This is a genomic window from Wandonia haliotis, assembly GCF_039523435.1.
Classification (GTDB): Bacteria; Bacteroidota; Bacteroidia; order Flavobacteriales_D; family Crocinitomicaceae; genus Wandonia; species Wandonia haliotis.
On sequence record NZ_BAAAFH010000022.1, the window covers coordinates 503,494 to 561,164 of the forward strand.

At 39.3% G+C, this 57,671-nt stretch carries 56 protein-coding genes, 1 tRNA gene and 1 pseudogene (1 of these 58 running past the window's edge); 33 read left to right on the forward strand and 25 right to left on the reverse strand.

The features are described from left to right. The 3 genes from ABDZ97_RS14905 to ABDZ97_RS14915 form a co-directional block, all read left to right on the forward strand. On the forward strand, positions 1-664 hold a 664-nt coding region (locus ABDZ97_RS14905), incomplete at its 5' end, for a PorP/SprF family type IX secretion system membrane protein (protein ID WP_343789465.1). Positions 665-744: 80 nt separating this feature from the next. Then, a complete protein-coding gene (locus ABDZ97_RS14910) occupies positions 745-2,766 on the forward strand; it encodes an SUMF1/EgtB/PvdO family nonheme iron enzyme (protein ID WP_343789468.1) in 2,022 nt (673 codons plus the stop codon). A 54-nt stretch (positions 2,767-2,820) separates the two neighbouring features. Continuing rightward, positions 2,821-4,107, forward strand: a complete 1,287-nt coding sequence (locus tag ABDZ97_RS14915; RefSeq protein ID WP_343789471.1) for a UDP-N-acetylmuramoyl-tripeptide--D-alanyl-D-alanine ligase — start codon at positions 2,821-2,823, stop codon at positions 4,105-4,107. Positions 4,108-4,156: 49 nt separating this feature from the next. On the opposite strand, the gene ABDZ97_RS14920 is transcribed toward ABDZ97_RS14915, so the two are convergent. After that, the gene (locus ABDZ97_RS14920; protein WP_343789475.1) at positions 4,157-5,302 is read right to left on the reverse strand and encodes an acyl-CoA dehydrogenase; all 1,146 of its coding nucleotides are present in this window, start codon (positions 5,300-5,302) and stop codon (positions 4,157-4,159) included. 76 nt (positions 5,303-5,378) lie between these two features. Between ABDZ97_RS14920 and ABDZ97_RS14925 the strand changes: the two genes are divergently transcribed. The 10 genes from ABDZ97_RS14925 to ABDZ97_RS14970 all read left to right on the forward strand — a co-directional run bounded on the left by ABDZ97_RS14925 (position 5,379) and on the right by ABDZ97_RS14970 (position 14,597). Further along, positions 5,379-6,461, forward strand: a complete 1,083-nt coding sequence (locus ABDZ97_RS14925) for an anhydro-N-acetylmuramic acid kinase (protein WP_343789478.1) — start codon at positions 5,379-5,381, stop codon at positions 6,459-6,461. Between the two features lie 83 nt (positions 6,462-6,544). Beyond that, the gene (locus tag ABDZ97_RS14930) at positions 6,545-7,774 is read left to right on the forward strand and encodes a Glu/Leu/Phe/Val dehydrogenase dimerization domain-containing protein (RefSeq protein ID WP_343789481.1); all 1,230 of its coding nucleotides are present in this window, start codon (positions 6,545-6,547) and stop codon (positions 7,772-7,774) included. Between the two features lie 4 nt (positions 7,775-7,778). After that, positions 7,779-9,254, forward strand: coding sequence for a sodium:proton antiporter NhaD (gene nhaD / locus ABDZ97_RS14935; RefSeq protein ID WP_343789484.1), 1,476 nt, complete (start codon positions 7,779-7,781; stop codon positions 9,252-9,254). Between the two features lie 32 nt (positions 9,255-9,286). Next, positions 9,287-9,973, forward strand: coding sequence for a MotA/TolQ/ExbB proton channel family protein (locus tag ABDZ97_RS14940; RefSeq protein ID WP_343789487.1), 687 nt, complete (start codon positions 9,287-9,289; stop codon positions 9,971-9,973). A 7-nt stretch (positions 9,974-9,980) separates the two neighbouring features. Beyond that, on the forward strand, positions 9,981-10,400 hold the full coding sequence (locus ABDZ97_RS14945; protein ID WP_343789490.1) for an ExbD/TolR family protein: 420 nt from the start codon (positions 9,981-9,983) through the stop codon (positions 10,398-10,400). 11 nt (positions 10,401-10,411) lie between these two features. Continuing rightward, positions 10,412-11,137: a hypothetical protein gene (locus ABDZ97_RS14950; protein WP_343789493.1), complete on the forward strand. Its 726-nt coding sequence runs from the start codon at positions 10,412-10,414 to the stop codon at positions 11,135-11,137. Further along, positions 11,137-12,357 (forward strand): bifunctional folylpolyglutamate synthase/dihydrofolate synthase, encoded by a 1,221-nt coding sequence (locus ABDZ97_RS14955; RefSeq protein WP_343789496.1) that lies wholly within the window; start codon positions 11,137-11,139, stop codon positions 12,355-12,357. The genes ABDZ97_RS14950 and ABDZ97_RS14955 overlap by 1 nt, the downstream gene beginning before the upstream one ends. 94 nt (positions 12,358-12,451) lie before the next feature. Next, positions 12,452-12,526: transfer RNA gene (locus ABDZ97_RS14960), tRNA-Val, on the forward strand. Positions 12,527-12,764: 238 nt separating this feature from the next. Then, positions 12,765-13,937: a thioredoxin family protein gene (locus tag ABDZ97_RS14965; RefSeq protein ID WP_343789500.1), complete on the forward strand. Its 1,173-nt coding sequence runs from the start codon at positions 12,765-12,767 to the stop codon at positions 13,935-13,937. Between the two features lie 60 nt (positions 13,938-13,997). Then, positions 13,998-14,597 carry a Crp/Fnr family transcriptional regulator gene (locus tag ABDZ97_RS14970; protein ID WP_343789503.1) on the forward strand — a complete coding sequence of 200 codons (600 nt, stop codon included), beginning with the start codon at positions 13,998-14,000 and terminating at the stop codon, positions 14,595-14,597. Here the strand turns inward: ABDZ97_RS14970 and ABDZ97_RS14975 are convergent. Continuing rightward, positions 14,553-15,248: a DUF4386 domain-containing protein gene (locus ABDZ97_RS14975; protein ID WP_343789506.1), complete on the reverse strand. Its 696-nt coding sequence runs from the start codon at positions 15,246-15,248 to the stop codon at positions 14,553-14,555. The two genes, ABDZ97_RS14970 and ABDZ97_RS14975, sit on opposite strands and share 45 nt — an antisense overlap. 130 nt (positions 15,249-15,378) lie before the next feature. Between ABDZ97_RS14975 and ABDZ97_RS14980 the strand changes: the two genes are divergently transcribed. From ABDZ97_RS14980 to ABDZ97_RS15015, 9 genes and pseudogenes are all read left to right on the forward strand, one after another. Continuing rightward, entirely contained in the window at positions 15,379-15,927 is a 549-nt protein-coding gene (locus tag ABDZ97_RS14980) for a Crp/Fnr family transcriptional regulator (protein ID WP_343789509.1), read from the forward strand. A 42-nt stretch (positions 15,928-15,969) separates the two neighbouring features. Continuing rightward, positions 15,970-16,551: a DinB family protein gene (locus tag ABDZ97_RS14985; RefSeq protein ID WP_343789512.1), complete on the forward strand. Its 582-nt coding sequence runs from the start codon at positions 15,970-15,972 to the stop codon at positions 16,549-16,551. Between the two features lie 67 nt (positions 16,552-16,618). Continuing rightward, positions 16,619-17,020, forward strand: coding sequence for an acyl-CoA thioesterase (locus ABDZ97_RS14990; protein WP_343789515.1), 402 nt, complete (start codon positions 16,619-16,621; stop codon positions 17,018-17,020). A 223-nt stretch (positions 17,021-17,243) separates the two neighbouring features. Beyond that, positions 17,244-18,248 carry a C45 family autoproteolytic acyltransferase/hydrolase gene (locus ABDZ97_RS14995; protein WP_343789518.1) on the forward strand — a complete coding sequence of 335 codons (1,005 nt, stop codon included), beginning with the start codon at positions 17,244-17,246 and terminating at the stop codon, positions 18,246-18,248. 10 nt (positions 18,249-18,258) lie between these two features. Further along, positions 18,259-18,786, forward strand: coding sequence for a GNAT family N-acetyltransferase (locus ABDZ97_RS15000; protein ID WP_343789521.1), 528 nt, complete (start codon positions 18,259-18,261; stop codon positions 18,784-18,786). A gap of 46 nt (positions 18,787-18,832) precedes the next feature. Further along, positions 18,833-19,117, forward strand: a complete 285-nt coding sequence (locus ABDZ97_RS17690) for a PH domain-containing protein (RefSeq protein WP_425542668.1) — start codon at positions 18,833-18,835, stop codon at positions 19,115-19,117. 18 nt (positions 19,118-19,135) lie between these two features. Further along, positions 19,136-19,261 (forward strand): annotated as a pseudogene (locus tag ABDZ97_RS17695) (PH domain-containing protein); the annotation flags it as partial. Positions 19,262-19,288: 27 nt separating this feature from the next. After that, positions 19,289-21,592 carry a CAP domain-containing protein gene (locus ABDZ97_RS15010; RefSeq protein ID WP_343789524.1) on the forward strand — a complete coding sequence of 768 codons (2,304 nt, stop codon included), beginning with the start codon at positions 19,289-19,291 and terminating at the stop codon, positions 21,590-21,592. A gap of 15 nt (positions 21,593-21,607) precedes the next feature. Beyond that, positions 21,608-22,333 carry a hypothetical protein gene (locus ABDZ97_RS15015; RefSeq protein WP_343789527.1) on the forward strand — a complete coding sequence of 242 codons (726 nt, stop codon included), beginning with the start codon at positions 21,608-21,610 and terminating at the stop codon, positions 22,331-22,333. Positions 22,334-22,339: 6 nt separating this feature from the next. Here the strand turns inward: ABDZ97_RS15015 and ABDZ97_RS15020 are convergent, their stop codons facing one another. Then, on the reverse strand, positions 22,340-23,353 hold the full coding sequence (locus ABDZ97_RS15020; protein ID WP_343789530.1) for a serine hydrolase domain-containing protein: 1,014 nt from the start codon (positions 23,351-23,353) through the stop codon (positions 22,340-22,342). A gap of 141 nt (positions 23,354-23,494) precedes the next feature. Between ABDZ97_RS15020 and ABDZ97_RS15025 the strand changes: the two genes are divergently transcribed. The 5 genes from ABDZ97_RS15025 (at position 23,495) to ABDZ97_RS15045 (ending at position 28,234) form a co-directional block, all read left to right on the forward strand. Next, a complete protein-coding gene (locus ABDZ97_RS15025; RefSeq protein WP_343789533.1) occupies positions 23,495-24,301 on the forward strand; it encodes a hypothetical protein in 807 nt (268 codons plus the stop codon). A 37-nt stretch (positions 24,302-24,338) separates the two neighbouring features. Beyond that, a complete protein-coding gene (locus ABDZ97_RS15030) occupies positions 24,339-24,920 on the forward strand; it encodes a Crp/Fnr family transcriptional regulator (RefSeq protein WP_343789536.1) in 582 nt (193 codons plus the stop codon). 52 nt (positions 24,921-24,972) lie between these two features. After that, the gene (locus ABDZ97_RS15035) at positions 24,973-25,833 is read left to right on the forward strand and encodes an SDR family oxidoreductase (RefSeq protein WP_343789539.1); all 861 of its coding nucleotides are present in this window, start codon (positions 24,973-24,975) and stop codon (positions 25,831-25,833) included. Positions 25,834-25,936: 103 nt separating this feature from the next. Continuing rightward, positions 25,937-27,400 carry a hypothetical protein gene (locus ABDZ97_RS15040; RefSeq protein ID WP_343789542.1) on the forward strand — a complete coding sequence of 488 codons (1,464 nt, stop codon included), beginning with the start codon at positions 25,937-25,939 and terminating at the stop codon, positions 27,398-27,400. Positions 27,401-27,574: 174 nt separating this feature from the next. Continuing rightward, positions 27,575-28,234 (forward strand): DUF2306 domain-containing protein, encoded by a 660-nt coding sequence (locus ABDZ97_RS15045; protein WP_343789545.1) that lies wholly within the window; start codon positions 27,575-27,577, stop codon positions 28,232-28,234. Here ABDZ97_RS15045 and ABDZ97_RS15050 read toward each other — a convergent pair whose 3' ends face one another. The 10 genes from ABDZ97_RS15050 to ABDZ97_RS15095 all read right to left on the reverse strand — a co-directional run bounded on the left by ABDZ97_RS15050 (position 28,235) and on the right by ABDZ97_RS15095 (position 37,636). Beyond that, positions 28,235-29,227: an NAD(P)H-dependent glycerol-3-phosphate dehydrogenase gene (locus tag ABDZ97_RS15050; protein ID WP_343789548.1), complete on the reverse strand. Its 993-nt coding sequence runs from the start codon at positions 29,225-29,227 to the stop codon at positions 28,235-28,237. It abuts the gene before it with no gap. Between the two features lie 69 nt (positions 29,228-29,296). Then, entirely contained in the window at positions 29,297-29,497 is a 201-nt protein-coding gene (locus tag ABDZ97_RS15055) for a hypothetical protein (protein WP_343789551.1), read from the reverse strand. Next, positions 29,494-30,228 carry a tyrosine-protein phosphatase gene (locus ABDZ97_RS15060; RefSeq protein WP_343789555.1) on the reverse strand — a complete coding sequence of 245 codons (735 nt, stop codon included), beginning with the start codon at positions 30,226-30,228 and terminating at the stop codon, positions 29,494-29,496. The genes ABDZ97_RS15055 and ABDZ97_RS15060 overlap by 4 nt, the downstream gene beginning before the upstream one ends. A gap of 1 nt (position 30,229) precedes the next feature. Beyond that, a complete protein-coding gene (gene rfbB, locus ABDZ97_RS15065; RefSeq protein WP_343789558.1) occupies positions 30,230-31,285 on the reverse strand; it encodes a dTDP-glucose 4,6-dehydratase in 1,056 nt (351 codons plus the stop codon). 14 nt (positions 31,286-31,299) lie between these two features. Further along, positions 31,300-32,595, reverse strand: a complete 1,296-nt coding sequence (locus tag ABDZ97_RS15070; protein WP_343789561.1) for a nucleotide sugar dehydrogenase — start codon at positions 32,593-32,595, stop codon at positions 31,300-31,302. Beyond that, the gene (locus ABDZ97_RS15075; protein WP_343789564.1) at positions 32,585-33,619 is read right to left on the reverse strand and encodes a Gfo/Idh/MocA family protein; all 1,035 of its coding nucleotides are present in this window, start codon (positions 33,617-33,619) and stop codon (positions 32,585-32,587) included. The genes ABDZ97_RS15070 and ABDZ97_RS15075 overlap by 11 nt, the downstream gene beginning before the upstream one ends. 3 nt (positions 33,620-33,622) lie before the next feature. Then, positions 33,623-34,195 (reverse strand): acyltransferase, encoded by a 573-nt coding sequence (locus ABDZ97_RS15080; RefSeq protein ID WP_343789567.1) that lies wholly within the window; start codon positions 34,193-34,195, stop codon positions 33,623-33,625. Beyond that, entirely contained in the window at positions 34,195-35,190 is a 996-nt protein-coding gene (locus tag ABDZ97_RS15085; RefSeq protein WP_343789570.1) for a UDP-glucuronic acid decarboxylase family protein, read from the reverse strand. The genes ABDZ97_RS15080 and ABDZ97_RS15085 overlap by 1 nt, the downstream gene beginning before the upstream one ends. A 2-nt stretch (positions 35,191-35,192) precedes the next feature. Further along, complete coding sequence (locus ABDZ97_RS15090) at positions 35,193-36,509, reverse strand: UDP-glucose dehydrogenase family protein (protein ID WP_343789573.1); 1,317 nt, start codon at positions 36,507-36,509, stop codon at positions 35,193-35,195. After that, positions 36,506-37,636, reverse strand: coding sequence for a DegT/DnrJ/EryC1/StrS family aminotransferase (locus tag ABDZ97_RS15095; protein ID WP_343789576.1), 1,131 nt, complete (start codon positions 37,634-37,636; stop codon positions 36,506-36,508). The genes ABDZ97_RS15090 and ABDZ97_RS15095 overlap by 4 nt, the downstream gene beginning before the upstream one ends. 335 nt (positions 37,637-37,971) lie before the next feature. Between ABDZ97_RS15095 and thrS the strand changes: the two genes are divergently transcribed. The 4 genes from thrS (at position 37,972) to rplT (ending at position 41,159) form a co-directional block, all read left to right on the forward strand. Next, complete coding sequence (gene thrS, locus ABDZ97_RS15100; RefSeq protein ID WP_343789580.1) at positions 37,972-39,912, forward strand: threonine--tRNA ligase; 1,941 nt, start codon at positions 37,972-37,974, stop codon at positions 39,910-39,912. Positions 39,913-39,933: 21 nt separating this feature from the next. After that, positions 39,934-40,482, forward strand: a complete 549-nt coding sequence (gene infC / locus ABDZ97_RS15105) for a translation initiation factor IF-3 (RefSeq protein WP_343789583.1) — start codon at positions 39,934-39,936, stop codon at positions 40,480-40,482. 39 nt (positions 40,483-40,521) lie between these two features. Beyond that, positions 40,522-40,716, forward strand: coding sequence for a 50S ribosomal protein L35 (rpmI, locus tag ABDZ97_RS15110; protein ID WP_343789586.1), 195 nt, complete (start codon positions 40,522-40,524; stop codon positions 40,714-40,716). 95 nt (positions 40,717-40,811) lie between these two features. Beyond that, on the forward strand, positions 40,812-41,159 hold the full coding sequence (gene rplT / locus ABDZ97_RS15115; RefSeq protein WP_343789589.1) for a 50S ribosomal protein L20: 348 nt from the start codon (positions 40,812-40,814) through the stop codon (positions 41,157-41,159). 146 nt (positions 41,160-41,305) lie between these two features. On the opposite strand, the gene ABDZ97_RS15120 is transcribed toward rplT, so the two are convergent. The 3 genes from ABDZ97_RS15120 to ABDZ97_RS15130 all read right to left on the reverse strand — a co-directional run bounded on the left by ABDZ97_RS15120 (position 41,306) and on the right by ABDZ97_RS15130 (position 45,579). Then, complete coding sequence (locus ABDZ97_RS15120; protein ID WP_343789592.1) at positions 41,306-41,749, reverse strand: response regulator; 444 nt, start codon at positions 41,747-41,749, stop codon at positions 41,306-41,308. 132 nt (positions 41,750-41,881) lie between these two features. Further along, positions 41,882-43,228 (reverse strand): sigma-54-dependent transcriptional regulator, encoded by a 1,347-nt coding sequence (locus ABDZ97_RS15125; protein WP_343789595.1) that lies wholly within the window; start codon positions 43,226-43,228, stop codon positions 41,882-41,884. Next, positions 43,225-45,579 (reverse strand): hybrid sensor histidine kinase/response regulator, encoded by a 2,355-nt coding sequence (locus tag ABDZ97_RS15130; protein WP_343789598.1) that lies wholly within the window; start codon positions 45,577-45,579, stop codon positions 43,225-43,227. The genes ABDZ97_RS15125 and ABDZ97_RS15130 overlap by 4 nt, the downstream gene beginning before the upstream one ends. Before the next feature lie 308 nt (positions 45,580-45,887). Here ABDZ97_RS15130 and ABDZ97_RS15135 point away from each other — a divergent pair, with 308 nt between their 5' ends. Then, complete coding sequence (locus ABDZ97_RS15135; RefSeq protein ID WP_343789601.1) at positions 45,888-46,556, forward strand: porin family protein; 669 nt, start codon at positions 45,888-45,890, stop codon at positions 46,554-46,556. Positions 46,557-46,684: 128 nt separating this feature from the next. Then, the gene (locus tag ABDZ97_RS15140; protein ID WP_343789604.1) at positions 46,685-48,364 is read left to right on the forward strand and encodes a DUF4139 domain-containing protein; all 1,680 of its coding nucleotides are present in this window, start codon (positions 46,685-46,687) and stop codon (positions 48,362-48,364) included. 66 nt (positions 48,365-48,430) lie between these two features. Here ABDZ97_RS15140 and lpdA read toward each other — a convergent pair whose 3' ends face one another. The 9 genes from lpdA to lnt all read right to left on the reverse strand — a co-directional run. Further along, a complete protein-coding gene (lpdA, locus tag ABDZ97_RS15145; protein ID WP_343789607.1) occupies positions 48,431-49,834 on the reverse strand; it encodes a dihydrolipoyl dehydrogenase in 1,404 nt (467 codons plus the stop codon). Positions 49,835-49,896: 62 nt separating this feature from the next. Beyond that, positions 49,897-51,906 (reverse strand): urocanate hydratase, encoded by a 2,010-nt coding sequence (locus tag ABDZ97_RS15150; RefSeq protein WP_343789610.1) that lies wholly within the window; start codon positions 51,904-51,906, stop codon positions 49,897-49,899. Positions 51,907-51,997: 91 nt separating this feature from the next. After that, the gene (locus ABDZ97_RS15155) at positions 51,998-54,283 is read right to left on the reverse strand and encodes a T9SS type B sorting domain-containing protein (protein WP_343789613.1); all 2,286 of its coding nucleotides are present in this window, start codon (positions 54,281-54,283) and stop codon (positions 51,998-52,000) included. A gap of 2 nt (positions 54,284-54,285) precedes the next feature. Beyond that, positions 54,286-54,618 carry a hypothetical protein gene (locus ABDZ97_RS15160; RefSeq protein WP_343789616.1) on the reverse strand — a complete coding sequence of 111 codons (333 nt, stop codon included), beginning with the start codon at positions 54,616-54,618 and terminating at the stop codon, positions 54,286-54,288. A 94-nt stretch (positions 54,619-54,712) separates the two neighbouring features. Continuing rightward, complete coding sequence (locus ABDZ97_RS15165) at positions 54,713-55,303, reverse strand: phosphatase PAP2 family protein (RefSeq protein WP_343789619.1); 591 nt, start codon at positions 55,301-55,303, stop codon at positions 54,713-54,715. After that, entirely contained in the window at positions 55,303-56,292 is a 990-nt protein-coding gene (gene obgE / locus ABDZ97_RS15170; RefSeq protein WP_343789622.1) for a GTPase ObgE, read from the reverse strand. Before obgE ends, ABDZ97_RS15165 begins: the two co-directional genes overlap by 1 nt. A gap of 12 nt (positions 56,293-56,304) precedes the next feature. After that, positions 56,305-56,883 carry an adenylate kinase gene (locus ABDZ97_RS15175; protein WP_343789625.1) on the reverse strand — a complete coding sequence of 193 codons (579 nt, stop codon included), beginning with the start codon at positions 56,881-56,883 and terminating at the stop codon, positions 56,305-56,307. Positions 56,884-56,904: 21 nt separating this feature from the next. After that, the gene (gene hpt / locus ABDZ97_RS15180) at positions 56,905-57,438 is read right to left on the reverse strand and encodes a hypoxanthine phosphoribosyltransferase (RefSeq protein WP_343789629.1); all 534 of its coding nucleotides are present in this window, start codon (positions 57,436-57,438) and stop codon (positions 56,905-56,907) included. A gap of 112 nt (positions 57,439-57,550) precedes the next feature. Continuing rightward, positions 57,551-57,671: the 3' end of an apolipoprotein N-acyltransferase gene (gene lnt / locus ABDZ97_RS15185; RefSeq protein ID WP_343789632.1), read on the reverse strand. 1,514 nt of this gene lie beyond the right edge of the window; only the last 121 of its 1,635 coding nucleotides appear in the window; the start codon falls outside the window, past its right edge; its stop codon occupies positions 57,551-57,553.

Below are 57,671 nucleotides of genomic sequence, written 5' to 3' on the forward strand. Positions count from 1 at the left end.
CCTGAGTCTTATTTATTCGTATCACCTTAAGGTTAACCGTAAATTCTCTCTTCTCTTTGGGGCAGAGGCTACGTATGGTCAAAAATTTCTGGATTGGAATAAACTGACTTTTGGTGACCAGATTGATCCGCGTCGTGGATTTATTTACCAGACAGGAGATGAAAGACGTGGAGGTTCCAGAGGTTATTTTGATGTTTCTGCCGGAATTGTGGGATACACAAAAAATTTCTACTTCGGTTTTGCGGCGCATCACCTGAACAGACCAGACGAATCAATGATTATTGGAAACAGCCCGATGCCTATGCGTTTCACAGGACACGTAGGTGCTGATATTCCATTGGGAAAACAATCAAAGTATAACAATCAGACTTCTATTTCTCCAAACATACTTTTCCGTTATCAACAGGGATTTATGGAGCTAAATATTGGTACGTATGTGAAGTATGGAATCTTTACTGCGGGAGCGTGGTTTAGAAATCGTGACGCATTTATCCTTGTTTTCGGAATTAACACCGGAGCATTCAAAGTAGGATACAGCTATGATGTAACCGTATCGCGGCTGACAAATCAGTCGGGTGGTTCTCACGAAGTATCCATGGGAATAAACTTAAATTGTAAAAAGAAACCGGTAACGTTTAAGACACTATCATGTCCTTCTTTCTAAAAATTTGTGTAACCAAATTTAGAAAGCTGCGTTATTAACATATATTTGTGGTAAGGATTATGAAAAACAAAGGCAAGAATATGAAAAACCTTAAGTTTTTTGGATGGGGTGCAATAGCTGCCATTCTTCTGGCAACTTCTTGTGCCAAAGATCGTTCGGAGATCACGGGGTGGGATTATAACAATCCCAAAAACGGTGGTTTCCAAAAGGTACCATTCTTAGATCAGGAAACAGGACCGGGTCTTGTTTTGGTTGAAGGTGGAACCTTTACAATGGGAAGAAATGAACAGGATGTGATGTTCGACTGGAATAATGTTCCCCGTCGTGTAACTGTTTCTTCATTTTATATGGATCAGTTTGAGATCACAAACTTTAACTGGTTGGAGTATTTATACTGGGTAAAAAGAACCTATCCTTCTTATCCTTTGATTTACAAGAATGCTCTTCCAGATACAAATTCATGGAGATCACCTCTTGCATTCAACGAAAAGTTTGTAGAGTACTATCTTCGTCATCCGGCATACCGTGATTACCCGGTTGTAGGAGTTTCCTGGCTACAGGCAAACGACTTCTGTAACTGGCGTACGGATCGTGTGAATGAGTATATTCTTATCCGTGAAGGGATTCTATATATGAACCCTGATCAGCAGGATGACCCTTTCACAACGGAATCCTATATGGTCGGACAATATGAGAATGGAGTAAAAGATCCAATGATTGATCTTGATCCTGCTAATGCAAACGGAAGCGGAAGAGGTCGTAAAAAATTCGGAACACGCGTAGTTCGTATGGAAGATGGAATATTACTTCCGCGTTACCGTCTCCCAACTGAAGCAGAATGGGAATTTGCTTACTACGGTCTCATCGGGAACCTTCCTGGACCTGAGTCGGAAAACATTACAGACAGAAGAACTTACCCATGGAACGGACACTGGGTTCGTCAGGATGGAGAGGAATTCCACGGAGATATTAGAGCTAACTTTGTTCGTGGACGTGGTGACTACATGGGTATTGCAGGACACCTTAACGATAATGCAGATGTTACTGCTCCTGTGAACGCATACTGGCCTAACGATTACGGTTTATACAACATGGCCGGAAACGTTTCAGAATGGGTATTGGATGTTTATCGTCCGCTATCTTCTGAGGACTTTAATGAATTCCGCCCTTTCCGAGGAAATGTATTCAAAACAAAAGTTCTTAATAATGCTGGAGCTATTGAGCAGAAAAATACACAAACGGTATTTGATGTTCATGGAATTAAGGAATATCTAAACGAGTTTGAGCGTGTACGTTACCAGCGTATTTCAGCTATGAAGCACGATCCTGCTGATACAGTAGTACCTGCTTACATTTCATCTCAGACAATGTCCCGCAACAAAGTTCCTGACGGATATGCTCCGGATCCATTGTTTATCTCTCACAGCCGTGTTAAGGATTCTGTAGAGTTGGCTCTTCTTCGTAAAATCAATGAAGTTGTAGACCGTGCAATTGATCTTAAGAATGAGAAATATGATATTGAAGCTTCTGCTTTAATTCAGGATGAAATTATCGATGGAATCTTCGAAGATGATTTCCGCGAAGGACCAGACGAAGAATACGCTTTTGAAGTTATCGTTATGCTTCGTGAAGGAATTTCTGATTTCATCATCAACACTCCGGGACGTCTGAAGTGGAGAAATGAAACTGAAGAAGAGAATATCGGACGTTTGAATTATCGTCGTGCTGATTACATTGATTACAATGATGGTGATATAGAAAGTTCTATCTACTTCGATAACGAAGACAGAAAGAATGCGATCAACCAATTCACACGCGATGCGGATCTTGTGATGTACCAAAACAAATATGAAGAATTTGGTTTGGATGGTGCACAGGTTAAACCTGGAGACAGAACGTCATGGCCAACAACCTTGATCTCTGACAAATCAAGAGTCTACAAAGGTGGTTCATGGCAGGATCGTGCCTACTGGATTGTAGGTAGTGCACGAAGATTCCTTGACGAAGACAAAGCTCTTTGTACACTTGGATTCCGTTGTGCGATGGATCGTGTAGGAAGTCCTACAGGTCTTGGAAACGACAAGAAGAAAAAGAAAAAATAATTAGAACAATTATCATAAATTTACCCGAAGTTAACGCTTCGGGTATTTTTTTATATGGAAAGATTACACAACCTGTTCCTGGAAACAACCGGGATTTCAACGGATACTAGAAAGATTTCAGAGCAATGTATGTTCATCGCTCTCAAAGGGGAGAATTTCGACGGAAACCAATTCGTAAAGCAAGCAATTCAAAGTGGTGCCAAGTATGCCATCACCAGCGAAAAAGAACTCGAAAACAATACGGATATCTTCTATGTGGAAGACACCCTCTCCTTTCTTCAAAATCTTGCAAATTATCATAGAAAAAAGTTCTCCATTCCTGTAATCGGTATAACTGGTTCGAATGGAAAAACAACTTCCAAAGAACTAATTGCATCCGTATTACAGCAACAATACAAGGTGCTTTTTACAGAAGGAAATCTTAATAATCATATTGGTGTTCCTCTTACTCTTCTCAAATTGCGTTCCGAACACGAAATCGCTATTATTGAAATGGGGGCCAGCAAACCAGGAGACATCAAGGAATTGGTAGAATTAGCCGAACCGACCCATGGAATTATCACCAATATCGGACGTGCTCATTTGGAAGGTTTCGGTTCGTTAGAAGGAGTGATCCGGACAAAGAGTGAATTGTATGACTTCATCCGGAAAAATTCCGGAAAAATCATTATCAATCAGGACGATCCGATTCTGACTACTCAACTTGGAAAATATGATTCAGTCAGAACGTACTCCGGGAAAAAGAATGGTGAAGTTACGGGAGAATTGATCCGACTTACACCTTTTGCAGAATTTGAATGGCAATACGGCTCGTACGTCTCGCCCACTCTCATTACACATCTTATCGGTGAATACAATTTTTATAATTTTCTGGCAGCAATTACCTTTGGAATTGAATTCGATGTTCCGGTTGAAAAAATCAATCGTGGGATTACTGAATATATCCCTTCAAATAATCGTTCTCAAGTACAAAAAACAGAACATAACACGCTTATTCTCGATGCGTACAACGCCAACCCCACTTCTATGCTATCCGCGTTGGAATCATTTGACAAAATAAATCACCTATCAAAAATGGTTGTATTAGGAGACATGCTTGAGCTCGGAAAAGAATCAGATACCGAGCATCAAAAAATTGTCGATTATCTCACATCTAAAGACTGGAAGGTTTTGGTTGTCGGTAAAGAATTTCAAAAAACAAAGTTCCCGGATTCTATTCTACACTTTGAGAATAATACTGCAGTAAGAGATTACCTTTTAGAAGCACAGCCCAGAGATAAACTAATTCTTATAAAAGGATCACGAGGGATCAAACTTGAAACCTGTGTAGACGCACTATAAAAAAGAGCTGCATATAACTATGCAGCTCTTTTTACAATTCTATTTCCTTCTATTTGTCAGAAGTAATACTTCGTGAAATAACAATCTTTTGTACTTCAGAAGTTCCTTCGTATATCTGTGTAATTTTCGCATCACGCATCAATCGCTCAACATGATATTCCTTCACATATCCATAACCACCGTGGATTTGTACTGCCTCCACTGTATGTGTCATAGCCACCTGAGAAGCATATAGCTTCGCCATAGCACCTGATGTATCATAGTTACGCTTATTATCCTTATCCCATGCTGCTTTCATTACCATCATTCTGGCCGCTTCGATATCTGTAGCCATATCAGCTAATTTAAAAGCAACTGCCTGGTGCTTGTAAATTTCTTTTCCGAATGCCTGTCTTTCTTTAGAATACGCCAAAGCTAACTCGTATGCTCCTGAAGCAATCCCTAAAGCCTGAGCTGCAATTCCGATACGTCCTCCTGAAAGTGTTTTCATAGCAAACGTGAATCCAAATCCATCTTCTCCGATACGATTTGCCTTTGGAACTTTTACATCATTAAACAATAACGTATGCGTATCACTTCCTCGGATTCCCATTTTGTCTTCTTTCTCACCTACGACAAAACCTTCCATTCCGCGCTCAACAATAAGTGCATTAATCCCTTTGTGTCCTTTTTCAACATCTGTTTGAGCAATTACGATATACGTTGACGCTGAGCTACCGTTCGTGATCCAGTTCTTTGTCCCGTTCAACAAATAGTAGTCTCCCATATCAATGGCAGTTGTACGCTGTGAAGTAGCGTCTGATCCTGCTTCCGGCTCAGAAAGACAAAAAGCACCAATTTTCTCTCCTTTCGCTAGTGGAACGAGATATTTCTCTTTCTGCTCTTCCGTACCGTACGTTTCAAGCCCCCAGCAAACCAATGAATTATTTACAGACATACAAACAGATGTCGAAGCATCTACCTTAGAGATTTCTTCCATTGCCAAAACATAGGATACTGTATCCATTCCTGAACCTCCGTACTTTTCGGAAACCATCATCCCAAGGAATCCAAGCTCTCCCAACTGACGAACTTCTTCAACCGGAAAACGCTGTTCACGGTCACGGTCAATCACCCCTGGCTTCAATACATTTTGTGCAAAATCTCTTGCTGCGTCTCTTACCGCAATTTGTTCTTCTGTTAAATCAAAATTCATGGTTCTTATTTTATTCTTTACAACAATGACTTACAAATTTAGTTTTAAATTTGAAAAAAACTGCAAAAAAATAGCAATGACATCCTATTCCCTTATCGGTGTTATGTCCGGAACTTCAACAGACGGGTTGGATTTAGCTTACACGACATTTTCTCCCGTTTCCAAATCATCAGAAAAATGGAGTTTTGAATTACACCATGCAAAAACGTACCCCTACCCGGAAGAGTTGATTCGTTCTATACGTCAGGCAAAAGAACTGAACGGGTATGCTCTGAAAGAACTGGACATTATTCTCGGAAAGTTTATTGGAGAAACGGTAAATCGTTTCGTGGATGAATTCTCTATTGACCGTACAGCTGTTCATGCCATAGCTTCACACGGACATACAATCTTTCATCAACCATCTGAGAGAATCACTGTGCAAATAGGAAATGGTCAGGTTATTGCATCACTCACAGGAATTAAAACGATTAATAATTTCCGGGAAAAGGATGTTCTTTCCGGTGGGCAGGGAGCTCCATTAGTACCAATCGGAGACTTATTATTATTCAGTGATCTGGCAGATAGTTTTTTGAATTTGGGTGGTTTTGCAAACATTACCTCGATACGAGATAATACCCCCATTGCATTTGATATCTGTCCCTGTAACCTCCCATTAAATATGTACGCTTCATTGATCGGATATCCTTACGATCACAATGGAGAATTGGGACGTTCAGTTCCTAATCATAATACGGGACTTGTCTCTACACTGAATCACCTCCCCTATTATTCGAAAAAATGGCCTAAATCACTTGGTGTTGAATGGTTAGAAGAAGAGTTTGCTCCACTTCTTGAAATTGATGAACTAACCGCCCAGGAAAAGTTGAGAATTTGCTACGATCATATCAGTGAACAAATTGCAGGCAGTATTCGCAAACTTCAAGCCCAAAAAGTTTTGGTTACCGGAGGCGGTGCGAAAAACAAATTCCTAGTTGAATTAATCCGGCAGAAAAGTAATTCGGAGATTCTGATTCCCGACAGTCAGCTTATTGATTTTAAAGAGGCGATTGTATTTGCCTTCCTTGGTGTTTTATTTCTAATCGGACAACCCAATTGTTTAAAAAGTGTAACCGGAGCCGACAGAGACGTGTGTGGCGGGAACGAATTTTTACCCTGAGTTCATTTTTCTTAAAAAGTTTCGCTTGAAAAAAATGACGGTTCAATATGTTTTTTACTTTTGTCAGGTTAATCCACGTACAGATGAAAGATTTATTAGAGAAATTCGAGAATAAACGCCCGGAGATCGTTTTTGAATGGCAGGATAGTGAAACAGAAGCAGAGGGTTGGGTAGTGATTAATTCCCTAAGGGGAGGAGCAGCAGGAGGGGGAACCCGTATGCGTCAGGGGCTTGACAAAAGAGAAGTTGAGTCATTAGCTAAAACAATGGAAGTTAAGTTTACGGTTGCAGGACCTCCTATTGGTGGTGCTAAATCCGGTATTAACTTTGATCCGAAAGACCCTAGAAAAGAAGGGGTTCTTCGTCGTTGGTTTGCCGCTGTTACTCCCTTGTTAAAATACTACTATGGTACAGGTGGAGATTTGAACGTTGACGAAATTCACGAAGTAATTCCAATTACAGAAGATTGCGGAATCTGGCATCCTCAGGAAGGTGTTTTCACTGGACACTTCCAACCCAGAGAAGCTCAGAAAATCAACCGCATAGGGCAATTACGCCAGGGAGTTCTAAAAGCAATTGAAACAGCTGATTACTCTCCTGATATTGCAAAAAAATATGTAATCGCTGATATGATCACCGGTTATGGGGTTGCCGAGTCTGTTAAACACTATTACTCAATTTGGGGTGGCGGTGTTACCGATAAAAAAATAATTGTTCAGGGTTGGGGAAATGTTGGTTCCGCAGCTGCTTACTATCTGGCTCAGCAAGGAGCTAAGATTGTAGGAATTATAGACCGTGTAGGAGGACTTATAAAAGAAGATGGTTTCTCTTTTGAAGAAATCCGTGAGCTTTATCTTACTAAAAACGGTAATGAACTGAACGCAGAGGGAATGCTCTCCTTTGATGAAGTAAACGCAAAAATATGGGATATTGAAGCAGATGTTTTCCTTCCCTGTGCGGCATCACGACTGCTGACAAGAGACCAGGTAGATCGTATGATCAAATCAGGTCTTCAGGTGATTTCAGCAGGAGCTAATGTTCCGTTTGCTGATCCTGAAATATTCTTTGGACCTATTGCTGATTACGCCGATAATCATATTAGTGTTATTCCTGATTTTATCTCAAATTGTGGAATGGCGCGTGTCTTTGCTTACCTGATGAGTAATGATCTTGATACACTCACAGATGAAGGCATTTTTGAAGACACGTCGGAAACAATCCGAATAGCTTTGCAAAACACAAACACCAAAAATAAAGCGAAGACAGGCATCGCCAAGGCGGCATTTGAAATCGCATTAAACCAATTAATTTAAAACTATGGAAATTTTTATGATCGTAGTTTTTGTGCTCGGGTATCTTGCCATCGCCTTTGAGCACAATCTACATGTTGACAAAGCCGCTCCTGCCCTTTTAATCGGTATGATCAGCTGGGGACTTTATGCCCTCTACCCTGCCCAGGCGCTTCACGTCGACACTTCTCAACCACTTACAGAAGTCGTAAAAGAAGATGGACTGGATCACCGTCTTCCCCGTTTTGAAGAGTACGCGCAAACAGAAATTGTAAAGCACGAAAAGGACCTCCATGGGAAATCAAAAGAAGATCCAAAAAACGCAGAAGATACTTCCAGCTTTCTTCATCACTTTGTCGGACATGGACTCGAACATCATCTTTTTGATATTGCTGCCATTCTTTTCTTTTTGATGGGAGCAATGACAATTGTTGAAATCATTGACACCCATGAAGGATTTCAGGTGATCACTGATAAAATTAAGACGACTAATAAAGTAAAACTCCTTTGGATTCTTTGTTTTCTGACTTTTTTCATGTCAGCAGCACTGGATAACCTGACGACTTCTATCGTTATGATATCGGTCATCAGAAAACTCATAAAGGATCAAAAGACCCGTTGGTTTTTTGCCGGGATGATCGTAATCTCTGCAAATGCAGGTGGTGCGTGGTCTCCTATTGGTGACGTCACAACTACCATGTTATGGAACAGTGGTCAGTTGCCTACTTCCGCAAAAATTGTAGTAGACCTGATACTTCCTTCTTTGGTGACCATGATATTACCTCTGGCTATCTCTTCTTTCATTTTAAAAGGAGACGTAGAACGTCCTGTAAAAGTTCATGATGCAGACCACTATCTGAATCCTACAACGGAATTTGAGAGAACCTTTGTTTTCTTTCTTGGTCTTGCAGGATTACTATTTGTACCGGTTTTCAAAACCCTGACACACCTTCCTCCTTTCACAGGAATGATGTTATCACTAGGAATTTTGTGGGCCGTTACTGAATTAATGCACAAAAGCAAATCTGCCGAACACCGCAAAACACTTTCACCATTAACAATCCTGAGAAAGATTGACTCGGCAAGTGTTCTGTTCTTTTTAGGTATTCTTATGGCCGTTGCTGCTCTTCAGGAAGTAGGTATTCTTGTACAGGCTGCCGGAGTTCTGGACAGCACATTTAACGGAAATGTATACTCTATCAACCTTACAATCGGTCTACTATCTGCCATTGTAGATAACGTTCCGCTTGTTGCTGCGGCGCAGGGAATGTACCAAATCAGCCCTGAAGCCGGAACTGCTTTCGCACCGGATGGAGCTTTCTGGCAATTCCTTGCATATTGTGCAGGAACAGGAGGTTCAGCTCTTATTATCGGGTCTGCTGCCGGAGTCGCTGTTATGGGATTGGAGAAAATTTCTTTCGGTTGGTATATTAAAAAGATTTCTCTTCTCGCAATTTTAGGCTATTTTGCAGGAGCACTAGTATTCATTTTAATGCATACATAATACTATTTCAAAAATTAATTCGTTATAAAACTATGAATCCATTACTCTTACAAATCGATACACCTGAAAACATTCAGGTTGCAACAACGGAAGTCTCTCTATGGGAACTTGTTGCCGGGGAAAACGGTCAAAGTCTTTTCATAATGATTCCTTTGATGATTATGTCCGTTATTGCCGTTTACATATTCGTGGAACGTTTTCTGGCTGTTAACCGGGCATCGAAAGAGGAAAAAGATTTCATGAGTAAAATCAAGGATTACCTGAAAGATGGTAAAATTGATTCGGCAAAGGATCTTTGTGCCCGCTCAGAGAATCCGGCTGCGCGTATGATTGAAAAAGGAATCAGCCGATTAGGGAAATCTCAGAAAGATATTGCCGCTTCTATTGAAAATACAGGTAAACTGGAAGTAATGCGTCTTGAACAACGCCTTAACTTTCTGGCGACTTCAGCAGGAGCAGCGCCTATGATCGGATTTCTTGGAACGACAATTGGTATGGTAAACGTATTTATTGAAATGAAAAGCATGCAATCTCTGGAGCTTTCTACGATTTCTCCAGGAATTATGCAAGCAATGATAACAACCGTAGGAGGTCTGATTGTTGGTATTATTTCATACGTTGGGTATAATTACCTTGTAGGACGTATTGAAAAAGTGGTCTACAAAATGGAGAATACCGCAATCGACTTTATGGATTTATTGAACGAACCGGGAAAATAACAGCAGTATGAATCTGAGATCGACCAATAAAATAAAAACAGAAGCAGGAATGGCCTCAATGACCGACCTTGTCTTCCTGCTATTGGTGTTCTTTATCATTATGAGTACACTCAGCGAGCCACAAACTCCGCTGGATCTTCCTCAGGCTGAAAAAGGAGCTCCGAGTTCAAAGCAACCCAAGCCTCCGACATCGGTAGGTATCACTGCAGACAATACGTATTTCATAGACAATAACCTTTCTCAGGAATTATCGTATGAAGAAGCAAGGGATCAGTTAATTGCTCTGATGAACGAATCAGAAGAAAAGAAAATTAAGATTGCAGGAGATAAAAATGCTTCGTATGAATCTGTTTTCAAACTGATTTCTCTGGCTCAGGTACAAGGGTGGAAACCTCTTCTGGCCTTTGACAAGAACTCAGAACGATAAAATGAAATGGTATGGCAGAAGTAAAAGTAGTTGAAGAAAAGGACCGAAACACAGGTATTGTTGCAGCAGTAGTTTTTACAGCTGTGCTTTCTATTCTATTGCTTTTCCTTTCTGTTACAGAGCCCGATCCTCCACTGCAGGACATTCCTGTACCTATTGAATTGGACGAGGAAATGATTATAGAAGACTTTGAGGCGAATGCTGGTGGAGGGACTCCCGCCAATACAAAAGATCCGAAACCAACTCCTCCGGATCAGGGGGATGCGGTACTCAGTTCTGAAGAACCCACTTTCACGCACAATACAGGTCAGGAAGGTAAAAAGCCGGTAGAAAATCCAAAGCCCAGCGACCCTGAACCCGATCCTACATTTACATTTTCCGGATCAGGTGGTTCGGAAGGTGGTGGAGGTAGTGGAAACCTCTTTGGAAGCGGAACAGATAATAACCCGGGAACGGGTTCCGGAGGAGCCGGTTCGGGAACGAGAAAAGTAGTCACCCCCCCCTGTCCTCCTTCAGCAGGAACAGAAGAAGGGGATATTTATCTAACAGTTTGGATTGACGAAACCGGTAAGGTTATAAAGGCTGAAAATATCCCTACCAAAACAACTACAAGTTCAGCAACCGTTATCAATGCCGCTATACAGGGCGTAAAGAACTGTATGCGTTTTGAAAAACGAGAAGGTGCTGGTGTTACCAAAAGAGAACTGTCGGGTCCTATCCGAATCAGAAGAAATTAATGAAAACATACGAAGAAACCACGGAATGGCTTTTCGAGCAATTTCCGTCGTATCAGAATCAAGGAGCCGGAGCCTATAAACCGGATTTACACACAATTTCCAAACTACTTAAAGCACTTGGTAACCCACATTCGGGATTACAATGTATACACGTGGCAGGCACAAACGGAAAGGGAAGCACATCGCATATGATCGCTTCCATCCTGATGGAGTTAGGATATAAGGTAGGTGTGTTTTCCTCTCCTCATCTAAAGGATTTCCGGGAACGGATCAGGATTAACGGAAGTATGATACCTCAGACAGCTGTAGTAAATTGGGTTAATCACAAGCTACCTACTCTGAATCTGGATTATTCGCCCTCCTTTTTTGAGCTGTCTTTTGCTATCGCAGTCGATTATTTCAATGAGCAAAACTGCGACTTCTGTATACTGGAAGCCGGTATGGGAGGAAGACTTGACGCAACGAACATTATTAGCCCGCTTGTAAGCGTCATTACCAATATAGGTCTTGATCACAAACAGTTTCTCGGAAATACGCGTAAGGAAATTGCCCGGGAAAAAGCCGGAATCATAAAACCGGGAGTTCCGGTTGTTATTTATGAAAAGGACGAAGAAACACAAGAAGTTTTCGAATCCGTTGCAAAAGAAAAGAACAGTACTATCTATTGGGTACAACAGGGAGTATCCTATAAAACGGATCTTCCCGGAATTTTTCAGCAGGCAAATGCCGCAACCGCTGTTGCTACAATTCTTGAATTAGAAAAAGTAAATTCTATTACTTCTGCTCAAAAAGCAATTCAACAGGGACTACAGAAAGTTAAGATAAATACTTCTTTTCAGGGCCGAATGGAAAAACTATCTGATGCGCCTCAAACATTTCTGGACGGGGCACATAATATAGAAGGGATAAAAGCATTACTCGAAAACTTTCAGGATTTAAAAGACACCTCACTCCATATCATATATGGAGCCTCGAATGATAAAGAACTGGAAAACATCTTCACTTTATTCCCTGAAAATTCATATCTGTATTTCACCTCCTTTGCTAATCCACGTTCCTTTCTTGTTGAAGAATTACAAGAAAGATCAGAGCATTTGTTACAAAAACGAACTTTTTTTTCAAATCCACTTGAGGCATTGAAATCTGCACAAACAACTGCAAAAGAAAAAGATACGATCCTTATATTTGGAAGTCTCTTTCTGGTATCAGATTTTTTTTAATTTTTTTTAGTTTTTTTCATTGCCAATTCAAATTTGTCACTTATATTTGCACCCGCAATGACGGTCAAACGAGGCCATCAAAAAAGCAAAAAAAGGGCTCTTAGCTCAGTTGGTTCAGAGCACCTGCCTTACAAGCAGGGGGTCACTGGTTCGAATCCAGTAGGGCCCACAAAAAGCTTCGCAGTAATGCGGAGCTTTTGTGTTTTTATACCTTTCCTTTTATCGGATGTACTACCTCTAAAATAGCTTATTCGACACCTAAACGATAAACTAGAAGTGATCCCTCTACAGAAATAAATCCGTCCGGAAACAGACTTTACCAGAAAAATAGGCGTATATTTCCTACTCGTTCGGATAGGATCAATATCTTCTATAGGAATACACAAATACAGAGTAAAACTCAGACCATGAAAAAAATCTTATTTCTACTCTCTCTTCTATTTTTCTGTTTACATGGAACTACGCAAGGTTTAATCACAATTAATCAGGACTTTAACAAAGCTCTTTCCTTAGCAGCTCAAGAAGACAAAATGGTTTTCATCGATTTTTACACAACCTGGTGTGCTCCCTGCAAAAAACTGGAAAATCTGGTGTTCCAAAATGATTCCATTAAAAATATTCTGAAAAAGGATTTTATACTCCTGAAATATAATGCTGAAGATGATTCCGTTTATAATTTGTCAAAGAAACATCACATCAGCAGCTACCCAACGGGGCTTATTCTTAATAAAAGCGGCTATGTTGTAAATAGATCGTATGGTTTTTCCGGAGAGAATTTTCAGTCACTCAGTACAAGTGTAATAGAGTTTACAAAGGAAAGTTCTGCGTTAAACGCAAAAAATAAAATAATCAAAGGATACTCCAACACTATAGATATTACCAAATATCCACAGTTTTATATAGACTATATCAACAGAACCAATACTAAAATTCAGGCATCTGTAGTAAACGAATACTGGAGAAGTCAAAAAGATGTCCTTTCTGAAGAATACTTTTCGACCCTACTCTATTTTGCAAATGAAGCAGCAGACCCAATTGCTGAAGATGCCTTGGCAAACAAAGCCAACTATATCGAACTGTATGGAACAACCGATGTAGAAACATTAATGTATTTTCTTACATCGGGTAAATTTAAACGGGCCATCTCAGAAAAAGATCAACTAAAATATGATGAAGCAGTTCACTTTGCAAGAAAGGCTTTGTCTAAAGAATGGATAGATGATGTCGTATCTTCTTTTGAACGAAAATTTCTCATAGTACAAGACAAATGGGAGCAAGTTTTTACGTTGTACGAAAATCAAAAAAATGAGGGAAAACTCAGTAATGGTGCCATTAATCATTTTTGCTGGGATATTTATAAAAAATGTAACGATCCACAGGTTATTGATAAATGCCTGATCTGGATGAAACAGGTTACTGAAGAAGAACCCTCTTATGCCTATTTAGACACGTATGCTTTCCTGCTGTATAAATCTGGGGATAAAACGGAGACCAAAAGAATAGCACAATTAGCAATAGAAGCCGCCAAAAAAGAAAATGAAAGCACAAAAAATCTGGAGGCACTACTAAAAAAACTCTGAAAGGAACCGGTACATGTAAACGAGCTGCTTTACATCGGTATGTTTTATACATTTACATACATGAACAAAGATCAATTAGCTAAAGAACATCTGAAACAGTTTCTCTCCGGATTTCCCAATCTGGATAATTCAATGATTTCCCAACTCGCTGAGATTATTCAGGTAATAGCTCCTACTAAAGGAACGATACTTATGCAGGAAGGAACGGTGCCCGATGCCTGTTACTTTGTTCTGAAAGGTCTTGTACGGCAATATCAAATCATAGATGGAACTGAACGGACGACAGAGTTTTATACAGAATCCCATGGAACCGTCTCTTCCATGCATTATACGGAAAGAACTCCTTCCTCATTCTATCTGGAGTGCATGGAAGATTGTTTATTGATCATAGGAGACCGGGAAACCGATCCGGTTCATTTTGAAAAATTTCCGGCTCTGGTAGAAATTACCAAACAAATGCTCGAAAACGATCTGAATAAAATCAAAGAAAATTATTCCCAATTTATTCTCTCCTCCCCTCTAGAGCGATATGAACACTTTTTGAAAACGCGACCTGATGTACACATTCGCGTTCCCTTACATCAAATAGCCAGTTATTTAGGTATGACTCCCGAATCACTCAGTAGAATTCGAAAACGCAGGGTTTCTCCCGGGAAGTAATTTTTTTCCGCCTTTCGCAATCAACCAGATTGCCAGTCCAAACTCTCCGAACACCATTGGCAAAAGAAAAACAACTTCTACACGTTCCCGTAGTTGTTCGTAATCTGTAATAAAAAGATCTGCCGTATTACTTATCACATAACCTATCCCGGCTGCAAACAGGAGTATACCAATCCCTTTTTGCAGGGTATTTTTCTCACAAACCAACCCTGCCAAATACAAAAGATGAAATCCAAAAATGATCAAACCCAATTGCCAAATCGACTGAAAGCTTTGCAAAAGCGTATATACTTCCTTCCCGTCAAAGATAAACTGCGCCCTGATCAACTCTATAATTGCAATCCCTAAAATCAACGAATAAATAAATCGAAGCCCTCCCATGACCATCGCTCTCCGATTATTCTTTGGCTCATAAAACCGATAAAGTCCCCAGCTGACAAGTAGATCGCAAAGTAATATAACACCCCACCCGATACTTCCCCACAAAAATTCTGCGCGCATTTCAGGTAACACTTCTATAAGCTGTTCACTATTCATTTTAAAAACAGGAGCATACACTCCCCCCATAACCATACCTGCAACAATCGTCATTATCACCAGTGAAATCCCTGAAACCATTCCGAACTGTCTTTGTGTTATTTTATTCTTCATAACAAGTCATTATTTCTTGTTACAAATCTATAATGGCCTTGCTAAAAAGAACCTTGACGAAAGTCAATAAATGCTCCCTATTCAATCAATCATGCAACCCTAATTGAAAATATAAGGTATAAGGATACAAATGAATCCTATCAAAGAATTATACGATCGATTGGAAAGTCAGAATGCGTGGAACAAAACAATCCTGCTAAAAAGAAATGAACTTTTGAAAATTGCAGGGACAGTTGACACCAATTTGTATTACATTCTATCCGGAAGTCTTAAAATTTACTTCATCAGTGACAGTGAAGAGCATATCGTACGATTCGGATACCAGAACAATTTTATTACATCTTTAGATAGTTTTATAACTGAATCCCCTTCCGAATTTTATATTCAGGCAATAAAGCAAACTCAACTAAAAAGTATCTCCAAACCCGATTACCTGAACTTCATAAATCAGAATGCAGACAACAAACGTCTTTGGGACACTATACTGGAACAGTTGGTCTTACAACAACTTGAACGCGAAAAAGACATTTTAATAACCTCTCCCCAAAAACGGTTTAAAAGAGTGTTCGAAAGAAGTCCTCAACTGTTTCAGGAAATTCCCAATAAACATATCGCATCCTATCTGAGAATGTCCCCCGAAACACTTTCCCGCCTCAAAAGTCTTGATTTCAATCAATAAATAGTTTTTTGTAAATCCGGATTTTTGTAAAAAGGAAAAATTATGAATGCAATAACTCTTTTGGATGAACTAAGCACGATCACCAAAGATAACCTAAGACAGGTTCAGTCTTTGAAAAAACTAAGTTTAGACGAATTGAATTTCAAGCCGGATACTGAAAGCTGGAGTGTTCTTGAATGCATAGAACACCTTAATCGTTATGGTAACTTTTATATTCCCGAAATCAGGAAAAGGATAGCTCAATCTAATTATAAAACTTCCCCCGTATTCAAACACGGTTGGTTAGGAAACTATTTTGTTCAGAGTATGCTTCCCAAGGAAAAATTGAACAAAATGAAAACATTTAAATCCATGAATCCTAACAATAGTAAGCTTGATAGCGCAATTCTGGATACATTCATCCTCCAACAGGAAGCACTATTAGATCTTTTGAATCAGGCTAGAAATACTGATTTGACCCGGGTTAAAACAGCAATTTCAATAACCCGATGGATAAAGTTAAAATTAGGAGATACCTTCCGTGTGGTTATTTATCATAACCTTCGTCATATCATACAGGCTAGAAATGTGTTAGAACGCATCCCTCAAAATCAGTCAGTAGTAAATAGTGCGAATTGCTCATAAATACATTTAGTAATCGTATTTTTGGAAAACGAGCCATAGTGAATTGATTCAAAAAATAGAAGGGAAAATGGAAAATACAGTTTTCGAATACGACATTGTCATTAAGGAATTTCATTTAGACACGTTTGGACACGTAAATAACGCAACCTATCTTCAAATCTATGAGGAAGCCCGTTGGCAATTTATCACCGAAAGAGGATATGGACTCAAAAAAATAAAAAAAACGGGATTGGGTCCTGTTATTCTTGAAATAAAGATTCGATTTATAAAAGAATTACGGCTTCGCGAAAAAATAACCATTCACTCACAAACGGGAGATTACGGTTCGAAAGTTGGATCCATTAAACAGTGGATTACAGATAGTGAGGGGAATATCTGTTCAGATGTTGAAATGAAAGTAGGGTTGTTTGATACACGGGAAAGAAAGCTGGTTGAACCTACGGAAGACTGGTTGAATGCTATACGGTAGTTCTTATACAGAAACAATCCCCAAACCCAACGTAGTGTTGAGTTGCTCGACATGAGCAGAAAAATAGTTGTAGATCCGAAATATGGCATGTACCTTTGTAAGATAGAGGTATCGTAAAGCAATACCTCCCTTGGACAACATTTTCCTGATAGCTAAACTGAAAGTAACAGATCAGGAAAAATATCGTTCGAAGACAACTATTTTTTAATCTAATCTTTTGAGTATGTATCATCCCAGATTATATGGTGAATTTTACGAGATGGGGCTAAGATATGGGAAACTCCTGTTCGAGAAGGCCGGCTTCACTATCCCTGAAATATCGGAACAAAAAAAGAAATTCGGTTTAGAATCTTTCAATGAGTTGAAAACCTATTATCCCGAAGCGGTAGAAGAGATAGAAGGATTTTCGCATGGAATTAAGGATACTCCAGAAAATCTCGGTGCCTTTCTGTTAAGCCTTGGCATTTTTGAAACAACCGGACAGTGTAGTGTATTTGGCTATACAAATAAAGATTCAGTAATCATCGGGCGCAATTATGATATGCTGTTTGCGTTTAAGAAGTTTACGGAAAGTAGTCTCATTGCCCCCAAAGATAAATTTGCTTACATCAGCCAGTCTGATGTGTTTATTGGTCGGTCAGACGGAATTAATGAAAAAGGGCTTTCCATTGCTATGTCATTTGTGAATGGGACTGAAATACAACCCGGAATTAGCTTTCACTTTATTATTAAAAAAGTTCTGGAAAATTGTAGCTCTGTTGAACAAGCTGTGAAAATGATCCTGGAAACCAATGTATCGTCAGCCAATAACTTCCTTATTGCTGATAAGACAGGGAAACTTGTTGTTGTTGAGTCTGCTCCACAAAAGAGTGTTGTCAGGTATCCTGATATACATCATCCTTTTCTATTTATCACAAACCAGTTTCATACAGAAGAAATGAGTCTTTTTGACAAAGGAGGTGTAGCATGGAGTAAGAGTAGTGAACGATACCAAAGTATACAACAACAACTGAAGTCTACCCCCAAAATGGATTTACACCGGGCTAAAGAGATTCTCTCGGATCCCTGTGTTTGTCTGAATTTGAAGAAAGAAAAATTTGGTACAATCTGGTCTGTTGTTGCGAATCTGAATACCTTAGAAATAGAGCGAGCGGAAACACATCCAAAGACCAGCAACTACAAACCGGAAACAAGATTAGACTGGTGGTTAAATAAAAAGACGAAATAGAATATCGGAAATGGACGCGATAATAAGACCGGTAAAAACGGAAGATGAATCTGAAATTTTCAGATTGTATAAAAAAGTGGCAAAAACTCCGGGAGGAATTGCACGATTCGAACATGAAATCACAGAAGAGTACATCAAAAACAATCTTGAAAAATCATTGAATAATGGCGTTTCATTTGTAGTCGAAGATCCTTCTAAGCACTTTTTAATTGCTGAAATACACGCTTCCCGGCCTTTCCCTGAAGTATTTCACCATATACTTTCCGACCTGACAATTGTCGTTGATCCTGACTTTCAAGGAGAGGGAATCGGAAAGAAACTCTTTACGTCTTTTCTGGAGCACATTGAAAATCAAAAACAGGATATACTGCGTGTTGAGCTAATAGCACGAGAAAGTAATACGAAAGCAATTCATTTCTACGAAAAGTTGGGGTTTAATATAGAAGGACGTTTCGAAAACCGGATTTATACGGGTGAAGATAATTTTGAAGCCGACATACCAATGGCCTGGTTTAACACAAACTATCGGTTATCTTAGGAGAGTTGACTATATCTTATCTTTTAACGGTAAAATCGTTTTCACAGTGAAATTTAAAAGTAAAAAAGATTCTTTATTCAGTAGTAGTATTCTGGGGATATGTACTTTCATTATAGGACTGGCAACAGCAAGTCTCATATCCGGAGAAAAAGATAAAACAGACATAGGCGTGTTTATTTTCATACTGGTCATTGCAGGATTATTACTCTGGCTCAATTATGGTACGTATTACGAAGTATCTAAAACTGCCTTGCGCTATGTTTGTGGACCTATCAGGGGAAGCATAGAACTGGATCGTATTCGGGAAATTCATAAAGGAACGACAGTATAGGTCGGTTTTCGGCCTGCGACAGCCAGAAAGGGTTTACTTATTAAGTATGATGCATACGAAGAAATTTATATCAGCCCAGAAGACAATGATGCGTTTATCAAGTATGTTACTTTCTTGAAAGAAGACATTCTTGTAACAAAATAATCTAATTTTGGAGCAATTCATTCAGTCATGGTTAAACAAATTACTTTCATTCTACTTTTATTATCCTCTTACTATAGCTTTTCACAACTTTCGGATAAGGATGAAACTTTACTTAGAAGAGAATTATCCTTGCTTATTAATACATTACGTACAGACTTGGGTAAAGTCCCCCTTCAACTCAATGACACCTTACAAAAAGCAGCTGAAAACCATAGTGACTATATGGTTAAAAACAATATTCTCAGTCATACCCAAAGACGATCAAAATATGCTACTCCAAAAGATCGTGTAAGTGCATTCAGTGGAGATAATTTTGAAGTGGTAGGTGAAAATATTCTCTACTCCAGTCCTCAAACATTTCCTCTTAACAAAAATAAAATTAAAGCACTGGCTAACGAAATGTTCAAAAGCTGGAAGAACTCTCCGGGACACTATGCTAATATGATAAACACCGAATACACCCATGGAGATTTTGGTTTCACAGTCGATGTAAAAAAACAAATCGTATATGCTACACATGTATTAGGTAAGAAAGGATATACTGTCCCCGATCAACTATCTGCCAATGCCTTTGGAATTAAAAAAGCGCCTGAGGATTGTGATAAAGAATTTGAGTCGTACTCTAACCTCATCATGAACCTGGGAAATTGTCTTTCTATTGAGGGGGATGAGGTTATCCTGTATTATCACAACAAAGAGCAATTCAAAAAAATATTTCCTAATGAAAACGACGGAATTGCAATTGATCTTATTTCCCAAAATCAGGTTGCATGTGGAAGTCCTAATACTCTTGATGCGAACCCCATTTATGACGGAATACTTCTTCGCCCCTATTATTCTGACCAACTGCTAAGCAACAACAGAGCTAAAGGAGACCATCGCCTTATCACAAAAGTCGGCGATATCCCTGCCGGTCTTCAAACATACGAACTTAGTCCCTCATTAGTACTCATAAAGGATGGAAAAGCCTGTAAATATGCAGTTCCGGTAAAAATCAATAGAGATAGTTACCCCTTGCAATGGATTGAACCTTTTAGTAATGATGTACCTTCCACTCAATTATTACAAGAAGGTATTGTTCGTTCAGAAGTTGTACCTTATCATTTTACAACCAATAAAACTTATTCCTCGAACCATCCTGATCTTCCGGAACATACTGAAAGCATTCATTCGATAAAAATCAATACATACAGTTCAGTTGAAGGAGACACTCCTCATAATGAAAAGCTACATACCTCAAGAGCTGATTATATTCAAAAACACCTGAATACGCATCTTAAAATCCCTTCTGATGCCCTCACTATTGAAACACGAGAAAACTGGGAGGAAATGAATTTCCAACTCAACTATTTTGAAAGGGATGATTTGGCTCTACTCACCAAAGACTCTCTGAAATCCTTCCTGAAAACCCGTGATAATACCCTCCCCTGGGATTCTCTTTTCTTCAGTCAGCGGAAATCGGTAGCTGTGATTAATTATCTGGGAAGTTTCTCTGACTACACTGCACTGGGTACGATCGGAGAACTGAATCTCAGAACTGCAGTAGCGTCAGAAAATGTATTACTTGCAAACAAGGCGTTGTACCACATGTACAATTCGATGGAATACAATCCCGCAATTCTCTTTGAAGATCCGATTCAGGAATTTATCATCAGGCATCCCGCAACGGTAACGAATTACGCAGCCCTGTTATCTTACAATTACGATTTTGACCCTCCGGCTGTAACACGATTTATACATCGTTGGATAGGACGAAGTGAAGAATTGGATGATCAGGCCCGTTCCAATCTCCTTCACTTACACTCCCTCATTAGTATGCACTTAATTGATAATTGGGACATCTCTGCAAAACGTCTCGCTAATGTTATTCACCCTAAAAAAATTGAAGCATTTATCCCGGATAAAATACAAGATGATCTTATTTTAAATCTACACCTGGCTTTTATTCAATATTTTAGTCAAATTAATGATCAGGTCAATATTTCCAAATCATTTTATTTCATCTCCGATTATTTTAAACTTCGTTCCATATCTCCCGAAGACGATGTACGTTTGGCTTTGTTTTTTAACAACTGGAGTATGTACAAGATGGCTATTGACCACTTAACTCCTCGTTTCAAAAACAACACACTTTCTACCGATGGCTTATTCATTTTGGCTGAGAATCTTTTTCTTTCAAATGCTACTGCTATCGAAAATGAACTGCTTGTCGATGTGAATAGTAAAGCTCTTTCCGCAGATAAAGAAAGATGGTGTGAGTGGCTTTTCAATGATTTTCAGATACAACGCAACTCTAAAATAAAACAGTTATATTGCGAATCCTGTGAATGATTTAAAATTAACCCCATGAAAAATACTCTACTTTCACTTCTTCTAGTTACTCTTTTCTTCACATCCTGTAATCAGTCTTCAAACACTGAGCTTATTACTGTTTTAAAAAACAACAGGAAAGAATATACCACTGCTAATCATACCTTTTCAGGTGGGCATCATTATTTTCGTCTGAAAAATTTTGATTGGCACGCCGTGACAGATACTATCAGTCGTTTTCATAGTCTTGTTCTTCAAGACGAAAAAATTATTGATGAACTTAATACAGATATTTCGACCTGGCTACAGGACTCTGTTTTCATTGGTTTTTCCAAGTCGATAAAAGGTACTTTTCTCCTTGACACAACTAATTTACTTTTACAGGATGATTCGCTTGAATTTCTGGTTCAGCCACCTGCTATTCATGGACGAGCAATTGAAAATAAAATAATCTGGTTGCCTCACGCCAATCACATTGCAGAAATTGACAATCAGAAGATCTACTATACAATTGTTCCTGTTAATGGGACAAAAATCTCATCTGAAGGTAAATACAGAATAGTAACAACAGGCGATTACAAACCGGATTACTTACAAAACCACAATAACACTATAGCTTCGGAACTTCAGTATTTCTGCGATACCTATCTTACTGATTGGTATATTTTGATCAGCTCCGATGATTTTTTTGATGATAACCTCGCTTTGAAAATCACAGATACAACCTACTTTTACTACAAGGAATTATCTACTCATAAATAATTCGGATTATTGGTGGAAGTATGCATTCAATGCTTCAGAAAACTCTTTTTCTTTATTTGTATTTATAAAATAAACATACGAGAATTTTTGTTTTGGGTCTATTTCAAATCGCGCGGTAAATCCGTCTCCGTTATTACCGGTATGATAAAAAACAGGATCTAATTCGGAATCCTTTCTGAAAATCCCCTGACAAACAGACAATCCGGGTTTTACTTCTTTCTGAACAACTTTCAATTCATTGAATAATTCACTTTGGGATATAAACAAAATAAATTTTATGTAATCTCTTGCGTTTGTTCGTAAACCATAAGCAGGATGTGCTTCGTCAGCAACAATTCTATCTTGTGGTTCACCTTGTATATAGCCCGTGGCAATATGTTTTTCCAGATACTCATTCTCAGCAAAAAACGAAGTCTTCATTCCCAATGGTTTTAACAATCGCTGATAGAAGACTTCCGCTAACTCCATATTCATCACCTTTTCCACTACCTGTCCCAAATACTCGTATCCTTCTCCCGAATAGATATACGCTTCTCCGGGATTAGCCTGTAATGACAAACTGTCTTTGCGCCAATTCGGTAGACCCGAAGTATGAGAAAGAATCATTCGGGCGGTTATTTTTTTATACCTCGGGTCATTTTCCAAATCCTTATTCGGAAGATAGGTATACAAAGGCTGATCCAGATCAATGAACGATTCTTCTGCCAATTGATGCACCAATACGGCAAAAAACGGTTTTGTCAGCGATGCTGCTTCAAACAATGTCTCTTCCTTACACCTCCCGTCTTCCGCATCATTTTTCTTCCCCATAGCACGTAAATAGACCAACTCACCCCTACTTGCTACTGCAATGGAAAGAGCCGGTACATCTAACGAATCCATCACTCCCTGCAAGAAAGAAGTAAACTCTTCAGCAGACACCGAATCCTTTTGAACGTCTGCAAATTTCGGAATCATACGTTCCTGACTAACACCAAAAAAGGAATAGAGAATAAATAAACCTATGAAAACATACCTCATACTACATGTATTATCCCCACAAAATAGTCTGTTTTTTTGGTTTTGACCTTCAAAATCAAAATCTATCCAGTTAAAACCCTCCCTACGAATCATTCTGACAACGAATTAAACCGTATTTTCGTAGCCTTCAAATCCATTCCTATGAACAACGATACAAATCCTTTCATTGAAATATACCGTAAACTAAGTGATTTTGAAGTAATCAGAGTCCTCGAATTCCCTTCTGATTATGATCCGCTTGCCGTGGAAGCTGCACAGACCGAGTTCGAATCCAGAAATATAGGCGAAAATGAGGTGCTATCCCTAAAAAAACAAATTAACGAAGAGCAAATCAAACTGCTAAAATCAAGAACTCCTGATTCTGATTTTACCATGGAAGAAATAGCTTCTTGCGCCAGAAGTCTAATCAATATTACTGACCCAACCCCACTGAGAATTATCAACTTCCTTACCCTTTACGCATTCTATTACTATTTTGACTACTTAATCGCTGTAACAGGAACTTTCGACCAATCTATAGCTTTCTTTCCCTGGGACTATACCCTTTTCCTAAGTGCCAGTCTGTTACTACCTCCTATTATTCTTTATCTCGTTATGCAACGCAAAAAATGGGGTTGGATAGGATGGAGTTTTGGCTTGTGGCTTACTTTTTTCACTTACGTTCTCAACCTAATACATTTACTTCAATTCTGGTATAACAATCCTGAACTTTTTCAAACAACGGACGACTTAGGTTTGAATGGACTTTTAAGTCTGTCTATTAACGATCTTAAAGAGAATCTACGAACTGATTTTATAGAGCTAATAATTACACTCTTACTCCTCATCATTTTTTCTTCTCAAAAAATTTTACACTATTTTTCTATAAGCAAGCGAGCTGTATACTATACCTGTTTTAGTGCTGTAATCGCTTTAGCTATTTTCATGTTATCCGTCTTTTTTATCTGATTTTTTCGTGTAAACCAGAATATGTATCTTGTGACTGATGCATCAACTGATACAACATATCGAGCAATATATAAAGCTGGAAGAATTCGAAAAAAACAGTATTTATAATCTGGTCAACAAGTCCAGTTTTAAGCGAAATGAAACTTTTTTTACAGAAGGAAAAATATCTCGTGAGATCTACTTTGTAGCCAAAGGGTGTGTCAGGCTTTATTATCTCAATGAAGGGAATGATAAAACAGCTTTTTTCTATACGGAAGGTCAGTTTATCTGTGCAGGAGAGAGTTTCACTTACTCAGTTCCTGCCAAGGAAAATTACCAGGCAATTGAAGATTCTGAATTATATATCCTGATTAAAGACCATATCGATCGATTAATGGAAATTTCTCCCCGGCTTGAAGTTCTTGCACGAATCGCTACTGAAAATGAACTCATTGTATGTCAGAATATCATTGCTTCTTTCGTGACAAAATCAGCAGAAGAACGGTATCTTGAGCTCTTAGAGAAAAATGGAGAACTCTTTCATCGTGTCCCGCAACAATACATCGCCTCTTTTCTGGGGATATCTCCGGAAACTCTGAGCAGAATAAAAAGAAGAGTTCTCAAAAAAAGAGGTTCTTGACGATCGTCAAGAGAGATGCTTGTCAACCTCTTTACCTTTGAAAGAAAAAGTGATGAAAAAACCAAATGTCTTACTAGCCGGAGCAACCGGGTATCTGGGAAGTTATATTCTCAAAGAACTTTTGACAAATGAATATCCTACCAGAATCATTGTTCGGCACAAAAACAAAATACCCGAATTGACTCCTGCTCCTGAAATCATTGAAGCAGAAGTTACCCATCCTGATACCCTCTCCAATGCATTTTCCGGAATCGATGTTGTTATTAGTACCATCGGAATTACACGGCAAAAAGATGGGCTTACCTATATGGATGTTGATTACAAGGCCAATGTTAACCTTGTAAATAAAGCATTGGAACATGGCGTTAAAAAATTCATTTATGTCTCCGTCCTGAATGGGACTAAAATACGGGATTTGAAAATAGGAGAGGCAAAAGAAAAATTTGTTGATTACCTCACTGCGTCAGGGCTGGACTTTTGTATCATCCGTCCGAATGGCTTTTTTTCGGATATGCGGGACTTCCTGAAAATGGCGAAACGTGGAAAAGTGTACCTTTTTGGAGATGGAAAACTAAAGTTAAATCCTATTCATGGAGAAGATCTTGCGAAAGTATGTGTCTCATCCATACATTTACCTGATCGAGAAATCAACATCGGGGGACCGGATCTTCTTTCGCAAAATGAAATCGCAGAATTAGCTTTAGCTGCCTATTCGAAACCAGTAAAAATAATTCACCTCCCGGATTGGATCCGAAAATTGACACTTTGGACAGCCAGAACTTTTACAGGTTCCTCAACCTATGGTCCGATTGAATTTTTTCTAACAACGATGGTAATGGACATGGAAGCTCCTTGCTTCGGGACTCATAAACTGGAAGACTTCTTCAGGGAAGAAGCCCGAAAGCAATCCTGATAGCTCCCCGTAAAACCCTGTGATTCTGAAAAACAGGTATTTTTCCCCTTTACCCACCGGTCTTCTTTTCATAACTTGCTGAAAATCTTAACACTCATATACTATGAAAAAGAAAACCTTCCTCCTGATTTTTGCAGGGTTTACAACTTCACTTTTCCTTACCAGCTGTACTACTGAAGAAACACAGGAAACAGAGATTATTGTCGAAAACAACTACCTCAGTACAACAAGTAGCCCGGATTCATTATGTCTGACTGATCCTTCATGGTTTCCTCACTCTCAAACCCCGGAACCCAATGAAGGAAATACAAGTCCTTTTGCTAATTCCAGTACTACCAACGCTATTTTTCACCAATGGTCCTGGCAAAAGTTTTTATGGCTCACAAAACCTGACACTAACGGGACACCTTTATTCCTGAATCCATCCAAAGTGCACCAGATTTCTTCTAAAATGGATCTTATAACTGTTCCGCAAGGAGCCACTGTTGTCTTACAGGACACACAACAAGCCGGGTCTAAACAAGCTGTATTAACCACTAATCCGGATTATAATAAATCTCAAAAAAGTGAGACTGTTTATTACTCCATCCACATGAATCCAATCATGTACAAACATGCTATTAAGTTTGCGAAAGAAATTATCAATAAAATTATTCCGGATTCTAATTCAGTTATGTTCCCGGTGGGATCTTTTGAGTTAAAAGTTTCCTGGGTACCCGTTGATGCCATTCCTGAAGACAAACAAGCGGATTATTTCACTACAACAGCTCACCTTTCTACCGATAATGGTAAAACTTTCCAAAATACAACCGTCGCTCTAATAGGAATGCACGTTGTCGGGGTCGTAGAAAATCACCCTGAATTTATCTGGGCAACTTTTGAGCATGATGATCTTGCACCAAACTATGACTGGAAAGCAAACTCTGCAAGTTCCGCTTCCAATCAGCTATTATTCAAAAAAGGAAGTGTTCAGGGAATCGGAGGGATTCTTTATGATACAGCGACTAAACATGGAACACCGCCTTACCAGGTTTTCGACTTATTTGAATATGGTGTCCCCAGAGATCCTTCAGGTAGTTTTATGGTCACATCTCAGGATGAGCCTGAAAATTTTACAAATATTCAAGGAATTAACTCTTGTGTAAAACAAAATCTGAACGATGTTTGGTCTCATTATTTTTACAACGGATCAATCTGGTTAAACATGGACGGTACTACTCCTGAAAGACAAGCCTATATTATTGATAGTTTGGGTTATAACATCAGTAATGCAGGAAAAGGAAGTTATGCCAGAGGAAGTTTAAATTGCGCTAATGTGACGATGGAAACTTTCACTCAAACCTTTAAAAAATCAATTGGTGATATCAACGCAAGTAATCTTGCCAACTGTTTTTCCTGTCACAGCTCTCCTACATTTCAGTCAGGAAGTAATGCAACATCACCGCTGTACCTAAGTCATGTATTTCAGGACTATTTATCTTCTCAACGTGGACGTAAACTTGAAGAAATCGAACGTATCAAGTTGAAAAATGAGCAAAGAGTTACTGAATATCTACAAAGCAAGTAAAATCTAATATCAGGAATAGTAATCCCTTACCTATACGACCACACCCACGAAGAGGAATGTTAGCGAATTAACATTCCTCTTCTCTTTTTTATAAAAGCCAATTTTCCTGTTACTAATCGCTTTATTTTTGTACATTGATCAGCTGTTAAAATTAGTCGCTTAAATAATACATCCATGGAGAAACTGATCAATCTGCTGATTTTTATACATGCATTTTTAGGTGGCGTCTCTTTACTTTCAGGGCTTATAGCTCTTTCCTCCCGAAAAGGGAAAAAACTACATAAAGTAGCCGGACTCTTTTTTTTCTATTCGATGCTTGGCTCAGGGATTCTTGCTATTATCGTTGCCAGCCTTCCTAGCCACGAAAGTCCTTTTTTAATTGCGATTGGAGTTTTCAGTCTTTATTTTGTCATTACCGGATTCCGAGCTTCCCGATTCAAAAGGAAAAATGTATCACTCCTGTTTGACAAACTGATCTCATTCGTCATGCTGGTAACTGCAGTTTTAATGATTGCTATTCCTTTGATTTTTTTTCGGCAGATTAATATCGTCCTGACTACTTTTGCAGGAGTAGGGTTCTTTTTTGCTTTACGAGACTTGAAGTTATACCGAAATCCAGAACAACTTCGGGAAAAGTGGATCAAATTACATCTTGGAAAAATGATTGGCGGTTATATTTCTGCCGCAACAGCATTTGTAGTAGTAAACAGCTTTTTCTCCGGATTTATAGGGTGGTTTATCCCCGGGATAATTGGCACATTTGTAATTATATATTGGTTACACAAAGTAGAGAAAGAACCGGTGTATACGCCTGAAACGATTTCAAAAGATTAGTTAGCTCAACTTGTCAGAAAGAATTCGCATTTCAATTACGGGAGAAATTTTCTGATAAATAATATTGTAAACAGCTTCCACAATCGGCATTTCCACCTGGAATTTTTTATTGATCTCTATAATCGATTTTGTAGCATAATAGCCTTCTGCGATCATATCCATCTCCATTTGGGCAGTCTTTACAGAATATCCTTTACCGATCATAAATCCGAAACTTCTGTTTCGGGAGAATTTCGAATAGGCCGTAACTAATAAATCCCCCAGATAAGCTGATGATTTTACATCCCTGTGGATCGGACTGACCTCATCTATAAAGTTTTCGATTTCCTGAATTGCATTTGCTATTAGAACAGCCTGAAAGTTGTCTCCATACCCCAAACCGGAACAAATTCCCGAAGCAATTGAATATACATTTTTCAATACCGCCGAAAGTTCAGTACCAAATAAATCGTCAGAAGTTGTTGTCTTGATATAACGACACGCCATGATCTCAGCCAGTTCTTCTGCAATCGAATCGGACTGACAGGCAATAGTCAGGTAGGAAAGACGTTCCAGAGCAACCTCCTCCGCGTGACATGGCCCACTAATTATTCCGATCTTCTCATAAGGCGTACCAAATGTCTTATGTATAAAACGGGCGGGGATAGCATTGTATTCAGGAATAATTCCTTTCACTGCTGAAAAGACAATCTTGTCATCAAACAGATGTTCTGGAATATCTTTAAACAACTCAACAAGAAAAGCAGAAGGTGTAGCAATAATAACAATCTCCGCCTGTTCAATAATTTGAATCAAATCTGTTGAAATTTCAACTTTTTCAAGATCAAACTCAACGGATTGCAAATAGTTCAGATTGTGTCTGTATTTTAACAAGTGACCTACGGCGGCTTCATTTCTCATATACCAAAATACCTTTGGTAGATTGTTACAAAGAATCTTTACCAAAGCAGTAGCCCAGCTACCTCCACCTATTACTGCTATTTTTCTATCCACGACTTATTAATATACCCGACAAAATTAGCATTATTTATGAATGAGTAAAGCGTTCAAAGAGATTATCCTTTACTGATAATCCATAAGTTCCATTTCACATTTTCCCATTTCCAAATCAAACTCATCAGGAGTCATTTCATTCAGGTAAGCGCATTTTCCCTCATACTCTAGCTGATCAGCAGTTGTTTTCTTGACACATTCACAAAAAGATGGTTTTGAGCAGGACACCAATACAGGTATTCCAAAAGTAAGTATGATCAGTTTTTTCATAGGGTGTAGTTTATCAGATCAAGATCCAATACTTTATGAAAGTACGATTTTTCAAGATTATTTTCAAGCAAATTCAAATGTTCTATACGATGACAATCAGAGCCGACAAAATCAATCAGTTTCTGATTAACAAGATGTTCTGCCTGTTTTCGAACCTTTGGACCGTAATGCCCAGTAAGTGAATTCAGGTTCATTTGTATTTTCACACCTCGCTCACGTAATTCCTCAGCTTTCCTCACAGTGTCATAGTACCCATACCTTTCATAATGCGCCAAAACAGGATGATAACCGTGCTTTTGAAAAGTAAATAACAGAGCTTCTATATTCTGAGGTTCCTGATTAAAAGAAAACTCAAACAACACATACTTATCTCCAAAAACGAGGATCTCCCCTTTTTCTATTTTTGGAATCAATTGTTCATCAAAATAATATTCAGCTGCGGCTTCTAATTCGATCGGAATTTCATATTTCATTATCTCCGACTTCACTTTTTCCATCCCGGAAGTAATAATCTCCGGAGTATTCTTATAGAAGTCCGTCATAACATGAGGTGTTGTAATCAACTTTCGATACCCCAGTGAATGGAATTTTTGAATCATGCCCAAACTTTCATCCATTGTCCTGGATCCGTCATCTATTCCGGGGATCAAATGACTGTGAACATCAACTCCAAGCTTTCCCAGATCAGCTACTCTTCTACTCTTTCCCTTTAACCAATCAAAGAGAGCCATATTAACGATTTTGGTATTGCTCCCTGTAATAATCCTGATAATCTCCGGAGGTAATGTGTTCTACCCAATCCTGATTTTCAAGGTACCAATCTACTGTCTTTTCCAATCCTTCTTCAAATGTAATAGAAGGTTTCCATCCCAGTTCCATTTCCAGCTTATCAGCATCTATTGCATACCTTTTATCATGTCCTGAACGGTCTTTCACAAAAGTGATCAGTTTTTCAGATTCACCTGCTTCCCGCCCAAGTTTTTCGTCCATCAATTTACAAAGGAAACGGACCAGATCAATATTCTTCCATTCGTTCAATCCGCCTATGTTATACTTTTCTCCGGACTTCCCTTTGTGAAAAATTACATCTATAGCTTTTGCATGATCCTCTACCCACAACCAATCCCGAATATTGTCACCGGTTCCATACACCGGCAATGGCTTTCTGTTTTGAATATTATGGATCATTAGCGGAATCAACTTTTCCGGGAAGTGATGAGAGCCATAATTATTAGAACAATTTGATAGCACAACCGGTAGGCCATACGTATGAAAATAGGCGTTGACAAAATGATCTGAAGATGCCTTAGATGCCGAGTAAGGACTCCGCGGATCATAGGGTGTTTTTTCAGAAAAGAGTCCATCTTCGTCAAGGGAGCCGTATACCTCATCAGTAGAAACATGGTGGAAGCGATGCCCCTCCTCTTCTCCCCAAAATTTTCTTGCCACATTCAGAAGATTCACCGTCCCGACGACATTTGTTAGTACAAATTCCATCGGTCCACTGATCGATCGGTCTACGTGAGACTCCGCTGCCAGGTGAATAACATCCGTTATTCCATAGGTTTCAAATACACGGTCAAGATCTTCTGTATTCCTGATGTCTCCCTTAAAAAAAGAATAATTAGGAGCTTGTTCTACATCCTTCAGGTTTTCAAGATTTCCGGCATACGTCAGTTTATCAAAATTTACAATCTGATATTCCGGATATGTCGTAACAAACAACCTGACAACGTGCGAGCCAATAAATCCGGCTCCTCCTGTTACAAGAATTCTTTTCTTTTGCATTATAAACCTTCTCCTTATAAACTCCAGTATATTAAATCGTTGATTTTACCCTTATAGATACCCTTTACATCAACAAAAACACCTTTTTGTTCTTTTAGTAACGCTTTGAAATCATCTTCCGTATAGGTCTGGTATTCTTTATGATTCACCGCAAGAATAACAGCATCGTAATCTTTCCCCGGTTCTTTCATAATTGACACACCATACTCCTCTAACATTTCTTCAGATGACGCATGAGGGTCCACCACATCTACTTTACATGAAAAAGATTCTAGCTCTCTAATTACATCAATCACCTTGGAATTACGAATATCACTCACATCCTCCTTAAACGTCGCTCCCATCACAAGTATACGTGCATCCATGATGTTACGTCCCATAGCGATAATCTTCTTCACAGTTTGTTTTCCGATGTAGAATCCCATCGAATCATTCACATATCTACCCGAATTAATCACCTTCGCATGATAGCCTGCTTGTTTCGCCTTATGTGTAAGGTAGTAAGGATCGACTCCTATGCAGTGTCCTCCGACAAGTCCCGGTTGGAATTTTAAGAAATTCCATTTTGTACCCGCAGCATTAAGAACATCATACGTATTAATTCCCAATCGGTTAAATATGATAGAAAGCTCATTAATCAGAGCAATATTCACATCTCGTTGCGTGTTTTCTATAATCTTAGCGGCCTCGGCTACTTTAATCGAAGCTGCTCTGTGAACTCCGGCATCCACAACTAATTCGTATGTTTTTGCGATCTCCTCTAATGACTCCTGAGAACATCCTGAGACAACTTTTACCACTGATTGGAGAGTGTGTACTTTATCTCCCGGATTTATTCTTTCTGGAGAATAACCTACCTTAAAATCACTTTCAAACTTCAAACCGGAAACTTCTTCCAGTACCGGAATACAATCCTCTTCCGTACACCCCGGATAAACCGTAGATTCAAAGACAACATAATCCCCTTTCTTAAGCACCTTTCCTACTGTCGTACTGGCAGAGATCAGAGGACTTAAATTAGGAAGGTTTGACTCATCAATTGGAGTCGGTACAGCCACTACGAAAAAGTTCGCTTCACGAAGTTCATCCAGGTCTGCCGTAAAATGAATATCGGCTCCTTCAAAAGCTGAAGCTTCCAATTCATTACTCGGGTCAATATTATTTCGCATCATTTCAACGCGCTTCGCATTAATGTCAAACCCTATAACCTTAATTTTTTTTGCAAACTCAAGTGCAATTGGCAGACCAACATATCCTAGTCCGATAACAGCCAGTTTAGCTTCTCCGTTCAGTAGTTTATTATAAATCATGTTGTCTATCTCTTAAATTATAAATTCGTTCTATTATTTCAACTACTTTCAATCCCTCCAGGGCATTTGTCGTAGCAGATGTTCTTCCTTTTAGTGTGTCCACAACATTTTCAATCACATAATGGTGATTGGCAGCCGAACCTTTATAAGGTCCATAATCATTAGGAGGGTTGGAAGCTGCCAACTCCGGCATATCATATCCGGCAATATTACAAACTTCAACCTCATTCATATATTGTCCTCCTATCTTAACACTTCCTTTCGAACCGATAATGGTAATTGAGCTTTCCAGATTTTGATTTGCAACAGCTGTCGAATAATTTAAACTCCCTATACCTCCATTTATAAATTCAAAACTTACGAATCCCGAATCTTCAAAATCCGTAAGTTCTTTATGGGTAAAGTCTTTAAATTTTCCCTGGATATTTTTTATGTCTCCAAACAACCAGTACATAATATCTATAAAATGTGAAAATTGGGTAAACAAGGTCCCGCCATCCAAATCCTGACGTCCTTTCCAACCCTCTTTTTTATAATAACGCTCATCACGATTCCAATAGCAATTCAACTGCACCATAAAAATCTCTCCAAGTTTACCACTTGAAATTATGTCTTTAATCCAAACAGAAGGAGGAGAGTATCGATTCTGCATAACGCAAAAAACATGGCGAGAAACCTGAAGGGCTTTGAAAATAACCTGCTCACAACTATCCTTTGATAACCCCATTGGTTTTTCACAAACAACATGATACCGATTATTCAATGCCTGAATACTTTGAGATGCATGCACTCCATTTGGGGTGCAAATATTCACAACATCAATATCCAAATCTGCAGCAATCATTTCTTCAATACTCTGAAAGAAAGGCGCCTGATACGATTCTATTCCTAAAGATTCTTTTGGCAACACATCCACTAACGCAACCAATTCAGCCTCAGCATTTCGGCTAATCATTTCCGCATGTCGTTTTCCTATGTGTCCGCACCCTACAACTGCAAATCTAATTTTTCTATTTTCCAACATCTCTTATGCTATTCTTTTCACCATTCCATCTTCGATACTGTATAACTGTCCTGATTCCGGACAAGTCGCAGTATCATCCTCTCTAAATTCCAATTTATGACCATATTCACTGACCCAACCGTTTTGCCTTGCCGGGTTACCGATGACAAGAGCAAATGCAGGAACATCTTTTGTAACAACTGCCCCTGCACCAATAAGAGCATACTCACCAATTGTACATCCACAAACAAGGGTTGCATTTGCTCCAATAGATGCACCTTTTTTCACTAACGTCTCCCTATATTCTTCTTTTCGGACGATAGCACTTCTGGGGTTAATGACATTTGTAAAAACCATAGAAGGACCTAAGAAAACGTCATCTTCACATATTACACCGGTGTAGATTGAAACGTTATTTTGAACTTTCACGTTACTACCTAATTTTACTCCAGGAGAGACAACAACATTCTGACCAATATTACACTGTTCGCCTATAAAACAGTTTGGCATAACATGGGAAAAATGCCATATTTTTGTTCCTTCACCAATGATACACCCCTCATCAATAATGGCTGTTTCGTGCGCAAAATAATTCATTACCTTACAATAAAGTTTTCAAAATCCTTATGTTCTGTTTCATAAAGTTCTTCTCTTGACAAAGACTTGAAATACGCATACGTTCTTTTCAAACCTTCGGATCGGGGAACTTTGGGTTCCCACCCTAATAATTCTTTTGCTTTTGTTATATCCGGTTGTCTTTGTTTTGGATCATTAACCGGAAGTTCTTTCATTATTAGTTTTTGATCCGAGTCTGTTAACTTAATGATTTCACGTGCAAAATCCAGAATAGTAATTTCATCCGGATTACCGATATTTACAGGTAGGTGATAATCACTCAGTAATAGCCTGTATATTCCTTCAATTAGATCATCTACATAACAAAAAGAACGGGTCTGTGATCCATCTCCAAAAATTGTAAGATCTTCTCCCCGTAAAGCTTGTCCAATAAAGGCCGGCAATACACGCCCGTCATTCAAACGCATCCGAGGTCCGTATGTATTAAAAATACGTACGATTCTTGTTTCCAGCCCATGAAATGTATGATACGCCATTGTCATGGCTTCCTGAAAACGCTTCGCTTCATCATAAACACCTCTGGGTCCTATCGGGTTAACATTCCCCCAATAATCTTCCGTCTGAGGATGAACAGCCGGATCTCCATATACTTCTGAAGTAGAAGCTACAAGGATTCTTGCTCCTTTCGCTTTAGCCAGTCCCAAACAATTGTGTGTTCCTAACGACCCTACCTTCAATGTCTGAATAGGTATTTTCAAGTAATCTATCGGACTGGCCGGAGAAGCAAAATGGAGGATATAATCCAGTCTGCCGGGTACATGAATAAACTTGGAAACATCATGATGATAAAACTCAAAGTTTTCCAACCTGAACAAATGCTCAATATTTTTTAAGCGACCTGTTATCAAGTTATCCATTGCGATTACATGATAATCTTCTCTGATAAAACGATCACAAAGATGTGACCCCAAAAATCCGGCAGCACCGGTTATAAGTACGCGCTTGCGATCTTTCATGATTATTTCTCTATCGTTTTTCGTCCAATGGAATTATAGTAGAAACCTTTAGAGGTCATTTCTTCAATATCAAATAAATTTCTTCCGTCAAAAATAACGGCGTCCTTCATATTTTCTTTCATTTTTCCAAAATCAGGGTTTCTGAATATTCCCCATTCTGTACAAATAATTAAAGCGTCCACCTCTTTCAACGCATCATATTCATTCGCCTCATAGCTAATAACGTCTCCAATCTGACTTTTTACATTTTCCATAGCCTCAGGGTCATACGCTTTGATTTGCGCACCCTCTTTTAACAAGGCTTCTATCATGTAAAGTGCCGGAGCTTCTCGAATATCATCTGTATCCGGTTTAAAGGCCAGTCCCCACATCCCTATTCTTTTTCCTTTTAGGTTTCCTCTGAAAAAGTTCTTTATTTTCGGGAGAAGAACGGTTTTTTGTTGTTCATTAATCGCCATTACCGCATTGAGAATTTCGAACTCAAAGTTCTCCTCTCGTCCTGACTTTACTAATGCCTGAACATCTTTTGGAAAGCAAGACCCTCCATACCCTATTCCAGGAAACAGAAAACGCTTACCGATTCTTGTATCAGAACCGATTCCTATACGAACCTTGTCTACATCAGCGCCTACCTTCTCACAGAAATTAGCAATTTCATTCATAAAGGTAATCTTTGTTGCAAGAAAAGAATTAGCCGCATACTTTGTAAGTTCAGCAGATTTCTCGTCCATAAAAATGATTGGGTTTCCCTGTCGCACAAATGGCTTATAAAGCTGTTCCATCACTTTCTCTGCTCTCTCCGAAGAAGTTCCTATCACCACACGATCAGGCTTCAGGAAATCATCAACAGCAAATCCCTCACGTAAAAACTCAGGGTTAGACACAATATCGAAATCAACCTTAGCATTCGCCTGAACAGCAGCATGAACTTTCTCAGCTGTCCCAACAGGAACAGTACTCTTATCTACAATTACTTTATACTCTTTGATAAGTTTCCCTAATTCATCTGCAACACCCAAGATATAGGATAAATCCGCCGATCCATCCTCTCCCGGAGGCGTAGGCAAAGCAAGGAAAATGATTTCAGCATCTTCAATACCTTCCTCTAGACTTGTCGTAAAACTTAAACGATTTGCTTTAATATTTCGTTCAAAAAGTACATCCAGGTGAGGTTCGTAAATGGGAACGAAACCATTCCTCATTTTCTCGACTTTTTGTTCGTCAATATCAACACAAACAACCTGATTACCTGTCTCTGCAAAACAGGTACCAGTAACCAGACCAACATACCCTGTTCCTACTACTGCTATTTTTTTCATTTTCCTACAAACTCTTTTATCGCCTCACAGATAAAGACCAATTGTTCTTGTTCCATCTCTGTATGAATAGGTAAAGAAAGTACTTTCTCAGTGAGTGTGTCTGTAACAGGCAAATCAGAATCTGATAAACCGAATGAAGCAAACATCTTCTGTTTATGCCCGGGAACCGGGTAATAAATCATACTCGGTACATCTTTCTCTGCCAAAAATTTATGTAATCCATCCCGATCAACACCTTCCAACTGGAGTGTATACTGATGGAAGACATGATTCGACTGAGGAGTTCTTTCCGGAACCCTTATACCAGGAATCTTCGATAATTCGTTATCATAGTATTCCGCCACTTTATTCCGTGCAGCAATGTATTCATCAAGTTTTTTCAACTTTATAACCAAAACAGCTGCCTGAATAGAATCCAACCGGGAATTACACCCAACAACATCATGATAATACCTCTCACTCTGACCATGATTGGCAATCATTCTCATCTTGGCAGCTAACTCATCATCATTGGTAAAAATAGCTCCTCCATCTCCATAACAGCCCAAGTTCTTTGAGGGGAAAAATGAAGTCGCTCCAATATGTCCGATCGTACCTGTCTTTCTTATCGTACCATCCGAGAATTTGTAATCGCATCCAATAGCCTGTGCATTGTCCTCTATCACTTTTATCCCCTTCTCGTCAGCTATCTTCATAATCTCCTCCATATTTGCCGCCTGCCCATACAAATGAACCGGGACAATTGCTTTTGTTTTGGAAGTGATCACCTTTTTTAGGTGTTCAACATCCATGCAGAAATCATCTTCATTCACATCTACAAAAACAGGCTTCAAGCGCAACAAAGCAATCACCTCTGTAGTAGCTATATAGGTAAATGAAGGTGTAATAACTTCATCCCCCGGCTGAAGGTCCAAAGACATGAGAGCTATTTGAAGCGCATCTGTTCCATTAGCACATGGAATCACATGCTTTACCCCAAGATACTCTTCCATATCCGACTGGAATTGCTTCACATAAGGCCCATTAATAAATTGTGCTTTTGATAAAATCTCCTGAATAGCAGTATCAACATCCGACTTAATATTCTCGTACTGAGTAATCAAGTCTACCATTTGAATTTTTTTCATACTTATAACGATTGAAATCGTGCTCTTTTTTTCAAGTTGTAAATATAAGTAAAAACAATCAACCCGACTCCTGACAGACAATCCAATAGTTAAAATCAGAGCTTCTTAAGGTAAACAAAACCTCCGGATACTTTTTCTTGAGTTCCACATTATAATTTACGACCTCAAGAAATAAGGCATTCTGGACAAATTCAGTAAATGGGAGATTGATACCAACAAAAAGGAGTTGATCTTATACCGTTGATAACCCGATATCATTTCATGAACTCCTAACATAAAACGCTATATTTTATTTGCTTTTTCCTGTATATTTGCAGTTAAAAATTAAGTATATTATGATAAAAGTAACTCTGCCTGACGGCTCGGTTCGAGAATACGAATCAGGAGTCTCAGCGTTAGATGTAGCCAAAAGCATCAGCGAAGGTCTTGCCAGAAATGTACTGGCAGCGAAAGTAAACAATGAAGTAATTGACGCAACACGTCCTTTGACGACGGATGTCACACTTCAATTGTTGACCTGGAATGATACGGAAGGTAAGTCTACGATGTGGCACTCATCCGCTCACCTGATGGCAGAAGCTCTTGAATTCTTTTATCCGGGAATAAAATTAGCAATCGGACCACCCATTGCGAATGGTTTTTACTACGACATTGATTTTGAAAACCATCACATTGTAGAAGCAGATCTCGAAAAGATCGAGAAAAAGATGATAGAACTGGCAAAACAAAAGAGTCCTTATATTCGTCAGGAAATATCAAAGAATGATGCGATTGCCTTTTACAAGGAAAAGCAAGACCCTTACAAACTGGAACTTCTTGAAGATCTTGAGGACGGTAACATAACCTTCTATACACAGGGGAACTTTACCGACCTGTGCCGTGGACCTCATATTCCCAACACAGGGTTTATCAAAGCTGTAAAACTTACTTCCATAGCCGGAGCATACTGGCGGGGAGATGAGAATAACAAACAGTTAACTCGTATTTATGGAATTACATTCCCTAAAAACGCTGAATTAACTGAGTACCTTGAAAAACTAGAAGAAGCAAAAAAACGAGACCACAGGAAACTAGGAAAGGAATTAGGTTTATTTACCTTTTCTCAACGTGTAGGTCAGGGTCTTCCGTTATGGTTACCAAAAGGAGCTGCCTTACGCGAAAGACTGGAACAGTTCCTTCGTGTAGCTCAAAGAAAGGCGGGATATGACCCTGTCGTAACTCCACATATTGGAAACAAGGAGTTATATGTAACATCAGGACATTATGCGAAATATGGAGAAGACTCGTTCCGTCCAATTCATACACCTGATGTTAATGAGGAATTCCTGTTAAAACCAATGAACTGTCCTCACCACTGTGAGATATTCAAAGCATTGCCGCGTTCTTACAAAGATCTTCCTATTCGATTTGCAGAGTTCGGAACTGTTTACAGATATGAACAAAGTGGAGAACTTCACGGACTTACACGTGTCCGTGGATTTACTCAGGATGACGCGCACATTTTCTGCACACAGGAACAGGTTAAAGACGAATTCAAAAAGGTTATTGATCTTGTTCTTTACATCTTCAAGACGTTAGACTTCCAAAATTTCAAGGCACAAATCTCCCTGCGTGATCCGGAGAAACCGGAAAAGTATATCGGAGAAGAGTCAAACTGGGAAAAAGCAGAACAAGCTATTATTGAGGCCGCTGCAGAGAAAAACCTTAACACGATTGTTGAGTATGGAGAAGCTGCATTCTACGGTCCGAAACTTGATTTTATGGTTCAGGATGCACTTGGACGCGAGTGGCAGCTGGGAACAATTCAGGTCGACTACAACCTTCCTGAACGCTTTGAACTTGAATACACAGGAAGTGATAACGAGAAGCACCGTCCTGTTATGATTCACCGGGCACCTTTCGGTTCTATGGAACGCTTTATTGCTGTGCTACTGGAACATTGCGCAGGAGATTTCCCTTTATGGCTTACAACAGAACAATTTGCTATACTTCCTATTAGTGAAAAATTCAATGAATATGCGGAAAAAGTTTCGGATGTCCTTAAAAATTCCGATATTCGCGGTTTCGTTGACAGCCGTAACGAGAAGATAGGCAAGAAAATACGTGAAGCGGAATTAAACAAAATCCCTTTCATGCTGATTGTAGGAGAACAGGAAATGCTGGGAGGCAAAGTTTCTGTACGACGACGAGGCGAAGGAGATTTGGGTTCTATGACCGTAGAGGAATTTACTGCTCTTCTTAATGAAGCTGTAAAGAAAGAATTAGAGAAAAATTAAATTAAACGTTAGAGACTTTTAATGAGAAAAGGATCAAAGAAACGCTTCCAACCCAGACAACAGGAAGAACAACATCGTATTAATGAACGCATCTCAGCCAGAGAAGTACGTTTAGTGGGTGACGGAATGGAACCAGCTGTAATGTCTACTTCACAAGCGCTGAAACTGGCTCAGGAGCAGGAATTGGATTTGGTAGAAATTTCTCCGAATGCCAATCCTCCGGTATGTAAAATTCTGGATTATAAGAAATTTCTCTATGATCAGAAAAAGAAACAAAAGGAACTAAAAGCCAAGCAATCTAAAGTTACGGTGAAGGAAGTCCGGTTCGGACCTAACACTGACGATCATGACTTTAACTTTAAGTTGAATCATGCCCGTAAGTTTTTAGAGGAAGGTCACAAAGTTAAGGCTTTCGTTTTTTTCCGGGGAAGAACTATTGTCTTCAAAGAGCGTGGAGAAATCCTTCTGCTTAAATTTGCCCAGGAGCTTGAAGATGTTGGTTTGTTGGAACAAATGCCTAAGTTGGAAGGAAAACGAATGACCATTATGATCAATTCCAAGAAGAAATAAGAGAGTCTGATATAGAGGTAACTTCAAAACAAAGAGAAAATGCCAAAAATGAAAACTAAATCCAGTGCGAAGAAGAGATTCACCGTTACTGGTAGTGGAAAAATCAAAAGAAAACACGCTTTCAAAAGCCACATTCTTACAAAAAAATCCACTAAGCAGAAAAGAAGATTGACACACGCAGGACTTGTTCACAAGTCAGACGAGTCGAACATCAAAGTTCAGTTGTTAATGTAATTATCCTCTCTGGAGGAGGTTAAATGTTAAACCCGGGGGTGAGTAGCTAAGTTTGTTGAAATAACACAACACTTCCTTCCAAAAAACAAAAGATTATGCCAAGATCAGTAAATCATGTAGCTTCAAGAGCTCGCCGCAAAAAGGTGATGAAGCTTTCCAAAGGATACTTTGGACGTAGAAAAAATGTTTGGACTGTAGCGAAAAATGCTGTTGAAAAAGGTCTTCAGTACGCTTACGTAGGTCGTAAACAAAAGAAAAGAAATTTCCGTTCTCTTTGGATTATGCGTATTAACGCTGCTGCCAGAATGCACGGAATGTCTTACTCAGAATTTATGGGTAAAGTAAAAGCTAATAATATCGACTTGAACCGTAAGGCGCTTGCTGATTTAGCGATGAACCACCCTGATGCATTCGCGGCAGTTGTAAACGCTGTTAAGAAGTAATACAAACAAAATTTTCTCTCTATATCAGAAAAATCCCGGCAATAAATTGCCGGGATTTTTTTGTTTAGTTAAAACCAATCCCCTAACCTAAGTTCTCCAGTCCGGGATACAACCAAATTAAACTAAACCAGGCATCCTCCTATTCGTTAATTCTGTCCGGGTATTTCTGTACACCCAATTCGTTTCAGTAACAACACCTCTACCAATCTGACCAAACGATTGATCATATTTTCATCCTTAGGTACGAAACCTTTCACTCTGTTACCGAAAAACACAGAAACACGCTCAATATTTACCTCTCCCGAAACAACGATAATATCACATTGTCTCTTTCTCGCCTCTATCTCTCGCAAAATATCAAGTCCCTGAATATTTTTCCCCTTGCCTGACGGGGGTAAAACCAGATCAATCACCAAAATATCCACAGAAACTGCCACCTCTTCCAACGCCTCATGTCCGGTAGAAAAGCTCTTTATTTCAAATGTGTACCCTTCAAAAACCGGACTATCAATCAGTTTCCGGATACTTTGGTTCATGATTCTGAGAAAGTACGGATCATCTTCTACAGTTATTATTTTTATGGTCCTCATTCGTTTTTCACCAGTTTCTTTATAACTGGCAAGTTATATACCATAAAACACAAAACACTGAAAAACAATAAATTGAAGTAAGACGAAAAATCCAAACTGTTTCATTATGAAACAGTTTGTTTCTATTTTGAATCACTCACTTTCCTTCAACATTCTGTAAATAGTAGTTCTTCCAACATCTAAAAGTCGGGAGACTTTACTGATGTCATTGTCATGTTTCTCAAGAAAATGTTTCACTATTTCTATTGAATACTCACGCAATGTTTTATTTGTTCCCAACAGGTCTTTTGTATCAATAGAGGAACGTAGACTTAAATGTTCCGGTTCAATTGTATCACTATCTGTTAAAATACAGGCAAGATCTATAACGGACTTTAGCTCTCTGATGTTTCCTGGCCATGAATAATCTAACAACTTTTCCCTTGAGGAAGCACTTAAACGTTTTGTCTCTAACCCGTTCTCCTCTGCAAATGTTTTGCTAAAATATTCAGCCAGTAGTATTACATCCTGATCACGTTCCCGAAGCGGAGGCAAAATAACATTTAAACCAAAAAGCCTGTAATACAAATCTTCCCTGAAATTTCCCTTTTTGACCTCTTCAAACAAATCCCGATGTGTAGCCGCAATAATCCTGCAATCTATCTTTATCTCCACATTACTCCCGAGGCGTGCAACTTCTTTTTCCTGTAGAACTCTCAATAGTTTTGCCTGTACTCCCAGAGGCATTTCACCTATCTCATCCAAAAACAAAGTACCTCCGTCTGCCTCTTCAAATTTTCCGATTCTCTTATTGGTAGCATGTGTAAAAGCACCTTTCTCAAAACCAAAAAGCTCACTTTCTATCAATTCAGATGGAATTGCTGCCACGTTTACAGCTACAAAACGTCCCTCTTTCCGAGAAGAACCATAATGAATTGCTTTTGCTAGAACTTCCTTCCCGGTTCCTGTCTCTCCATTGATGACAACCGAAATATTTGACGACAAAGCCTTTTCAACCAGCTTTAGTGATCTTTGTAAGGCAGATGAATTTCCAATAATAGAACGAGAGAAATCGTGTCTCTTAACAACCTCCGAACGTAAGCCTCTGATTTCAGATTTAAGCTGACGATTTTCAGAAATATGCCGGAGTGAATTCAACAAATTAACTTTCATCTCCCTTGTCTTCACCAGATATTCGGAAGCTCCACTTTTCATCAATTCAATAGCCGTCTGCACATCTTCCTGTTCTGACACAATAAGAATATCCATAGAGGGATCTAGCGATTTTACTTTTTTCATCAACTCTTTTCCCGTCATATCCGGAAGACGATAATCCAGAGATACAATATCCGGTTTGAAATTATCCAAATCCTTTAAAAAGTCATTTCCCGAAAAATAACTTCGTACTTCATATTCCTGAATCAAGCTGACTATGTGACACAAAAACTTATTAAACCATTCATTATCCTCAACAATTGCAACTTTTAAACTCGGATTCATATTTTCCTTTTCAATTCTGTTAATTTCTTCTCAACCATATATCGCACTGCTTTGTACTCTTCATCGACTTCAATCATCACTGCGCGAAGATCCTTCCAGCTTTCTCCCGAAAAAGCCATCCGTTCTAACTCTTTCAAATGATTGTACAAGGTCATCGCTCCGATGTGTTTATTAGGAGAAGCAATCTTATGAGCCGCCTCACGGATAGCCTGTATATCCTGATTTTTAAACGCCTGATCCAGATTTTCAACCCCTTCTTCTGTTGATGATATATAGATTTCTAATAATTCGATCAGAAAACCATTTCCTCCTTCATCCAACGATTCCAACTCCGTAAAATCCAATCGCTCCCCAACCGGAACTCTGTACTTTGACGGAACAAATTTCTGTAACACATGTATTAATCGTGTTTCTGTAAAAGGTTTTGTAACCATCGCTACCATTCCCGAATCCAGCGCTTCTTTCTTTTCCTCTGGTGAAACAGTCGCAGAGACTCCTATCACAGGGATTGCTGCAATACGTTCATCCTGACCAGCTTTTAGCTCTCTTGTTGTCTGACTTCCGTCTTTTCCAGGCATACGTAAATCCATCAAAATAATATCGATCGGATTACTCTCCAGATAGCTCATCACTTCCGTGCCATCAGAAAGTTCGTGGGTTTCGGTTCCATTTCGTTTCAACAAGGTTCGGAGTAGTTTCCGGTTAAACTCATTATCATCAACAATTAACACTTTCAAACCATTCAGATTTAATTTCTCCTCTACCTCTTCTTTCAGATTCTCTGTTGCTGAAATCTCCTCTACTAAATCAACAGGGATTGTAACCGTAAAAACGGTTCCTTTATCCAACTCGCTTTCGAGGTGAATTGTCCCTCCAAATAAATCAACCAAACGTTTTGTAATAGACAGACCTAAACCGGAGCCTCCATACTTCCGGAATGTATCTGAACTGGCCTGCGTGAATGTATCAAAAATTCCCTCCAGTTTTTCTTCCGGAATACCGATACCTGTATCAGCGATCGTAAATACCAACTCACAGTAAGCAGACTGTTTCTCCTGAACATTCACTTCAATTGTTATCTGTCCGTTTTCTGTAAATTTTGTCGCATTTCCAACAAGATTCAACAGGATTTGTCGAAGGCGGGAAGGATCTCCCACCACCCATTCGGGAACATCTTCAGAAAACTCCACTTCGATTTTATTCCCTTTCTCTAAACTCCCGGATTTCACAATCGTTAATACATCTTCTACGATTAATGCCGGATCAAACTTTACTGCCTCCAGTTTCATTGATCCTTTTTCAAGTGTAGAAAAATCAAGTATTTCATTAATGATTTGTAACAGATGATCCGAACTCTTCTTTATAACCAGTAACGATTCGAAAGTATCCGGCTGTAATTCGGACTTCAGTAATTCATCTGTAAATCCGGCAATAGCATTCATAGGGGTTCGGATCTCATGGCTCATGTTAGCAAGAAAATCCTCCCGGGTTTTCGCCAGTTCTTCCGCTTTTTTCTTTGCTCTTTCCGCTTGTTCCCTCGACTCTCTTACACTCCTCTGATAACGAATAATAAACCAGATGAGAACCAGCATCAATATGGCAATGACTAACGAGAAAACAAGAATTATAATTTTTGTTTGTTCTGCTTTCTTTTCGGCAATACTTCCTTTACTCATCGTGATACCGGTCTTCTTCTCGGTGATCATCCTGCTGACTTTTGCTATCCGATTCGTCACATTAATCAGTTCAGCATGAATCCAGGCATAATCCTGCTCTCTAATACGAATCGCTTTCTTAAGCTCATTCCTCAAATTCGCAAAAACATTACCTGCCTGAGCCTCGTAACGCTCCCGCATTTTCTTTTGTGCAAGTAATAATCTTTTTTCATTCTGTACTACCGGAATATTAATCAGATCACTCTCCAAACCATCCAGCACCCCTTGAAAATCGGGAAGAAAATCATACCTGAATAACGAATCAAGAACCACCTCTTTCTCTTCCGAAAGCTCAGCCAGTTGCTTCATCAGGCCTGCTATTTCACGATTACTTTCTCCTTTTCGCAATTCATTTCTCAAAGAGTCCTGCGCTTCAAGCGCCCTTCTGTAACCAAAATAATAAACAGAGTCATTATACATTTTAAAGGATAGCAGTGCGAGTTCTGCTTCGGCAAACCGCTTTTGCACTTCGCCAACTAACCGCACCTCCCGATCCGATTTTGCTTCGTGCAAAACCTCTCTCAAAAGCCCAGACAAATAACGATTCGAGACAACTGCCGTTACCAAAACGCAAATTACCCCTACTATAACCAGTAAAATTATACGTTTAGTTGTATTCTTTTCTGATAATTCCATAATCCCATTTTTATCACTTCATGTTTCAATTTGAATACCAAAAGATGATTATATCTTTTCCAACCAAGAGTAAATACAGCATAAAACACTACTAAACAACTTCTTATCTAAAAAATAAAAGCAGTTGTTCTTCACAACCAAAGATAACACTAATCGCTTCTTGTTCCAAATCCGGAAACCTGTTTCATTTTGAAACAAAAAGACATTACCCTGTAACAACTTAACCCGCTGCAAATCTTCAACTTACAAAAAACAAAATGAATTGGAACGGTAGTTGAAACTACTCTAGCAAACAAAAACGCATCGTTATGAAAAATTCAAAATCACTCAAAAGAATAATCTTAGCTGCGTCATTACTTTTTACAGTATACGCAGAAGCACAAATCGGACGATTTCAGGTAGGACCGCGTTTTGGAATGGGAGCATCAGACATAAGCGTAAGTGATGTCGATGGAGAACGTTTAGGTTTTCATACAACAGCAGGGATTTCATCCCGTTTTAATTTCACTAATTTTTTCGCACTTAGTGCTGACTTCTTACTCGATTACAGATCTATGTACCGCGACAGAACCGGTGTTATTGTGGATTGGAATGAATTCGGACCTGCCGATTATGTAACACGAACCAATCTCTTGTATGCATCTGTTCCCTTACTGGCACATCTTAGTGTTGGTGGAGACAAATTCCGCGTAGGTATTATGGCAGGACCCAGTCTTAATTTCTTCTTATACGGTGACCAACATAATGTATACAGAGAAGAGAATCTAAGAGATTATGACGAACGAACCCGTCTCGAGGACTTGAACACCTTTAATCCGGGTTTTTTGTACGGAATTGGGTTCTACTCAACGACCAAATCAAATCAGACAGTTTACCTCGACATACGCCACAGTTTTGGATTAGAACGTATTGGTAAGGTAAATGGAAACAATATGTATAACCAGAATTTATCTCTGAGTTTAGGACTTTTATTTTGATCAACTAGTTTAGTGTGTGTAGTAGTAGTTCACAATCGTGCCTGTCAGGTCTTCTGGCGGGCATGATTATTTTTAGGCAAAATGAACCTATTCTATTTTCAGGTGTACCGCATTGAAAATAGAACATCATGAAATATTGTTTCGCATTTATTCTCACAGCATTTCTGGTTTCCAATACAGTTAGGGCAACTCAGGAAAAACCATTACAATCAACTCTGACAGACGTAAGAGTCTATACACGTGGAGCTATGTTGTACCATAAAACCAACTACTCGGTTTCATCCGGAGTAAACAAGGTTATTATTGAAGGAATATCTACTAATATCTCTCCACAAACATTACAATTAACCGTTTCTGGTGATGTTGTTATTCTGGATTCCAAATATGAATTATATTATCCCGAACCCGCACCAATAGATAAAAGTGGATTTCCGGCTCATATCACTAAAAGTATCACGCTGCTTTCTGATTCTATATCGAATATCACTTATACCATCACGGATATTAACAATCAGATTTCCGTAATAAAGTCCTCCAAACTCATACTTACAAATAACGGTGCCATTAAAGGACAGGGAAAAGTAAATGATTCTATTCCTATGCTGAAAGAAGCGTTAGAGTATTATTTCAAAAAGATGAATGAGTTAAATACTATTCAGATGAAACTGGAACGACAGGAAGCTGAAACCACAAAGAAATTAAACCGTATGCAGGAACGGCTAGAAGCCTTAAAAAATTATGGCAATAGCAATGGGCTTTCTTCTCCCGTAACGAATCAACCTGTCCCTCGAATTATCGTAACACTGCAAGCTAGTCAGTATGTGTCCGGGAAAATAAATCTTTCCTACCTTATCAACAACGCAGGTTGGTCTCCTCAATATGACCTGAGAAGCTCAGGTACTCAAAATACAATTGATCTGACCTATAAAGCAAATATTTACCAAAACTCAGGAATTAAATGGGAAAATGTCAAACTAAGTCTTTCCACAAATGACCCACATCAAAACAGAAATAAACCGGAATTACATCCGTGGTATATTGATTATCAAATGTACAACCAACAACCTCAAAGTGGCGCCATCCAACAGGATGCATACAAACGACTTAGCAAACAAGAAGAAATGGCGGAATATGAAACCACCAAAGATAAAATTGCATCCGAGAGTAAGAGCAGCGCTGACTTTACAACAATAGTTCAACATATGATTTCCGCAGAGTTTGTTATTGACCTTAGTTATACGATTCCTTCTGACAATAAATCGCACATGATACTGGTTAATAACGAAAAACTACCGTCAACCTTCAAACATTATGCAGCCCCTAAGCTCAATGAATCTGTATACCTGGTGGCCGAACTAACAAACCTGGAAGATCTCCAGCTTCTCCCCGCACGTGCTAACGTATTTTTTGATGGCGCTTATATGGGCGAAACTTACCTTGACCCCGGATCTATGAATGACACTTTACGTCTGGGGCTTGGTATTGATCAGAATGTGTTAATTAAAAGGCGAATGGATAAAAAATCTTTTAAAGAAAAATTACTGGGATCGCAAAAGATGTCTACTTACTACTATGAAATTGAAATTAAAAATCAGAAGTCGTCAACCATTCATCTGGTAATCGAAGATCAGGTTCCTGTCACAAATAATGAAGAAATTGAGATTGAGATTCTCGACAAAGGAAAAGCCCGGTTAAACGAAACAACCGGAATACTGGAATGGAATATGACACTAAAAGGTAAAGAGAATAAAACTCTTCGTTTTGGTTATTCTGTAAAGTCAGACAAACACAAACAACTTTTTCTCTAATCCAATCATCACAAAAAAGCAGGTTAATTGATAACCTGCTTTTTTATTACTTTATTCTCTTATCTATTAAACGTGCAAAGGACGACCTTCTGACGCATCCAAAGCAGCTTCCTTAATCGCTTCCGAGAAAGTTGGGTGTGGATGACAGATACGGGCAATATCTTCAGCCGAAGCCCGGTATTCCATTGCAGTTACAGCTTCCATAATAAGGTCTGCTGCACGTGGCGCTATCATGTGTACACCAAGAATTTCATCGGTCTCTTTGTCAGCAAGCACCTTGATCAGTCCCATGATATCCATACTTGCACGAGCTCGCCCAAGTGCTTTCATCGGGAAAGACCCTACTTTATATTCAATTCCTGCTGCCTTCAATTCCTCTTCAGTCTTACCAACTGCCGCAACTTCCGGCCAGGTATATACGACTCCCGGAATCAGGTTATAATTAAGGTGTGGCTTTTGTCCCGCTAACAATTCAGCAACAAAAACACCTTCTTCCTCTGCTTTATGCGCAAGCATTGCACCTCTTACAACATCTCCGATTGCATAAATTCCCGGTACATTTGTCTGAAGATGTTCATTTACTTCAACCTGACCGCGATCATTTAGTTTTACCCCTGCATTCTCAAGACCAAGACCTTGCGTATACGGTTTTCTTCCCACAGCAACAAGACAGTAATCTCCTTCAAATGTTACTTCGTTATCTTTTTTGTCCAAAGCAACAACCTTAACTCCTTTTCCGGTATTTTCTACTTTTTGTACGCGGTGTTGAAGATTAAACTTAAAACCTTCTTTCTTCAAGACCTTCGTCAACTCTTTTCCTAACGTACGATCCATAGTAGGAATAATGGAGTCTGCAAACTCAACCACTTCAATCTCCGCTCCCAAACGCGCATAAACAGACCCAAGTTCCAAACCAATAACACCTCCTCCAATGACAATCATTTTCTTAGGTATCTCATCTAATTTCAATGCTTCCGTTGAAGTAATGATCCGCTTTTTATCCGGCTCCATTCCCGGGAAGAAATTTGGCTTCGAACCGGTTGCAATGATCGCATATTTCGTTTCAACAGTAGTTTCTTTTCCTTCAGAATCTGTTACTTTTACATGATTCTTATCTACAAAAGATCCTACTCCCTGAAGAACATCAACTTTATTTTTGTCCATCAAAAACTTGATTCCGCCACTTGTCTGATCAACCACTTCTGATTTACGCTTGATCATTTGTGTCAGGTCAGCTTTAGGTTCTTCAATCACAATCCCGTGTTTTGCAAAATTGTGCTTTGCATTATGAAAATGCTCCGAAGAATCTAATAATGCTTTGGATGGAATACATCCTACATTCAGACATGTACCTCCCAGATTAGCATATTTTTCAATTATCGCCGTTTTCATTCCCAGCTGTGCACAACGGATAGCTGCGACATATCCTCCGGGTCCTGAACCTATTATGGTCACATCATATTTACTCATGTCTCAGTTTATTTGAATACTTACAAAGTTAATTTTTCTTTCGTATCTCAAAGAGATAACTATCACAAGTTAGCACTTTCCAGTAGTTTGTCATCAACCAGTTCGGGAAGCGTTACTTTTAGTCGTGGTTCAACTTCCATTGCTCGTTTAATAGCAAACATTGCATTTTCGTTACGCGCCCAGTTACGACGGGCAATTCCGTTATTCACATCCCAGTGGAGCATCATTTTAAGTCTTCTATCCGCTTCTTTTGAACCATCCAAAAGCATTCCGAAACCTCCGTTAATTACTTCTCCCCAACCTACTCCTCCACCGTTGTGGATAGAAACCCAGGTTGCACCACGGAAAGAGTCTCCGATAACATTCTGAATTGCCATATCTGCAGTAAATCGTGAGCCATCATAAATATTTGATGTTTCACGATAAGGAGAATCTGTCCCGGAAACATCGTGGTGATCTCTTCCGAGAACAACCGGTCCGATTTCTCCTGCAGCAATCGCATTATTAAACGCTTCTGCAATTTTCATTCTTCCTTCCGCATCAGCATATAAAATACGAGCCTGACTTCCTACAACCAGTTTATTCTCCTGCGCACCAACGATCCATTGGATATTATCCGACATTTGCTGCTGAATTTCTTTCGGTGACGCTGCTTTAATTTCTTCCATTACACGCAGTGCAATCTCATCGGTCTTTGCAAGGTCTTCCGGTTTCCCTGAAGCACATACCCAACGGAAAGGTCCAAACCCGAAATCAAAACACATGGGGCCTAATATATCCTGTACATAAGAAGGGTATTTGAAATCTATTCCATTCTCCGCCATCACATCGCCTCCTGCACGAGAAGCTTCCAAAAGAAATGCATTTCCATAGTCAAAGAAATACGTTCCTTTTGCCGCATGTGCATTTACAGCATCAGCATGTCTTCTTAAAGACTCCTGTACTTTTTCTTTGAATTTTTCAGGCTCAGCTGCCATCATTTCATTTGACTGCTCATAAGTCATTCCTGCAGGATAATACCCTCCTGCCCATGGATTATGTAACGAGGTCTGATCCGAACCTAAATCCACATATATGTTTTCTTTCAGGAACTTTTCCCAAACATCAACGACATTTCCTTTAAAAGCAATAGAAACAATTTCCTTGTTCTCTTTCGCTTTTCTCACCCGATCACATAATTCATCCAAATCACCTATTACTTCATCCACCCAACCTTGTGAATGTCGCGTAATAGTTGCTTTATCATTGACTTCTGCTGTAACCGAAATACAACCTGCTATATTTCCTGCTTTCGGTTGTGCCCCGGACATCCCACCCAGACCTGCAGTAAGAAACAGCTTTCCGGCAAGTCCTTCTCCGTTTTTCGCAATTTTTCTTCCGGCATTTAATACAGTAATCGTCGTTCCATGAACAATCCCCTGAGGTCCGATATACATGTACGACCCTGCTGTCATTTGTCCATACTGGGTTACTCCCAATGCATTAAAACGTTCCCAGTCATCCGGTTTTGAATAATTTGGAATCATCATTCCATTCGTCACCACAACACGGGGAGCATCTTTATGGGACGGAAACAATCCCATCGGGTGTCCTGAATACATTACCAAAGTCTGCTCGTCCGTCATCTCGGACAAGTATTTCATAGTTAATCTGTACTGCGCCCAATTCTGAAAAACAGCTCCGTTACCTCCATAAGTGATCAGTTCATCGGGGTGTTGCGCGACTGCGTGATCCAGGTTGTTTTGAATCATTAACATGATTGCTTTTGCCTGTTCAGAGTTACCGGGATACTCACTAATGTCTCTCGCATACATTTTGTATTGAGGCCGGTAGCGATACATATAGATACGACCATATGTATTTAATTCATCAAGAAAATCGTTAATCAACTCTGCATGCTGGTCTTTCGGAAAATAGCGCAATGCATTACGAACTGCCAGTTTTTTTTCTTCCGGAGTAAGTATTTCTTTTCGTTTGGGAGCGTGGTTAACCGTAGGGTCTACGGGTTGTTTTCCCGGTATTATTGTAGGTATTCCCTGTCGTATGTCCTGATGAAATTCTTCTAATGTCATTCTATTCGATTTTGTATCGGTTACAAAGTTAATAATCAAAAAAAGGTTCCCCTAACAGGAACCTTTTTTATTTTTATCTATCCAGACGATTTTAGCGAAGAACATTCAAGTGCCCGCTATATTCATACTTCTTATCCGTAGTGCGATCCACGGCTTTAATTTTCCAGATATAATTTCCTTCCGGAACCGGTTTACCACCATAGGTCCCATCCCATTCCGCCTCAGGATGATGTGATTCCCACATAATTTCTCCCCACCGGTTAAATACAACCAGTTCAAATCCCTGATCATCAATACCGTCGATATGAATTCTCCACTTCTCATTAAACTTATCGCCATCCGGTGTAAATGTATTGGGCACATACAGTAATATATCCGGAACAATCGCAATCAAATTGGCTGTCGAATCCGTACAACCATCCTCAGAGGTGATTTTCAAAGTCACAAGGTATTCTCCCGGTTTCTCCTCCGGAAATCTCACTTCCGGATTTTCTTCCATTGAAACAGCAGGCTCCCCTTCTTCAAATGTCCACTCATATTCATTGCTTAAATAAGACTGATTCGTAAAAACAGCTTCAGGGAATGTTACCTTGGGATTGAATGGAGACCATGCAAATTTTGCTATCGGATCTTCAAAAACAGTGAAGAATTTTTCTTTTTTCAATGTATCGCGACATCCTTCAGGTGAAACGACAATCAATCTTACATTATAGGATCCCGGTCTGTCTTCTTCCATGTGGATTACCGACTCATTCTCATAATAAGGTCCGTTTCCAAATTGCCAGAATAATTGATCCGAAAGACTTGGATCCGTTTCATTTTTAAACACAAAAGTTGCCGGAGGACACTGCTCTGCAATATCGACAGAAAAATCAACACCCGGAACCTCAGCCGCTGCAATACGTCCTGTTAATTCAATCTCAGGTGTTGTACAACCATCTGAAATGGTTACTGTGTAGTCCGAAGTTTCTCTAATCTCAATTGATAATACTTGTGATGCCCCAACCACCATTCCGTCAGAATCTTTCCATTCATACGAATACGGACCACCGTTTCCACCGGAAACATTCAGTACCCTTAATGTCCCTATCTGTGTAGGACAAACCGTATCATTAGGTGAAATTGTGGCAGAAAGCGGAGGATAAAGATCGATAAATACAGTATCCCTTTCCGAAACACAATTAAACTCATTTTCTGCATAAACAGTATATTCCCCCGGTGTTGTCGGTGAAATAGATTGACTACCTCCTAAATCAGAAGTATGCCCCCAGTGAAATTCAAAAACCGATCCTCCGGTTGCTGATGCAGAAATAGTGGTTGTTCCATCAATACATATAATTTCGTCCTGACTTAACGAAATAACAGGAGTCGGAGATATATTAACTGTAACCGTCTCTGTAACCGAGCATCCGTCACTATTCGTTGCTGTAACGGTATAAACAGTTGTGGATGTAGGAGATACGGTATGTGAACTTCCAGCTCCCAGGCCATTATCCCAAACATACGTTGCCCCTCCGGAAGAAGTAATAACTGAAGCTGAGATAACTGCAGTTTCCCCCTGACAAATTGTTGTTTCACTTCCCTGACCATCTACATCAACCGTAACAGTAGCTTCCGGGAGCACTGTTATTGTTGTCTGATCAGAATCCGTACAAGGAGCTACACCAATCGTATAATTTATTGTATGCGTCCCTGATCCGGCTGCTGCAGGATTAAACATACCATCCGAAGAAACTCCCGGACCACTCCAGTTCCCTCCCATGTTACTAGCGACAAGCTGAAAAGGAGAATCACTTGTACATATAGGTCCTGAAACCGGACTTATTGTTGCATCAGGCGTTCCCGACTGAGCTCCTGGTAAAGGTCCTAACTCCAGCGTAAAAGAGTTACTTCCCGGAGTTGAAAAATTTTGTACGATAATCATAATCTCCTGTCCTGCAGTAACATTTGGGGCGGGAACACTTGATCCACAAGGGAATGCCGTACCGAACTGTACACACCCACCTGAGTTAGAGGCATAATTACAACCAATGGCATTCGAAGGATTAAGAATTGCATCACATGGTGACACTCCTGGCGGAATATTAAAAATGGCAACATCCACAAAACCGGAATTAGAACTTCCATCCACCAAAAGGTTTAATGGTCCTCCGGAAGTAATGTTCAATGTTATAAATCCGTAATCATGATTTCCGGCCATTCCTGTTGCACATCCTGCATTAGCAAAACTTCCACCGGCATACGGTCCTGTCGTCGGGAGGAAATCAAATGGCTGAGACTGTCCCTGTTGACAAACTGATGTCTCTACATTACACTGAGCATTCAGTAGTGTTGAGCAGAATAAAAGCGATAGCGCTACACTTATTTTCTTCATCATAACTATTCCTCCAAATCATATCTGTTAAAACTCATCCCATTGACTAAGAAAAGAAACGTCTCTTCTTTTTCTTCCTGTGTCACATCTTCACCGAATGAAAATATACAAACACCGTCTGCAATTGATAAGTCTGTAATTAGTAAACGATCACGGTTAGAATAGTTGATTAATCGTTGTTCCAAAGCCGGAATATATTCTATAGTATGTTCAAACTGATAGGTTTGTTCTGAAACTCTTGTAATAACAGCCTTAGCCTCCTGATCTGAAGAACCCTGAGAAAAAGAATGAAATGACATCAGCACAAAACAGGCTGTAATAAGAAAGTAGTTTTTCATAGTTCATTTGAAATAGATATTTCATAAACGTTATGAAACAGTAAAGGTTGCTTTATTATTTTATATTTTCAGATATCCTGTTAATTATTAAACACTACTGGTCTTTTTTTCGAGCAGTAATAACTTTTTTAAAGATAAATACCGGTAGAAGAGCAGCCAGCAAACCAACTAATGTTCCAACAAACACATCTGAGGGATAATGAACTCCCAGATACATTCTGCTATAAATCACAAGGATATGCGCCAACAAAAGCCCAATAACAAGTTGTCTGTTTCTATTCAAAACCAAAAGCGAGAATGCTATTAACATCCCAAAGTTGGCTGCATGTGATGACACAAAACCAAATTGCCCTCCCTTGTAGAAACTACCATCAGGAAATTTATGTAGGTGTAAGTAGTGTTGCAAGTCAAGATTATGTGAAGGTCTGTACCGTTCAAATACATTCTTAAAAAGGTGTACACTGGTTTGATCAGCAATTACCACTCCAAGTATTGCACAAACCAAAAACAGTGCTGCGCCCTTCCCTCCATACTGTCTATAGGCAAGATAAATAAGAAACAGGTACAGCGGGATCCATGTAAACTTTCCGCTGATTATCCACATACATGTATCCAGAAACGGTGTATGCCCGCTATTAATAAATAATAGTAATTGTTGGTCAATATGTTCCAACCATTCTATCATTATTTATGAAGTTCCTGCCAGATACAATCTTTTAGCTCTTCCAATCCCTGTTGAGCAACTGAAGAAATAAAAACATGAGGAATATTCTCAGGGATATCCGACTTCATTTGATCTTTCATGATGTCATCCAGCATATCTGCTTTAGAAATAGCAAGGATTCTTTGCTTATCCAGTAATTCCGGATTGTACATCCGCAGCTCATTTTCAAGAATCTCATACTCCTTCCGTATACTATCCGCATCAGCAGGGACAAGAAACAATAAAAGTGAATTACGCTCTATATGACGCAAAAACCGATGTCCTAATCCTTTTCCTTCATGAGCACCTTCTATGATCCCCGGAATATCAGCCATAATAAATGACTGGTGTCCTCTATATGCTACGATTCCCAGATTAGGTGTCAACGTCGTAAACGGATAGTCAGCAATTTCCGGCTTTGCAGCTGATAACACAGACAGTAAAGTACTTTTTCCGGCATTCGGAAAACCGACGAGACCTACATCGGCAAGTACTTTTAGCTCAAGAATAATCCATCCTTCCCTGTGATCCTCACCCGGTTGTGCATATTCAGGAGTACGGTTCGTAGATGTTTTGAAGTGATTATTTCCTAATCCACCTCGTCCACCACGCATTACAATCTTCTCTTCTCCTTCTTCGGTAATCTCAAATAAGATTTCTCCCGTTTCACCATCCTTTGCAACAGTCCCCAAAGGAACATCCAAATAAACATCTTCCCCCTGGGAACCGGTTTTCAGGTTTCCTGATCCGGCATCACCATGACCTGCTTTAATATGTTTACGGTACTTGAGATGCAACAAGGTCCACATTTGCTTGTTCCCTTTCAATATAACGTGCCCTCCACGTCCTCCATCTCCTCCGTCAGGCCCTCCTTTAGGGATGTATTTCTCCCGCCTCATGTGACGGGATCCCGCGCCTCCTTTACCGGATTTACAGTGAATCCTGACGTAATCTACGAAATTGGTTGCCATCTCTACTACCCTCTATTTTGCAGCCTGATCTATTGCTGTGTACAAACGTTCTGAAATCTCATCAATGGAACCTACACCATCAACATTAACAAACTTATCCTGAGCCGCATAAAAATCCGCAACAACCGCAGTCTGGTCGTTATACACTTTGATTCGATTCCTGATGATACTCTCATCCTGATCATCAGCGCGTCCACTATCTTTTCCTCTTAAAAGCAAGCGTTTAACCAACTCATCTTCCGGAACAGCAAGTGCCACCATCAAATGTACTTCTGTCGATTTTTCTTTCAAAAAGGCAGACAAAGCTTCGGCTTGTGCTGTAGTTCTTGGGAAACCATCAAAAATAAACCCTTGTGCTTCAGGGTATTTTTCGACTTCACTTTCCAACATACCGATCGTTACCTCATCTGGGACTAATTGCCCTTTATCTATGTAACTTTTGGCCAGGGTTCCCAATTCTGTTCCCCCTTTAATATTTGCTCTGAAAATATCTCCGGTCGATAAGTGAACCAATTTATATTTGTTTACCAGTCTTTCTGATTGTGTTCCTTTCCCTGCTCCCGGAGGGCCAAATAATACTATATTCAACATATATTTGTTATTTTCTCAAAGTTAATCATTTATAACGTACAACTCAGGAAGCTCTCTCCCCAAATTGTTGTAATCCAGTCCATATCCAACCACAAAATCATTCGGAATTTCCAGTCCCGTATAATCCGGTTTTTGACTTCCCCGGAAAGCGTCCGGTTTGAATAATAAAGTGGCAACCTCAACAGAAGCAGGCCCCATTGCAGCTAATTCCTTCCGCAATACATCTACTGTCAATCCTGTATCTACAATATCTTCTACAAGAATAACATGTCTGTCTTTAAGCTCTGCTGAAATCCCTATCAGACGTGATAAATTGCCCGAAGAGGCAGTTCCTTCATAAGAGGATACTTTTACAAAGTGGATCTCCGGTCCGCAAGTTAGTGTTTTGACCAAATCAGAACAGAACATGAAAGCGCCATTCAAAACTCCAAGTACAATCGGTTGTTTTCCATTATACTTTTCATTTAAAGCCTCAGAAACACGCGAGACAGCCCAAGCTATCTCTTCTGCAGAAAGATAAGGTCTGAATTTTTTATCACCTAATTGAATAATCAAAACCTGAAATTTTAGCCACAAATGTACGATTTTCAATGGTAAGAAAGTACGCTTCTGTTAATTTAGAAGGATTTTCGAACGATCTACTCTCCGGAAAGGATGTTATTCATTTTTATTCTTCTCTTCCTCCATACGGAGTTTTTGTCCCGAATTTTCTCAGGTAACGGACAACGGTAAGAATCATGATTAACATAGTAACAAACCAGGAAACACGTCCCAAAATATCACCATAC

Excerpts from the sequence above, each read along its gene's own strand:
- ABDZ97_RS14955 (WP_343789496.1), top strand. The coding sequence starts at position 11,137 with ATGAAAACATACGAAGAAACCACGGAATGGCTTTTCGAGCAATTTCCG.
- ABDZ97_RS15175 (WP_343789625.1), bottom strand. The coding sequence starts at position 56,883 with ATGTTGAATATAGTATTATTTGGCCCTCCGGGAGCAGGGAAAGGAACA.
- ABDZ97_RS15060 (WP_343789555.1), bottom strand. The coding sequence starts at position 30,228 with ATGGCTCTCTTTGATTGGTTAAAGGGAAAGAGTAGAAGAGTAGCTGAT.
- ABDZ97_RS14985 (WP_343789512.1), top strand. The coding sequence starts at position 15,970 with ATGAATGCAATAACTCTTTTGGATGAACTAAGCACGATCACCAAAGAT.
- ABDZ97_RS14965 (WP_343789500.1), top strand. The coding sequence starts at position 12,765 with ATGAAAAAAATCTTATTTCTACTCTCTCTTCTATTTTTCTGTTTACAT.
- ABDZ97_RS15140 (WP_343789604.1), top strand. The coding sequence starts at position 46,685 with ATGAAATATTGTTTCGCATTTATTCTCACAGCATTTCTGGTTTCCAAT.
- ABDZ97_RS15045 (WP_343789545.1), top strand. The coding sequence starts at position 27,575 with ATGGAGAAACTGATCAATCTGCTGATTTTTATACATGCATTTTTAGGT.
- ABDZ97_RS15130 (WP_343789598.1), bottom strand. The coding sequence starts at position 45,579 with ATGGAATTATCAGAAAAGAATACAACTAAACGTATAATTTTACTGGTT.
- ABDZ97_RS14995 (WP_343789518.1), top strand. The coding sequence starts at position 17,244 with ATGTATCATCCCAGATTATATGGTGAATTTTACGAGATGGGGCTAAGA.
- ABDZ97_RS15020 (WP_343789530.1), bottom strand. The coding sequence starts at position 23,353 with ATGAGGTATGTTTTCATAGGTTTATTTATTCTCTATTCCTTTTTTGGT.
- ABDZ97_RS15160 (WP_343789616.1), bottom strand. The coding sequence starts at position 54,618 with ATGAAAAACTACTTTCTTATTACAGCCTGTTTTGTGCTGATGTCATTT.
- rplT (WP_343789589.1), top strand. The coding sequence starts at position 40,812 with ATGCCAAGATCAGTAAATCATGTAGCTTCAAGAGCTCGCCGCAAAAAG.
- ABDZ97_RS15035 (WP_343789539.1), top strand. The coding sequence starts at position 24,973 with ATGAAAAAACCAAATGTCTTACTAGCCGGAGCAACCGGGTATCTGGGA.
- rpmI (WP_343789586.1), top strand. The coding sequence starts at position 40,522 with ATGCCAAAAATGAAAACTAAATCCAGTGCGAAGAAGAGATTCACCGTT.
- ABDZ97_RS14930 (WP_343789481.1), top strand. The coding sequence starts at position 6,545 with ATGAAAGATTTATTAGAGAAATTCGAGAATAAACGCCCGGAGATCGTT.
- ABDZ97_RS15030 (WP_343789536.1), top strand. The coding sequence starts at position 24,339 with ATGCATCAACTGATACAACATATCGAGCAATATATAAAGCTGGAAGAA.
- ABDZ97_RS15085 (WP_343789570.1), bottom strand. The coding sequence starts at position 35,190 with ATGAAAGATCGCAAGCGCGTACTTATAACCGGTGCTGCCGGATTTTTG.
- ABDZ97_RS14915 (WP_343789471.1), top strand. The coding sequence starts at position 2,821 with ATGGAAAGATTACACAACCTGTTCCTGGAAACAACCGGGATTTCAACG.
- thrS (WP_343789580.1), top strand. The coding sequence starts at position 37,972 with ATGATAAAAGTAACTCTGCCTGACGGCTCGGTTCGAGAATACGAATCA.
- rfbB (WP_343789558.1), bottom strand. The coding sequence starts at position 31,285 with ATGCAAAAGAAAAGAATTCTTGTAACAGGAGGAGCCGGATTTATTGGC.
- infC (WP_343789583.1), top strand. The coding sequence starts at position 39,934 with ATGAGAAAAGGATCAAAGAAACGCTTCCAACCCAGACAACAGGAAGAA.
- ABDZ97_RS15000 (WP_343789521.1), top strand. The coding sequence starts at position 18,259 with ATGGACGCGATAATAAGACCGGTAAAAACGGAAGATGAATCTGAAATT.
- ABDZ97_RS15120 (WP_343789592.1), bottom strand. The coding sequence starts at position 41,749 with ATGAGGACCATAAAAATAATAACTGTAGAAGATGATCCGTACTTTCTC.
- ABDZ97_RS15070 (WP_343789561.1), bottom strand. The coding sequence starts at position 32,595 with ATGATTTATAATAAACTACTGAACGGAGAAGCTAAACTGGCTGTTATC.
- ABDZ97_RS15075 (WP_343789564.1), bottom strand. The coding sequence starts at position 33,619 with ATGTTGGAAAATAGAAAAATTAGATTTGCAGTTGTAGGGTGCGGACAC.
- nhaD (WP_343789484.1), top strand. The coding sequence starts at position 7,779 with ATGGAAATTTTTATGATCGTAGTTTTTGTGCTCGGGTATCTTGCCATC.
- ABDZ97_RS14980 (WP_343789509.1), top strand. The coding sequence starts at position 15,379 with ATGAATCCTATCAAAGAATTATACGATCGATTGGAAAGTCAGAATGCG.
- ABDZ97_RS15165 (WP_343789619.1), bottom strand. The coding sequence starts at position 55,303 with ATGATAGAATGGTTGGAACATATTGACCAACAATTACTATTATTTATT.
- ABDZ97_RS14975 (WP_343789506.1), bottom strand. The coding sequence starts at position 15,248 with ATGAAGAATAAAATAACACAAAGACAGTTCGGAATGGTTTCAGGGATT.
- ABDZ97_RS14950 (WP_343789493.1), top strand. The coding sequence starts at position 10,412 with ATGGCAGAAGTAAAAGTAGTTGAAGAAAAGGACCGAAACACAGGTATT.
- ABDZ97_RS14990 (WP_343789515.1), top strand. The coding sequence starts at position 16,619 with ATGGAAAATACAGTTTTCGAATACGACATTGTCATTAAGGAATTTCAT.
- ABDZ97_RS15150 (WP_343789610.1), bottom strand. The coding sequence starts at position 51,906 with ATGACATTAGAAGAATTTCATCAGGACATACGACAGGGAATACCTACA.
- ABDZ97_RS15095 (WP_343789576.1), bottom strand. The coding sequence starts at position 37,636 with ATGAAAAAAATTCAAATGGTAGACTTGATTACTCAGTACGAGAATATT.
- ABDZ97_RS14945 (WP_343789490.1), top strand. The coding sequence starts at position 9,981 with ATGAATCTGAGATCGACCAATAAAATAAAAACAGAAGCAGGAATGGCC.
- ABDZ97_RS14940 (WP_343789487.1), top strand. The coding sequence starts at position 9,287 with ATGAATCCATTACTCTTACAAATCGATACACCTGAAAACATTCAGGTT.
- ABDZ97_RS15090 (WP_343789573.1), bottom strand. The coding sequence starts at position 36,509 with ATGAAAAAAATAGCAGTAGTAGGAACAGGGTATGTTGGTCTGGTTACT.
- ABDZ97_RS15055 (WP_343789551.1), bottom strand. The coding sequence starts at position 29,497 with ATGAAAAAACTGATCATACTTACTTTTGGAATACCTGTATTGGTGTCC.
- ABDZ97_RS15040 (WP_343789542.1), top strand. The coding sequence starts at position 25,937 with ATGAAAAAGAAAACCTTCCTCCTGATTTTTGCAGGGTTTACAACTTCA.
- ABDZ97_RS15080 (WP_343789567.1), bottom strand. The coding sequence starts at position 34,195 with ATGAATTATTTTGCGCACGAAACAGCCATTATTGATGAGGGGTGTATC.
- ABDZ97_RS15025 (WP_343789533.1), top strand. The coding sequence starts at position 23,495 with ATGAACAACGATACAAATCCTTTCATTGAAATATACCGTAAACTAAGT.
- ABDZ97_RS14970 (WP_343789503.1), top strand. The coding sequence starts at position 13,998 with ATGAACAAAGATCAATTAGCTAAAGAACATCTGAAACAGTTTCTCTCC.
- ABDZ97_RS14925 (WP_343789478.1), top strand. The coding sequence starts at position 5,379 with ATGACATCCTATTCCCTTATCGGTGTTATGTCCGGAACTTCAACAGAC.
- ABDZ97_RS14920 (WP_343789475.1), bottom strand. The coding sequence starts at position 5,302 with ATGAATTTTGATTTAACAGAAGAACAAATTGCGGTAAGAGACGCAGCA.
- lpdA (WP_343789607.1), bottom strand. The coding sequence starts at position 49,834 with ATGAGTAAATATGATGTGACCATAATAGGTTCAGGACCCGGAGGATAT.
- ABDZ97_RS15125 (WP_343789595.1), bottom strand. The coding sequence starts at position 43,228 with ATGAATCCGAGTTTAAAAGTTGCAATTGTTGAGGATAATGAATGGTTT.
- obgE (WP_343789622.1), bottom strand. The coding sequence starts at position 56,292 with ATGGCAACCAATTTCGTAGATTACGTCAGGATTCACTGTAAATCCGGT.
- ABDZ97_RS15010 (WP_343789524.1), top strand. The coding sequence starts at position 19,289 with ATGGTTAAACAAATTACTTTCATTCTACTTTTATTATCCTCTTACTAT.
- ABDZ97_RS15135 (WP_343789601.1), top strand. The coding sequence starts at position 45,888 with ATGAAAAATTCAAAATCACTCAAAAGAATAATCTTAGCTGCGTCATTA.
- ABDZ97_RS14910 (WP_343789468.1), top strand. The coding sequence starts at position 745 with ATGAAAAACCTTAAGTTTTTTGGATGGGGTGCAATAGCTGCCATTCTT.
- ABDZ97_RS15015 (WP_343789527.1), top strand. The coding sequence starts at position 21,608 with ATGAAAAATACTCTACTTTCACTTCTTCTAGTTACTCTTTTCTTCACA.
- ABDZ97_RS15155 (WP_343789613.1), bottom strand. The coding sequence starts at position 54,283 with ATGATGAAGAAAATAAGTGTAGCGCTATCGCTTTTATTCTGCTCAACA.